Source organism: Alcaligenes nematophilus, assembly GCF_026344155.1.
Taxonomy (GTDB): Bacteria; Pseudomonadota; Gammaproteobacteria; order Burkholderiales; family Burkholderiaceae_B; genus Alcaligenes; species Alcaligenes phenolicus.
The window spans coordinates 740,090-786,149 of record NZ_JAPKMZ010000002.1 but is presented as its reverse complement, the minus strand read 5'-3'; the positions used below and the strand labels follow the sequence as shown (position 1 = coordinate 786,149).

The window sequence follows — 46,060 nt, the reverse complement described above, 5'->3', positions numbered from 1 at the left end:
TAATATTGAAGTGCAGCGCAACCCGCGCTTGACACCTTCGTAACCGCTGCTAGTTGATCCGTACTGATCGCTAGCGGTGTGCTTCTTCCAATTGGCTGGGGCGTCCCTTAAAAAGACGACTCGGCAACCAGTTACGCTTGACGACCATAGCAAGGTGGTCCCACACCTTCCCATCCCGAACAGGACTGTGAAACGCCTTTGCGCCGATGATAGTGGACGGACGTCTGTGAAAGTAGGTCATCGTCAAGCTCTTATTCCTCAAAACCCCCGCAAGCATCCCTTGCGGGGGTTTTGTTTTAGGCGGCGACAAAAGCGCAGGCTACCGGCCTGTCTCGGATTGCTCGAAGGCCTGACCCTGGACCGCCCGGTTCAGGCGCACCGCCACCCCTCCTGGCCTGTTCTGGGCTACGTGTATTCCGTGTTCTTACCGACGCCGTTTGGCCTAAGCCTAGTAGATCGGTCATGGCATTCTGTCCCTGCACCATAGGATTGACGGACAATGCGTCGCTGCCTATCTGCAGGGTGGTCGTTCTACTCTACCCGCTTGTAGCATTAGTTGCTGAGCTTTCTGCACCAATCAGCTTTGATGACCAAGATAGGGCGCGTATAGCTTTCGGCATGAGGTTCTGTATGGCTATATGACGTACTTAGTCACTGCCTGTATTCGTCCTCCCTGATCCTTCTGAAATTCCTACTCAGTTTTCTCTTTAACGTCGACGTAGCTGGCTCTGCTAAGGCCTATTGCATCCATTCAGAATTCAAGTCGATTTGGAAATGAGGCTGTCCCCAATCAGTTTCCCCTCTCAATATTCCCTACCTCTAACATGGTCAAATTTGACCGCTTCTTGCTTGGATCTGTTCCTAAGTCATGCTGAACTAGCAGTTCTGACTATCTTTTTACGTCCTCTTTAAAGCCTCGATTTATCTGTTTGACGTGTATCAATCAGGCACCGAGCTAATCTGAACAAGAGGGAACGGAGTATGTCAGTCTAGCTATGGTTCTATTTGGCATACGGAAAAGATATGGCGGCTCAAGACATGGCCTCGCAGGCAAGCAATGAAGAATTGTCAGACACCAGGCTAGTGCAGGGTGAAGGGCCGGGACGCTGGAAGCGGATACAGGCCCAGCTGGCTCATCTGCCTATATTCAAGGAGCTGCCACCGGAACAGCTGGAGCCCATCGCTAAAGGTACTCAGGAAATACATGCTTTGCGTGGGACGACTTTATTTCACAGTGGTGACCCTTGTTTGGGCTTTCACATGTTGGTCTATGGTCGGGTGAAGCTGGTATTTGTCTCGTCCACGGGCTCAGAGCGCGTCGTTCGCCTGGTGGGGCCAGGAGAGGGGTTTGGTGAGGCGCTGATGTTCATGGGCCGTAATTACATTGTGACGGCCCAGACTTTGGTGGATTCTCTGCTTTTGCATATCAACAGAGACACCTTGATGGAGCAGCTGGAGAAGGGCAGTGATGTTGCCCGCCTGATGCTGGCTGGTTTAAGTGAGCGGCTTTATCGCTTGATGGGCGAGTTGGAGGCCTATACGCTGCAAAATGGTGTGCAACGTCTGGTGAATTACCTTTTGCAGGAGTGGCCGGGCGAAGAGGGTGTCCCTTTCAGGATCGATGTTGGTAAGTCCGTCATTGCTTCCCGCCTGAATCTGACCCCGGAGCACTTATCACGTACCTTGCGTGATTTGATGGACCGGGATCTGATTCGGGTTCAGCGACGTAATTTTACTATTCTGGACAGCGCGGCTTTGCGGCAATATGGTGCTCTGCCTGATATGCGTGGATAGCGCGCAGGCTATGGCGATAACGCTGCCAGGCTGCCCATAGATTCCATGACAGGATCGCAAAGGACAGCAGCAAGGCAGGTGCTGCCAACCACGCGAAAGATTCGACGCCCAAGCTTGCCCCTGTCCAGAGTATCAGGCCCAGGTTATGCAAAGCCCAATGCGCGCGGGCGGTGGACGCGGGGATGTAGTTGGCAGTCTTGGGAATAAGGCGCAAGAGGGCACGCGTGTGCTCGGTATTGTCCGTATCCATGCTGACATGCTCCTGGGCCTCCCGCCAAAGTAGAAAGGGCACGATGGTATAGAGCATCCCACAGACGACGGAACCCAAGGCTCCCATAATGAGCAAGACACCAATCGCCAGCTCTGCGTTGGAGGCGGCGGGATTGTGGGTCCAGAAGTTCAACAGAACAGCAATCAACAGGCTGCTTAAGGAGCTATACCAGAATAAAGTGCTGGCTCCTGCTGTCGGACGCTTGCGTTTCCAGAGGCGCGCCCACGTAATCACCGCCCATAAGCCGTAGCTTAAAAAGATCAGGTAGGTGACCAGATCACGCACAGGTAACCAGGAGCCAGGTAAGGAGGCCAGGGCCCACTGTGCAATCAACAGGGCTCCTACGACCCAAGGTAGCCAACGTACTAGAGGCGCTGGGTAGAGTTCGGTGATTTGAAAAATAGGCAGCAGTTGGAACGACATGGCAATCAGCAGCAAGCCTGCCCAAGCTGCCAGGCCCATCGTCATGTGCAGATTCAGCAAATTGGCGACGGCTTGTTCGCTTGCCAGGGCGACCAGCATGGCAAGCCCCGTTGAGACAGTCAGCAACAGTCCCAGCAAAGCCAGTCGGATAGGAGCAACGATTTCTTTGGCGCCGCGAAAGACGTCGCGCCGAGAGCGCCACAAGGCCAGCATGGCAGTCAGTAGATAAGCCCCCAAAGCAAAGGCAAGACAAGCGCCTGCCAGCGTGTAAGCCCAGCTTTGCCAGCTAAGAAAGCCCGTCATCAGAAATAGTGTGCCAGCGCTGAGCAAGCCCCAAAAAGCTAGCGCCTGACCGCGTGATACCTGAATACGCACATTGCAGGCCACGGCCAGGATATGTGCCAAAGAGGCAAACATGGCGCTGCCCACGATCCCCAAGGTCCAGGCATGGGTTATGGCCAAGGTAGCGGGGTGCCAGCGGGAGTTGAATAATTCCGGTCCGCTATAGAGCGCCAGCATGGCAGCCAGCAGTCCAAAAAAAGGGACATTCGCAAACAAGGGCAAGGTCAGTGACAAAGAGGGTGACTGATCCAGCGATAAAGCGCGTTGCATAGACTTAGTTCCTGCGGATGATGAGCTTGAAGCCGTTTTCTTGGTGGGTGCCGTGATACTTGAAGCCGCTGCGTCGCAGGATTTCATACAAGGGGAAGGGCTCTCGATCCAGCCACATGAGCAAGGCCTGGGTAGGAGCCAGTTCAGCCAGTGCTTCCAGGCAATGCTCCAAAGGCTCGGGTGCGGGCAGGCCGCGAGTATCCAGCGTGATCTCAGTTTGTGTCATCAAGACTCCAGCACGAAAGGCTTGGAAGGCATTGTGGACCATTCTGCCCGCCTATGGCGCAGGCAAAGTGGGACTTGTTTGCCACGGGTCAGGAGGTGGGAAGAATTTGATATGCGTTAAGGCCCCTTAATTTCAGAGCAGGCATAGTGGTGGTCTTGTCGAGCCAGGATCCACCCTGGCCAGATTGCTGATCGGGGAGTGTCATGAATACAGCGTCCACGGCTTTAGCCGCGTCCGATAACCCGCAGATGGAACTGGTTTGCCCAGCGGGCAGCTTGCCTGCTTTGAAAGCAGCCATTGATAACGGAGCCGATAGTGTCTATCTGGGGTTCCGGGATGCCACCAATGCCCGGAACTTTGCCGGGCTTAATTTTGATGCACAGGCGATTGCACAAGGGATTGATTACGCACACCAGCGCGGCCGCAAAGTTTTGCTGGCTCTCAATACCTACCCGCAACCCAATACCTGGCAACAGTGGCGCGACGCGGTGGACCGAGCTGCCCAGGCTCAGGTCGATGCGGTCATCATGGCAGACCCAGGATTGATGGCCTATGCCAGTCAGGCACATCCCAATCTGCGCTTGCACTTGTCGGTGCAGGGTTCAGCCACCAATCCGGAAGCCATCAAGTATTACCACCAGAACTTCGGTATTCAGCGCGTGGTTTTGCCGCGTGTCCTGTCCATGACCCAAGTGGAGCAGGTCTGTGAGCAGGTCCCTGTTCAGGTTGAGGTTTTTGGCTTTGGCAGCTTGTGCGTGATGGTGGAGGGCCGCTGTGCCTTGTCCTCCTATGCCACTGGTGAGTCCCCCAATACACATGGAGTCTGTTCCCCCGCCGGGCATGTGCGCTGGGAGCAGACAGATCAGGGTCTGGAGTCGCGTCTGAATGGTGTGTTGATCGACCGCTATCAGGATGGTGAAAACGCGGCTTACCCCACTTTGTGCAAAGGGCGTTTTGATGTGGCGGGCGAAAACTATTACGCACTGGAAGAGCCCACCAGCCTGAACACCTTGTCCTTGTTGCCACAACTGTTGGCGGCGGGTGTCAGCGCAATCAAGATTGAAGGCCGACAGCGCAGCCCGGCTTATGTGGCTCAAGTTACTCAGGTATGGCGGCAAGCCATTGATTCGGCCAAATCCACGCCAGCCCGTTATTCAGTCCATCCGGCCTGGATGGGGGCTTTGAACAAACTGGCCGAAGGGCAGCAACATACGCTGGGTGCCTATTCTCGGCCCTGGAAGTAGAGCATGGGAGGCTCAATCATGAAATTATCTTTAGGCCCCTTGCAGTATTACTGGTCCCGCGTTGCCACGATGCAGTTTTATGAGTCGGCCTGCGACTGGCCGATCGATGTGGTGTATCTGGGCGAGACCGTATGTTCGCGTCGTCATGAGCTACGACTGGATGATTGGCTGGATATTGCCCAGATGCTGGCCCAGGCTGGCAAGGTGCCGGTTCTGTCTAGTCAGATCTTGCTGGAGTCCGGGCGGGACGTGAATACGCTACGCAAGGTCACCGAACAGGCTGATTATCTGGTCGAAGCCAATGATATGGGAGCAGTACGTTTGATGCAGGGTCGGGACTTTGTCGCCGGCCCTTTTTTAAATGTTTATAACGGGCCAGTGCTGGATTTGATTGCTTCTCAAGGCGCGGTGCGTTGGGTGATGCCTCTGGAAATGGGCCGTGCAGGATTGGCGCAGTTGCAGCAAGACAGACCTGCCGGTTTGGAAACCGAGGTCTTTGCCTTCGGGCGTTTGCCCCTGGCTTTCTCGGCCCGTTGCTTTGCGGCGCGTAACCGCAATCTGCCTAAGGACAATTGCCAGTACGTATGCATGGACTATCCCGATGGCTTGCTGCTGGAAACCCGTGAAGGGCAGGGTTTTCTGACGATTAACGGTATCCAGACTCAATCCGCCTGGGTGTACACCTTACTGGAGCAGGTACAGGATTTGCGCGATTTGGGTGTGAATATGCTGCGTTTGAGTCCGCAATCTCAGCATATGGATGCGGTCGTGCATTTGTTTAATGACGTGATTCAGGGGCGTATTCAGGCAAGGGATGCCCACGAGGATATGCTGCCTTTACTGCCCGCTAAGGCCTGCAACGGTTTCTGGCATGGTCGCCCCGGTTTGGAATGGGTGTCGCCGGTGTCAGAGCGTTTTTAAGGGAGGGATGGAAGAATGAATGAAATAACGACTCCCCGTTTACCCGCTGTTGTGGCGGGTGTTTTAAGCCGATTACCTCCGTGGCCCGGCTCCCGCTTGTTTTGTACGGGCTTGAACGTGCTGATGCGTCCGCACTTGCCGGCTGACATTGCGGAACGGTTGGAAGGGCGAGCTTTACGCATACAGGTGGCGGATGCCGGCTTAGCGTTTGACTATACGTGGCGCCAAGGGGCTTTTTACCCTCTGTCGGCACGCGCACAACATCCGGATTTGACCCTGAAAGCGGATCTTTGGGCTTTTTATCAGCTTTTGCAGAGGCAGGAAGATCCGGATACCTTGTTCTTTAATCGACGTCTGTCGATTGAGGGTGATACCGAATTGGGACTGATGGTGAAAAACACCCTGGACGCCTTGGACCCCGATATTCTGCATCCGCGTGCAGTGCTTAAACAGGGTAAAGCGGCTTTACAGGATGTGCTGCGCCGCCCGATACGCACCCCCGCTTCTTCCTGAGACAATTAAGAGCGTCGCACTTCAAAGTGCGGAAACAGCTTCTGGAGGTTTTCCAAAACTTCCGCTCCTGGGTAGGCCTGCAAAGCCTGCCCAGTTTCATTCAGGAAATCGTCATCACAGCCTTGTGTGCGGAAAATCTGCACGGCATAGCGCTGGACGCCCAGCTCATGCAGGTGTTGTCCCAAAGCTTGTACCGAGGCGGGACTGTGCAACTGGGGATGAATAGTGCTGCGGCACTCAAACAGAACGTCTTCGTTCAGCAGCAACTGCAAACTGCGTAAGGGCGCAGCGGCACTATTGCTGCGTTGAGTAATGGCGTCGTAGTGACTGAACTCTGCCTTGATATCCAGGCCTATCCAGTCCACCCAAGGCAGGATTTCCAGCAGTCTGGCCGGATGTGTGCCGGCCGTGTGTAAACCGATTTTGAAACCCAGCCTGCGCACCGCGCGGATGGCGGGGCCCAGGGCTGGGTCCAGTGTGGGCTCGCCGCCGCTAAACACGACGGCATCCAGCAGGCCGACGCGGCGATTCAGAAAGTCCAGCAAGGCGTTCCAATCAATAGCACTGTCTGGTGTGCGCTCTTGCAGGTGGGGGTTGTGGCAGTAGCCACAGCGCCAGGGGCAGCCTTGCACAAAGATGACAGCGGCTAATTGGCCGGGGTAATCCGTAGCCGAGAAAGGGGCGCAGCCACCCACTTTCAATGTCACTTTGTGGGCAGGCGTGGCCGGGTAAAGATGGCGCGTGGCGTAAGTCATGGAATTTGACCGGGCTGTTTATAGGGTGGGGACGGCATTGCTTGCGCAGGCGCTGGCTTCGGTGAAGTAGCGTCGCTCATGAAACTCACCTTGCTTGCCAATATTGAAAGACGACATGGGACGGTGATAGCCCATGACGCGTGTCCAGATTTCGCAAGGCTGGCGTTCGGAATCTTGAAGAGTGATGGTGTCGGTATTCATGAATAACTCCTTGGAAAAAAGGGCCGTCACGCTATGCGGATGTGACTAGCCTGGGTGTGTGCCAAGAGGCTGGTTGTAGATAAAGGCTGAGGACAACTAAAAGCCTGGTTTTAGTTGAGCCAAGTGGATTGGGTTTAGCCTGTCTTGGTAAAAAGTTGACTTGAAGAGATCGGCTTTAATGGACTGATGTCGGTGTCGGTGTCGGTGTCGGTGTCGGTGTCGGTGTCGGTGTCGGTGTCGGTGTCGACGACGGCGTTGACGTGTCCGCAATAACTTCGTTTTGAACGTCAGCCTCGGCCCGAGCTTGAGCTATCTTGTTGGCCAGCAATTCGCTGTCGCAATGCGGGCAAAACTCATGTTTTCCAGACAGATAGCCGTGCTTGGGGCAGATAGAAAATGTGGGCGTAACGGTGATGTAAGGCAAGGAAAAATGGTTCAAGGCTCGTTGCACCAGATTGCGGCAGGCATCAGTGCTGGACAGTGCTTCGGTCATATAGAGGTGCAGCACGGTGCCGCCGGTGTATTTGCCTTGCAGCTCGTCTTGTCGCTCCAATGCCTCGAAGGGGTCTTCAGTAAAGCCCACCGGCAGCTGTGAGGAATTGGTGTAGTAGGGCATTTGCTCGGTCCCTGCTTGCAGAATGTCGGGCCAGCGGGCGCGATCTTCTTTGGCAAAGCGGTAAGTGGTGCCCTCGGCAGGGGTGGCTTCCAAGTTGTACAGGTGGCCGGTACTTTCCTGAAACTCCACCATACGCTCCCGAATATGATCCAGCAAACGCAGGGCAAAGCGGTGCCCCCACGGCGTGCAAAGATTTTGCTTGTCCTGGGTAAAGTTGCGGATCATCTCGTTAATGCCGTTAACTCCCAGCGTGGAGAAGTGATTGCGCAAGGTGCCCAGATAGCGGCGTGTGTAGGGAAACAGCCCTTGGTCCATATGTTGCTGGATCACCGTGCGCTTGATTTCCAGGCTGTCACGACCCATTTCCAGCAGTTCATCCAAACGGGCAAACAGACCGGCTTCATCGCCTTGATACAGATAACCCAGGCGGGCGCAGTTCAGGGTGACCACTCCCAGGGAGCCAGTTTGTTCGGCAGAGCCAAACAAGCCATTACCGCGTTTGAGCAGCTCGCGCAGATCCAGCTGCAGGCGGCAGCACATGGAGCGGATCATATTAGGCTCCAGCTCGGAGTTAATGAAGTTCTGGAAGTAGGGCAGGCCATATTTGGCCGTCATGGCAAACAGGCGCTCGGCATTCGGGCTGTGCCAGTCAAAATCTCGGGTGATGTTGTAGGTGGGGATCGGAAAGGTGAAGGCACGGCCACGGGCATCGCCCTCGCTCATGACTTCGATATAGGCCTGGTTGATCATGTCCATTTCGGTCTGCAGATCCCCGTAGCAAAACGGCATTTCTTCGCCACCGATTTGCGGAACTTGCTCGCGCAGGTCGTCGGGGCACACCCAGTCAAAGGTCAGATTGGTAAAGGGCGTCTGTGTCCCCCAGCGCGAGGGTACGTTCAGGTTGTAGATCAGTTCCTGCATGCATTGGCGCACCTGCTTGTAGCTCAGGCCGTCCTTGCGGATGAAGGGTGCCATATAGGTATCAAAGGAGCTGAAGGCCTGGGCACCGGCCCATTCGTTCTGCAGGGTGCCCAGGAAATTGACGACCTGACCGACCGCACTGCTTAGATGACGGGGTGGGCCGGATTCGATTTTTCCGGGTACGCCATTGAGCCCTTCGTTCAGGAAAGTGCGCAAGGACCAGCCGGCGCAGTAGCCAGAGAGCATGTCCAGATCGTGGATGTGCAGGTCGGCCTGACGGTGTGCCTGGCCGATCGCTTCGGGGTAAACGTGGCTGAGCCAGTAGTTGGCAATCATCTTGCCCGAGCTGTTCAGAATCAGACCGCCCAGCGAATAGCCCTGGTTGGCATTGGCTTGCACGCGCCAGTCCTGGCGGTCCAGATATTCGGTAATGGAGCGGATGATGTCCAGCTGAGCAGCTGGACGCGTTGCTGTTTCCTGGGTAGCCATATTTTTCACCAAAACCTATATGTAGTGATTTTTAGGATTCACGACACTATATATGGTGGTTTTTGAAGGAGCTAGGCGATTGTTGTCCAGGCTTGATCTAGGTTAATTTTGTGCTCGAAGTGACTGGATCAAGGATTTTGTCGGAAAGAAGTCTTTGGGCACTCCTTACCCTTATCGCTCTTAGATGGAGATTTGCGAAGGCGAGATGGTCGTGCTGCCAGGTGTAAAGTGTTGGCTATGGCCATGCTATGCAAGCAAGCAAGCAAGCAAGCAAGCAAGCAAGCAAGCAAACAAGCAAGCTGTGCGTGCAAGTAGCGCAAGAGTAGCCGGTGGAATAACGCTGTAGCGGGCTTCACGGATACGCGGTGTACTTGCCCGTTATTGTGCGCCGTATCTTTTTTGGGGCGGCAAAAAATACCCGCTGACTTTTTACAGGCCAGCGGGTATTTCTTGAATAGCAGGACTTGAATAGGGGGTTTAGTGCTTGAATCGTGCTTTTAGCGCAATACAAAGTGCCTGCTGATACTGGCTGACTTGCTCAAGCAGGCGTTCTTCGTGGGAAGCCCAGCTTTGCTTTTGTTCTTCTGTGCGTGTGGGGGCGGGCGACCAGGCTGAATCCGGAAAGAACGGGTCGTCCTTCCAGCGAGGGATGATGTGCCAATGCAGATGAGGCACTTGATTTCCGAATTGAGCCAGATTGATCTTGGCGACTCCCAGTTGTTCACGCTGAGTCTGCTCAACCACATATACGGCTGCCATGATGTGCTGCCGTTGTTCTTCAGACAGGTCTGTCATTTCAGCCACATGATCTTGCCAGATTACTCGTGTATAGCCGGGAAACGGGCTGTCCGTGACGGCCATTACCTGCAGCCCTGCACCCGACCATAGCAATTGATCGGGTTTCAAGGCACACAGGGGGCAAGCGTGGGTGCTCATGCAGGCTGACCGAAGAACAGGTTCTGCAAGGCAACGCCTGGATCAGGTTCACGCATGAAGGCCTCACCGACCAGGAAGGCTTGCACCTGGTTCTCGCGCATCAGGGCCACATCTTCAATGGTGTGAATACCGCTTTCGGTGACAACGCGTTTTTCGCTGGGGATAAAGGGCAGCAGGTCCAGCGTGTTCTGGGTGCTGGTTTCAAAGGTGCGCAGATTGCGGTTATTGATGCCCAGCAGGCTGGTCTTCATTTGCAAGGCAATATCCAGCTCGGCGCGGTCATGTACTTCAACCAGTACGTCCATGCCCAGTTCGTGGGCCATTTCTTCGTACTCCATCAGCTGATCCTTCTCCAGCGCGGCGACGATCAGCAAGATGCAGTCGGCACCCATGGCTCGGGCATGGATGATCTGATAGGGGTCAATAATGAAGTCTTTGCGCAGTACGGGCAGTGCGCATACTGCACGGGCCTGGCGCAGGTGGTCGTAGGAACCCTGGAAATACTGGATATCGGTCAGGACCGACAGGCAGGCCGCCCCGTGGGCGGCGTAGCTGGAGGCAATCTCAGTCGGGTTGAAGTCGGCACGGATCACACCCTTGGACGGGGAGGCCTTTTTGACTTCCGCAATAATGGCAGGCTTGCCTTGAGCAATCTTGTCTTCAATGGCGCTGGCAAAGCCGCGCAGGTCGTTCCGGTTCTTCGCTTCGCGCAGCAGATCGGACTCGCTGCGCAGTTGGCGGGCGGTGACGACTTCAGCTCTTTTGGTGTCGAGGATCTTGGCCAGAATGTCGTTCATGGATTTAACTTCCTTGTATAAGCGCGGAATTGTTCGAGTTTTTCGCGTGCGGCACCGTTGGCAATGGCCTCAAAAGCCATGCGCAGGCCTTGTTCAATGGAGTCGGCGTGGTTGGCAGCATAGATGGCCAAACCAGCATTGAGGCCCACGATATCACGAGCCGTACCCTCTTGGTTATTGAGGGCTTCCATAATCATCACGGCAGATTCTTCCTTGCTGGAGACGCGAATGCTGCGGTTGGAGGTCATGGCCATGCCAAAGTCTTCGGGGTGAATTTCGTATTCCCGCACCTGACCGTCTTTCAGTTCGCCCACCAGGGTGGCCGCACCCAGAGAGGCTTCATCCATACCGTCCTTGCCGTGCACGATCAGCACGTGTTTGGCCCCCAGGCGTTGCATTACGCGCACCTGAATCCCCACCAGGTCCGGGTGGAAGACGCCCATCAATTGGTTGGTTGCTCCGGCCGGGTTGGTCAGTGGGCCCAGAATATTGAAAATAGTGCGAACGCCCAGCTCTTTGCGGACAGCAGCCACATTTTTCATGGCGCCGTGGTGAGCGGGGGCGAACATGAAACCAATATTGGTTTCGGCAATGCTTTGCGCCACTTGCTCGGGCGAGAAGGTCAGGTTCACGCCCAGGGCTTCCAGCACGTCCGCACTACCGGACGAGGAAGAGGCACTGCGGTTGCCGTGCTTGGCTACTTTCACTCCTACGGAGGCGGCCACAAACATGGAGGCGGTGGAGATATTGAAGGTATTGGAGCCGTCGCCACCTGTACCGCACATATCCAGCAGTTCGTCCGGATTAGGCGTAATGACGGGGGTGGCAAATTCGCGCATCACCTGGGCGGCGGCAGAAATTTCACCCACGCTTTCTTTTTTCACGCGCAAGCCCATCAGCAAGGCAGCCGCGATCTGAGGCGACATTTCGCCGCGCATGAGCATGCGCATCAGATGCAGCATTTCGTCGTGGAAGATTTCCCGGTGTTCGATACAGCGCACCAGTGCTTCGGTAGGAGTGATGGTGTTCATGATTTAAAGGTCCAGAAAGTTCTTCAGTAAGGCGTGGCCATGCTCGCTTAGCACCGACTCGGGGTGAAACTGCACGCCATAAATAGGCAATTCGCGGTGACGGACACCCATGATCTCGCCGTCTTCGGTTTGCGCGGTTACCTCCAGACAGTCGGGCAGGCTGTCGCGCTCGATGGCCAGGGAGTGATAACGGGTGACGTTAAAGGGCGAGGGCAAGTTGCTGAATACGTCCGTGCCCTGGTGAGTAATAGGGGAGACTTTCCCATGCATGATTTGCTGCGCACGGATAATGCGCGCACCAAAAGCATGCCCGATCGCCTGATGACCCAGGCAGACGCCCAGAATCGGTAGCTTGCCGGCAAAGTGCTGGATCAGTGCAACCGACAGGCCCGCATCCGCAGGGGACTTGGGGCCGGGCGAGACGCACAGATGGCTGGGATTCAAGGCTTCAATTTCTTCAAGTGTGACTTGATCGTTGCGTCGTACCACTACTTCCTGACCCAGTTCTCCAAAGTACTGGACCAGGTTGTAGGTAAACGAGTCATAGTTATCGAGCATGAACAGCATGGGAATACTCCGGCAAAAAAGGATGGCAGTGGGGCGATTAAATAGGCTCGTCCAGACCGAATTGCACTTGTTCGGCAGCGCGGATTACGGCGCGTGCCTTGGCTTCGGTCTCTTGCCATTCTTTTTCGGGATCGGAGTCGGCCACGACACCGGCGGCGGCCTGCACATAGAGCATGCCGTCCTTGATGACGCCGGTGCGTATGGCAATAGCCAGATCCATTTCGCCCGAGTAGCTCAGGTAGCCAGCGGCACCGCCGTAAACGCCACGGCGCACGGGCTCCAGTTCATCAATGACTTCCATGGCGCGTACCTTGGGGGCGCCGGTCAGGGTGCCCGCGGGGAAGGAGGCGCGCAGCACGTCCATCTGGCTCATGCCGTCTTGCAGTTCACCGCAGACGTTGGAGACCAGGTGCTGAACATGCGAGTAACGTTCGATCGCCATGGTGTCCGTGACTTGTACCGAGCCGGTTTTGGCGATACGGCCAATATCGTTGCGGGCCAGGTCGATCAGCATCAGGTGTTCGGCGCGTTCTTTAGGGTCGGACTTCAGCTCGGCGGCCAGTGCGGCATCGGCTTCAGGTGTGGCACCGCGTTTGCGAGTGCCGGCCAGTGGGCGAATAGTGACGCGCTCCATGTTGCGGCCATCCTGACGGTGTTCTTCCTGACGCACCAGAATTTCTGGCGAGGCACCCACGACCTGGAAGTCGTCGAAGTTCCAGAAGTACATGTAAGGCGATGGGTTCAGCGAACGCAGGGCGCGGTACAGGGACAGGGGCGAGTCGCGGAACGGTTTGGTGATGACCTGGCCGATCTGCACTTGCATCAGGTCACCGGCTGCAATGTATTCCTTGGCGCGGGCCACGGCCTTCAGGTAATCCTCTTTGTCGAAGTCGCGCTCGCATTCGGTTTGCATGCTGGCGTAGGCGTAAGGGATCACGACGGGTGAACGCAGCTTTTCGCGCAGATCCTTCAGACGACGCTTGGCCAGTACGTAGACTTCGGGCTGGGCGGGATCGGCGTAGACCAGCAGGTAAGTGCGGCCAGCCAGATTATCCACAATCACCAGTTCGTCCACTTGTAGCAGCATGATGTCCGGCACGCCTTCTTCCTGGTCGGAAGGGAAGGGTTTGCGGTTCATGCCCAGGGACGGTTCGATGTGACGCACCGTGTCGTAGCCGAAGTAACCGGCCAGACCACCCGCAAAGCGGGGCATGCCAGGACGCAGGGCTACTTTGAAACGGGCCTGGAATTGCTCGATGAATTCCAGCGGATCGCCTTCGGCTGTTTCGACAATCTTGCCATCGTGCAGCACTTGGGTATGACGGCCGTAGCTGCGGATCACGGTACGGGCAGGCAGGCCAATAAAGGAGTAGCGACCGAACTGCTCGCCGCCCACAACCGATTCCATCAGGCAGCTGTAACGTCCGCCTTCGGGGCCGTTGTGCGCCAGTTTCAGATAAATCGACAGGGGCGTATCCAGGTCGGCATAGGTTTCCGCAATCAGGGGAATGCGGTTAAAGCCTTCTGCTGCTAGGGCATTGAATTCTATTTCTGTCATTGGGATCTCGAGGGTCAGTGGGTACGACGAGCCGGACAGAAACAAAAAAAGCCCGGTCGTTGTGATTACCGGGCTTATTTTCCTGGAGGCGGTCCGCTGTGTACTACTTTGCAGGGACGCCAGACTTCAAGGTTATATCTACCCGATACACGAACGCCACCAGCGCCAATAAGCGCCGTAGATTGTGGATGCGTGAGTGCGAGTAGACATGAATTTTATGACGTAAATATGGTGTTGCGTTTATTGCGCAGCCAGGTGGCCGCGTCGGCAATAGAGGCAACTATACCATCGGAATCCAGGCTTTGCACATCCTTGCCTTCGTTATAGCCGTAAGGAACCAACAATACGGGGATATTCGCCGCACGTGCTGCCTGGGCGTCATTCATGGAATCCCCAATGACCAAAGCCTGTTCAGGAGCCAGTTTCATTTGCTCGCAGGCGTAGACAAAAGGCATGGGATCGGGCTTTTTGCGCGGGCAGGTATCACCGCCCACCACCAGTTCGAAGTACGGGCCCAAACCTGTTTGTTCCAGCAAGGGGCGGGCAAATTGTTCGGGCTTGTTGGTGACCACAGCCAGACGCAATCCCTGGCTTTTAAAGTCATCCAATCCTTCTAGTACACCCGGATACAGGCGGCTGTGTTGGCCATTACATAATTGGTAATGGTAATAAAATGATTCCAATGCCGGGGTGTAGTCGGCAGGAGGTTCAGGTAGATCGGTCAGAGCGCGTCGCACCAGGTTTTCCGAGCCTTTACCCACGAAAGTGGCGATGCGCTCCTCTGGGAGCGGGGGTAAACCCAGGTCGATACGCATGGCATTACATGCCGAGGCCAGATCGGGAATGGTATCGAGCAGGGTTCCATCCAAATCAAACAGCACAGAGAAAATATTCATCTTTTTGTAGCGGACTTGTGACAAAATATTGTCAAATTCCTGTTAAGGTCGAGCAGAAAAAAGTTTTCGGAACGTCGGGTTTTCATTTCGTTTGATTCATCATGTTAAAGCTCCTTACTGCACGCGGGCTTATCAATTTAGTGAGCAAACCGTATTTTGGTACAAGATTGGCTTTCGATAGTCCGTTCAGAAAGGCCCTAGGAGCGGAAGTATGATGCTCGATACATTTCATCAGATTCTCGTAGAAAAACAAGTTACGCCGGTTTTTCAGCCCATTGTGGATTTGCAGTCCGGCTTGATTCTGGGTTACGAGGGTTTGATTCGAGGGCCAAAGGACAGCAGTTTTTATTCGCCCTTGGCCTTGTTTGACGCCGCCCGGCAATGTGGCCGCTTATGGGATCTGGAAGAGCTGTGTTGCCATACCTTGGTCAGCAGTTTCAAGCAGCAGGGTTTGGCGGGCAAACTGTTTTTGAACTCCAGCCCGGATGTGGTGATGCGCATGTTGCCTTCGGCCCGCATCGAACCGCGTACCGGTATGCCACAGCTGGATGGCATTGACTGGAGCCGGGTGGTGGTCGAATTGACCGAATCCGAGCGTACTGACAGCTACGACTATCTGAATCAGGCTATTGAGCTTTATCGAAAAGAAGGCCTGCAGTTTGCCATTGATGATCTGGGTGAAGGCTATGCCTCGCTGCGTTTGTGGTCCGAATTGCGACCCGAGTACGTCAAGATCGACAAATACTTTGTGCGCGATATTGATACCGATGTGCTCAAGCAGCAATTGGTACGCTCCATTTGCGATATTGCCAGCCATGCGCAATCCGTTGTGATTGCTGAAGGGATTGAAACCGGCGCGGAACTACGCACCTTGCGGTACTTGGGCGTGGCCTGTGGGCAGGGCTATTTGCTGTGTCGCCCTCAACCTAACCCCCCGCCTCAGCTGGAGCCCGCTCAAGCCGCGCTGTTTGGACCCTCCACTGTGCGCACTCAGCGTCAAGTGCAAGGCCGTGATTCCATGAGCGTGCGGCGTTTACTGCGTGCCGCGCCTGCGGTGCCTGATAATACACCCACGAATCGTGTGTATGAGCTGTTTCAAAGCCATCCAGATCTTAGTGCCGTGGCTCTGGTGCGAGGGGATCGACCGACGGGTATTTTGCGTCGTAGCCAGCTTTATGATCAGCTTGCCCGGCCTTATCACCGCGAACTGTACGGCAACAAGCCATGCTCCCTGTTTATTGAAACCCCACCGCTGATTGTTGACTGCGATACCAGCTTGCTGGAGCTGGGCACCTTGATGACGCAGGGAGCGGGGGATGCCTTGAGTGATGGTTTCATCATTACCGGGGCGGGTGAGTATCTGGGCCTGGGCTCCAGTGTGGAGCTGATGCGTGAAATTACGCAGATTCAGATCATGACGGCGCGTTATGCCAATCCACTGACGCAATTGCCGGGTAATGTGCCGATTGATGAGCATATCGATGGTTTGCTGCGTAATCGGCAGAACTTCGCTGTGTGCTATGCGGATCTGGACCACTTCAAACCCTACAACGATTTGTACGGCTATCGCAAAGGCGATGAGCTGTTACGCTCCATGGCCGAGCTCTTCACCCGTTACGCGGTAGCTCGCATGGACTTTGTGGGCCATGTGGGGGGTGACGATTTTATTTTGGTGTTTACCAGCCCGGACTGGGCCGAGCGCTGCCAAAGCATTCTGGACGAGCTGGAAAAAGAGCTGGAGTCCTTGTATAGACTGGAACATCGGCAAGCAGGCGGCTATTTGGCTGAAAACCGTCAAGGCGTGCTGGTGTTTCACCCGTTGGTGAGCCTGTCTTTAGGTGTGGTCACAGTCGATGAGCCCGAATTGTATTCGGGCTCTTTAATTGCGGAGCTGGCCAGTTCTGCCAAGGCACAGGCCAAGCGGGTGCAGGGCAACGCCTTGTTTGTGGAGCGCCGCCGCCCCGACAGTGCGGTTCGGCAGGGCAGTTATAGCCGCAATACGATGCTGCAGTAGCGGGAACAGCGGCCGGACGCAGGATTTAGGCCTGCTCTGCCAGAGCGATTTGCGCGCGCATGTCGCGGATGACCTGAGCGTAGTCGGGCTGACCAAAAATAGCCGAACCGGCCACAAAGGTGTCAGCACCGGCTGCACGGATGGCGCCGATATTGTCCACCTTCACGCCACCGTCGATTTGCAGCAGGATGGGCTGACCACCTTCTGCAGTCCACGCCTCAATGCGGGCGCGGGCTTGGCGCAGCTTGTCCATGGCGCTGGGGATAAAGGCCTGGCCACCAAAGCCGGGGTTAACGGACATCAGCAGGACCAGATCCAGCTTGTCCATCAGGTGATCCATCCAGTTCAGCGGGGTGGCCGGGTTGAATACCAGGCCGGCCTTACAGCCGTGGTCACGGATCAGCGACAGGGTGCGATCCACGTGGCGCGAGGCTTCGGGGTGAAAACTGATGTAATCGGCACCGGCTTTGGCAAATTCGGGTATCAGCGCGTCCACGGGCTCCACCATCAGGTGTACGTCGATGGGGGCAGTGGTGTGGGGGCGCAGCGCAGCACAGACCATGGGGCCGAAAGTCAGGTTCGGTACAAAGTGGTTGTCCATGATGTCGCAGTGAACCCAGTCGGCACCGGCGGCGATAACATTGCGGACTTCTTCACCCAGGCGGGCGAAGTCGGCCGATAAAATACTGGGAGCGATACGTGTGGAGCTGGCTTGGGACATAATAGGTGCCGTAAAGATTAGACATCACGAAAATCGTGGCCATATGTCATCATTATAGTTTCAAGCGGGGGGCTGTGCAGCGCCCCGTATTTGTACAGCCGTAACCTGGAATCCATCATGAAGCCTGACGATATTGAGGTGCAGATCACGCCCCAGTACCTGCCTGAGCAATCCGAGCCCGATAGCAATCAATATGTTTTTGCCTATACCGTACGGATTACCAACAATGGACAGCAGACGGCCCAGATTATCAGTCGTCACTGGATCATTACGGACGACAATCAGCAGGTTCAGGAAGTGCGTGGCCTGGGCGTTGTAGGACAACAGCCGGTGCTGGCTCCAGGTGAGACCTTTGAATACACCAGTGGTTGCCCCCTGAACACGCCGTTTGGCACCATGCGCGGCAGCTATCAATGTGTTGGTGAAAATGGTGTGCCCTTTGAGGTCGCCATTCAGGAGTTCATCCTTTCCTCTCCCCGTACCTTGCACTAAGGGCCAAACCCAGCCATGAAGATAATTTATTGCGTGCCAGCCGTACTGCTGGCATTAAGTGCCTGTTCCACCATTCCTGGGGATCAGGGTTCTTCGTCAACGGCTCCGGGTACAGCAGAAGGCGGTCCTGATATCGCTCTGCAACCGTTGCGCGTGCCGTCCTTGTCGGCACTGCCGGAAACCCCGGCGCGTGCGTTGGCAGGGCGTTATCAAGCCGTGAACTGGTCCGCCTTGCCGGGCTGGCAGGATGATTCGCTGGACCATGTCTGGAAAGGTTTCATCAATAACTGCAAGGGCCTGATGCGTCCTGTCAGCGGTTCGCTGGCCATGCCCGCACGTGCCAATCCCCGTGCCTGGCAGCCCGTTTGTCAGGCTGCGGCTTCTGCCGGTCTGAACGCTGACACCAAAGATACGGCCGCCGTACGTGATTTTCTGCAGCAACAGTTGCAGCCCTGGCGTTTGCTGACCGGCGACGGCAAGGTGGCTCAAAATACGGTCACGGGCTATTACGAGCCTTTGCTCAAGGCCTCGCGTACCCGTAGTTCCAGCTATCAATGGCCGCTTTTCGCTGCGCCGGATGATTTGCTGACGATTGACCTGGGTAGCTTGTACCCCGAGCTGGCTGGCAAGCGTATTCGCGGCAAGCAAGTGGGCAAACGCATTGTGCCCTACGACACACGCGAGCAGATCGTGTCCAAGCAGGATCGCCAGCCACCCGTGATCGTGTATGCGGAAGATCCGGTAGAAGGCTTTTTCCTGCAGATCCAAGGCTCGGGTCGTGCGGTCCTGCCCGATGGCAGCGCCGTGCGTCTGGCCTATGCCGACCATAACGGTCGCCCTTATGCCTCGGTAGGCCAATGGCTGGCCAAGCAGGGCGAGATGCCTTTGGCGCAGACTTCCATGCAAAACATCAAGGCCTGGGCCAAGCGCAATCCGCATCGCGTTCAGGAAATGATGAATGTAAATACCGCCATGGTGTTCTTCCGCGAAGAGGCCATTGTGGATCCGGAGCTGGGCCCTAAAGGTGCCTATGGCATTCCCTTGATTGGTCTGCGTTCCGTGGCTATTGACCCCACTTACGTGCCTTTGGGTACGCCTGTGTACTTGGCTACCTCGCAGCCTGCTTCTAACCAGCCTTTGCAGCGACTGGTTTTTGCTCAGGACACGGGCGCGGCGATTAAAGGTGCCGCACGTACCGACTTGTACTGGGGCACGGGCGATCAGGCTGGGGCGCAGGCAGGGCGCATGAAGCAGCAAGGTCAAATGTGGCTGTTGTGGCCACGTCAGGCAGGAGCACCGAGCGCACGATGAGCAAAGAACGAATTGTGGTGTGTGGCGGGGCCTTGGCCGGTATGGCCAGCGCTCTGGGTTTACGCAAGGCCGGGTTTGATGTCAGCATCTTGTCCCCCGCTTACAAGCCTATGGAACTGGCGGCGGGGCAGTATCACCCCCGTGTCTACGCCGTCTCGGTCGCCAGCCAGCGTTTTCTGACGCAGTTGGGTGCTTGGAATTTGATGTCGGCCCAGCGCATTTCGCCAGTGCAGGCCATGGAAGTACATGGTGATGGCGGCGGTTGCCTGAATCTGCATGCTTGGCAGGATGCGCAGGATTATCTGGCCTGGATCGTTGAGTCCGGACAGATGGAGCAGGCGCTGTATCAGGCCTTGCAAGTGTTCGGTGTGCCCTGGATTGAAGACCGTTTCGAGCGTCTGGAAGGCAATACCATCATCACCGCCGGACAGAAGCGCGTCAGCGCCGATTTGTTTGTGGGGGCAGATGGTGCCCGTTCCGGCCTGCGGTCTGCTGCTGGCATTGAGCATCATGGCCGTGAGTATGGGGACGCCGGTTTGGTGGCCCACTTCAACGTGGAGCGCCCGCACCAGCAAGTCGCCTTGCAGTGGTTTACTGGCGATTCGATTCTGGCCCTGTTGCCTATGCCGGATGTGGATGGCAAACCGCAAGTCTCCATGGTCTGGTCCGTGCCGCAAGCGCAGGCCGACAAGGTGTTGGCCATGCCCTCAGAGGAGCAGGCGCAGTATCTGCAAAACAGCTTGTTCTCTTTATCCAATGGCCGTTTGGGGCAGTTAAGCTTGCGTAGCCCGGTACACGGTTTCCCGTTGACCTTTGAGCGTAGCGGCCTGGTGTCGCCCGGTGTGGCCTTGGTGGGTGATGCGGCGCATCGCGTCCATCCTTTGGCTGGCCAGGGTTTGAATCTGGGTCTGGGCGATATCGAAGCCCTGATCAAGGTCTTGTCCGAGCGTGGCCCGCATTATTCGGTCGGTGATATGCGTGTACTCAATCGCTACAAGCGCGCTCGCGCTGAACCGATTGCGGCCATGCGGGCAGCCACCGATGGCTTGTATCGTCTGTTTGCGGCACCGGGAGCACCGGCTTCCATGCTGCGCAATGCCGGTATGCAAGTGGTGGACCGCCTGCCCTGGGTGAAACGCCGCCTGATCGCGCATGCTGCCGGCGTCAGCCCCGGCGCGCTCTTGTTCTAAGGCCGCTAGGGTCTTGTCGATTAGCAAAGGAAGTACGTCATGATGTTGCACCTTCGTTCTGTATTGGCTCTGGCGCTTTTGTCGCTGTGCAGCCTGGCTCAGGCCACCAGCCCCGCCAAAGTAGACACACGTTTCGAGACTACCCGCCAGGCCTTTGAAGCCGCTTTCCCAGGCGTGACGGTCGATGGTATTCGCGCCACACCATTTCCCAATTTGCTGGAAGTGGAAGTGGGCGGCACCTTGCTCTACACCGACCCGCAGGCCAGCTTTGTGATGCAGGGTTCTTTGCTGGATAGCAAAACTCGTGTTGATCTGACCGAGCAGCGCATGCAGGAACTCAATCGTGTGTCGCTGAATGATTTGCCGCTGGATAAGGCCATCAAGCTGGTAAAAGGCGACGGTAGCCGTCAAATGGTGGTTTTTGAAGATCCCAATTGCGGCTATTGCAAACGTCTGCATACAACTTTGCAGGAGATCGACAATGTTACGGTTTATAGCCTGATGTTTCCCATCCTGGGACCGGACAGCCGCCGCAAAGCCGAGGACATCTGGTGCGCCCAAAACCCCGCTAAAACCTTGAGTGATTGGATGGGGGGCGGAGCGCGACCCGAGAAAGCCTCGTGTGAGCATCCATTGGATCAGTTATTGGCAGTAGGACAAAAACTGCGCGTTCAAGGCACCCCGGCCATTTACTTTGCTGATGGCAGCCGCGCTGATGGCTGGCTGCCTGCTGCCCAGTTGCAGTCTCGCCTGGACGCTGCCGCCCAGTAAGTATTCTGGCTGGTCTTGAGCTAGAACAACCCGCTTTCGAGCGGGTTTTTTATGTCCCATCGTTATGGAAACTATAATTATTTGTGGGGCATGATTTTAAAAGAGCAGCGATTAGAAAATAATCCCGAGATGGTTCAGGCGGTAAGGCGGACGTTATTTTGAAGACAAAAAATTTCAAACGCCACATTTGACCATTCTTTACTTTGTGCTCCGTATTCTAGAAGTGATAATTCTAACTATTGATAAAAATAGTATTGTCGGCCCTCGCCGGGACCGTCGTGGGACTGACAATAATTAAATAGTAGGCGCTTATGGAACATGCACGCTGCGTGTTGATTGTTTTGGAAGAAGGCGAAGGCTTGCACTACTGGCTGGAGCAACTGCGGGTTTTCGGTACCAAGACAAGCGTTGTCAGATCCCTGGAGAAGGTAGCCGAGGCGCGTCTGAGCCAGGCCGATCTGTTGCTGTTTCCTGTTGAGACGGGCTACGTGCCTTTGATGGTGGCCAAATTGCGCAATGACTTTGGCTCGCTGGGTATTGTGGCCGTTCAGTCCGGCCTGTCTGCCAGTGCTCGTGTGCAGTTGCTGCTGACGGGTGCTGATGCGTGTCTGGCTATGGATGTGCAAGTTCCCGAGCTGATGGCCTGGTGCCATGCCGTGCGCCGCCGTAATGTTTATGCCGCCGTGGGTGCCACCCAGGCGATGGAAGAGGTTCAGGATCAGAGTGGCCAGCAGGAATGGATCTTGCGCGATAAAGGCTGGACTCTGATGGCTCCCAATGGGGTGGGGCTGGAACTGACGCATAGCGAACGTCAATTGATGGACGCATTCATCCGCCATGCGGATGCCCGTTTCAGCCGTGAAGACCTGATGCGCGACAAAGGCCTGGCTGCCAGTGACAGCCGTGCAGTGGATTCCCTGATCAGCCGTTTGCGCCGCAAGGCCAGTCAGGCAGGGGTGGCCTTGCCGATCAAGTCGGTGCACGGCTGGGGCTACACCTTTACGGGTAAGTTGATCGCCCAGCAAGAGCCGCAAGATACTGAAATCATGGAGTTTTACGCCCAGCGCGACGAGCAGGAAGCGTCCCAGCCCACGCCGCTGGAACTCTTGCGTGCGCTGGAAACTCTGGATGTGCTTGATCCGCAGGCCAGCGAAGCGCTGTCTTTCTCTTATCAGTTGCGCGTGGCGACCAGTACGGGCCAATACAGTGGTGTGGACGCCCAGGTGTTCTGGACCTCGCCCACAGGCTTGCGTCTGTCATCGGATCTGGTGCTGCGCCATATGCCTGACGCCATTCACCGTCAGGCTTTGTGCGAATGGATGCTGCGCACCCTGATGGCTGACGTGCGTCGCTGGTGGCAGGAGTACTCGCTGCGTGCCAGCCATATTGGCCTGAAGTTGCCCATCGATATGCTGCTGCCTATCTATAAGCGCATGCCCAGCATGTTGCGTCAGTTCGAGCTGCAGCCTTGCTGTGTGGAACTGGACTTGTTCAGCGACGAGGAATTGGAAGAAACACCAGAACTGATCCAGGCTTTGCAGTTTCTGAAAGAACAGGACATTCAGGTCTGGCTGACCAGCCCCGATATTGAGAACAACAAGCTCAACCGTTTGCGTGGCTGGCCAATCAGCGGCGTCAAACTGGAAGCCGAGGTTATTCAGCGCGCCTGCCGTGAACCGACGTTCAAGGCATTGCTGGAAACCGCGTGCCATTTACTGAGCGAGCAGGGCTTTGAGCTGGTTATCAAAGGCGTCGATAACCTGGAACAGCGCGATCTTGCCTTGAATCTGGAGCTGGGTCATTACCAGGGGCGTCTGACCTCGGAATTGATGTCTGAAGATGGTTTCTTGCTGACTCTGGCCAGCAGCGAACCCTCTTTTGGCCAAGGCCATGAAGCTTCCCGACGCTTGAGCGGTAGTGTTTTATAAGCCGCCTTAGCATCCAATTATCTCGATATGTAACTTTAATTAAGTATTTCAAGCCCGAGGCCGTTACCCAGCTTGTTCGATGGGGCCTCCATGCAGGCCGACCGTGGTGACACGGTCGGTTTTTGCGTACCTGGGACCTGTCTTTTCAGCGTTGCTCGGGGAATATGATGCGTTTGGGCTTGAAACAGAAGTTGTGGTTGCCATTGATCTTGTGCTTGATGGCGTTGGTGGCGGTTTTTGCGTTTGTGAACTATCAGCTCTATCAGGCACAGATGGAGGAGCGAAAAAGTAGTTTGCAGCACATCGTCAATATTGCAGCAAACATTACGCAGGACTATCAGCAACTGGTCAGCAAAGGCGTTCTGAGCAAGGAAGAGGCACAAAAGCAGGCGCTGCAACGCATCGCTAGTATCCGTTTTGGGCAGGAAGGTTATGTGTCGGTGTTATCGACCGATGTGGTGTCCATCATGAATCCCAGCCGACCGGAGCTGGACGGCCAGGACGTCAGTGCCGTGGTCGACAGCAACGGCGTGCACCCTTTTGCCGAGATGAGCCGCATCGGCCGCAATGGTGGCGAAGGTTTTCTGGAGTATCACTGGCCCAAACTTAGCGACAAGAGCAATGCCCCCAAACTGGCCTTTGGCAAAGGGGTGACGCAGTGGGATTGGGTGCTGACCTCGGGCGTATATATCGACAATATTCAGGCGCGCTTCCTGAGCAATCTGCTCAGCTCGTCAATCGTGTTTGTTTTGATCGTGCTGCTGGTATCAGCGGTTACTGTGTTTCTGGCGCGCCAGATCTTTGCCGAGCTGGGGGCTGAGCCCAAAATTTTGCATGAAGCGGCCCAAGCCATTGCCAATGGCGATTTGCGTGTGACTCATTCCCTACGCTCGATTCCGGACAATAGCGTGATGGCCTCCATCGAGCAGATGCGCCTGAAGCTGAACGAGGTCATGCGCACGCTGCAACACAGCAGTGGTGTGATTGCGGACGATACCTCGCAACTGTCTGTGGGCAATCTGGAGCTGTCCAGTCGCACGACTCAGCAGGCCGCGGCCTTGCAGGAAACAGCATCGGCCATGGAAGAGATGACGGGCACCGTTCGCATGAGCGAAGAAAACGCCATGCGTGCCGAGGAAGTCTCCAGCCAGGTGCAGAAAACTGCCCAGCATGGTGGTCAGATGGTTAGTGAGCTGGTGGACCGCATGGGCGCGATTCGCGATACCAGTGGCAAGGTGGCGGACATCACCACGGTGATTAACTCGATTGCCTTCCAGACCAATATTCTGGCCTTGAACGCGGCTGTGGAAGCGGCGCGAGCCGGTGAGCAAGGTCGAGGCTTTGCGGTGGTGGCGGGTGAGGTACGTGCTCTGGCGCAGCGCACGACGGCGTCAGCCCAGGAGATTGCTCAATTGGTGGAAGCGTCCTCCAATAGCACCCGCGAAGGCGTGCAATTGATGGGGCAGGTCGGTGAGGTTATTGATGAGATGGTCACCGGCAGCTCGCAAGTGATGACGATTGTGCACGAGATTGCGGCTTCTACTCGCGAGCAAACCATTGGTATCGAGCAAATCAACGTGGCGGTGGGGCAGTTGGATTCGGCCACTCAGCAAAACGCGGAGATGGTGAACCAGGTGGCGCACACCTCCAGCGAGTTGCAGGAGCAGGTGCAAGAGCTGGATCGTTTGATTCAGGCTTTCCGTCTGGGGTGATAAATGGCGCCGCCTCGCGCCAGCCAAGGGGTGCGCTGATTATTTTTGATCGTATACTGCTTCTTGGTACTGGGCTTGTCCTGCGGCAAACCGGCATTTAGGAGGATGTATGTTGCGCGCACCTGTTGTTGCTGTATTGATGGTGGGAATGGTTGGGTCGGCTTGGGCGGCTACGCTGCCTTCGGCTCAAGGTGAGGTTCAGGCGCACGAACATCATGAACGAATACTGAGCTTGCAGCAAAATGAGCTGGTGCAAGGCAGTTGGCAGCACAGTGGTGATGTAGCGCTGGAATTGTTCGGCCCGGATGGCAAGGCGATTCGTCATTGGGCAGATGCACCGGAACGGGGTGGCCCTTTTGGCTTTATTGCCAGCACGGCGGGCGAGTATCGTTTGCGTGTGCAGGGGCAGGGCGAGTATCAGTGGCAGGTTAAATCGGTTACGGCTCCCCAGGCGCCGGCTCAGGCCGAGCCTTTGCAAGGCGATGTGATCCGTCAGTGGAGCATGCGCTTGCGCGCGGGTGAGCCGTCTCGCGGTTTCTGGGACTATGTGCAGCGTGTAGGTTCGCCTTTGGTGGAGCGCTACAGCACTACGCATGATCGCGTCACGTTTGTCTGGCGCGGTGCTCAGAACGAGGTGCGTCTGCATGGCGGGCCTTTCTCGTATACCGATCGCATGCATCGTTTGGGTGAGTCGGATATCTGGTACATCACCTACGATTTGCCGCGTGATGCCCGCTTTGCCTATCGCATGGCGCCGGATGTGCCTTATGTGGGCCAGAACCTGGCGCGCGAAGTGCTGCGGGCGGCGTTGCAGCGCGATCCTCATAATGCCAAGGCTTTGCCGGAAAACAGCAAGGATCTGTTTGATGGTGAGTCTGTCTTGCGTTTGACGCAGGCACCTGCCGAGGTGGTGAGCCTGGAGCCGCAGCAGTTGGGGCAGGGGCAATGGCGTACGGAGCGCTTGCCCAGCGAGGCTTTGGGTGTGGAACGGCAGGTGCAGATTTATCAGCCTGCGGGCACTCGGGCTCAGGAAATTGATCACACCTTGATTTTGTTCGATGGTCGGGACTATCGGGATTTGGCGCGCGCGCCGGCCATGCTGGATACCTTGATTGCGCAGGGGCGCGTGGAGCCTATGTGGCTGGTCCTGGTGGACAATCCGGGCATGGCGGAACGGGCTCGTGAGTTGCCGCCTAATGAGGCTTATATCAAGTTTCTGGATAAGGAATTGATGCCTTGGCTCAAGGCCCAAGGGGTGCAGTCGACAGCGGGCAAGACGGCGATTGGCGGCTCCAGCTACGGTGGTTTGGCTGCCATGAATGCCGCCTGGCGTTTGCCGCAGTTGTTTGGCAATGTCTTGAGCATGTCGGGGTCGTTCTGGTGGGCTCCGACGGGTGATGCTCGTGGGCAGTGGCTGACGCGGCAGATGGCGGACTCAGAAGCTGTGCCAGTGAAGATTTATATGAGCGCCGGGGTGTTTGAGTCTTCAGGCTCCAGCCGGGATGTCAGCCTGGTGCAGGCGAATCGTCATCTGGATGATGTGCTGCGGGCGCGGGGGTATGACGTGCGTTACGTGGAAAGTGCGACGGCACATGATTTTGTGGCGTGGCGGGATGCTTTGGCTTTGGGTTTGGAGCATTTGTTCGGGATTGAGCAGGTTGAGGCTCCGGTCGAGAACAAGAAGTAGCTGGACTTAAGTTGTGAGGGACGGGCTATAGGCGGGCTCAGGAGGCTGGACCGGGGGGCTGTTCGGATCGGGGCAGGCTCCGGCGGGGCTGAGCACCAGTGCCCTTGGCATAAGATTGCTACGGGCGGGGCCTGAACTCGCCAGGTACTTGGTCCCCCGGACCAAGTACAAGCGCCTGGCTCAAACAGCAGGCCCCTTGCATCCCTACGCAATCTCAGGCCCGCGGCAAGCACTCTGATCCGCCCCGCCGGAGCCTGCCCCGACCCGAACAGCATGGTGGCAGTGCTCTTGAGTGGGCCTGCTTTCAACGGTTGTTGGCGGGGGCGGTTGGCACGCTGGAGCTGCTCGATCTAGTTCACAGACTCGACGGAATTAAGAGGTAGCTGATAGGAGGCTACCTGCACTGAGCAGGTCTAATCTGATGCTGACCTGACCTGACCTGACCTGACCTGACCTGACCTGACCTGATTCGATCCGATTTGACCTGACTGAGTCTGTCTTCATTGAGCCGCATTTACGATGTTTCGGTTCGTTCGTATTCTTCCTTGACTTGGCAATAGGTGGTCAGTCCTTATCGGCACTGTCACTAGTAGGGATGTTCGTATGCTTTTGTCCGGCCTCGTTCCGATGGGCAATAAAAAAGGGCGGAGATTCCGCCCTTTTTTGCGTCTGGCTGTTTAGCCTTGGTCCAGTGTGGCACCGCCGTCTACTCGCAGGTCGGACAGGGTGATGTGGCTGGCGCGGTCCGAGAGCAGGAACAGGACGGCTTCGGCGATTTCTTCGGGGGTGGCGATTTTTTGCAGGGGGATGCCCAGACGGTAGTTTTCGCCGGAACCCGCGATGACGGTTTCGCGCGAGCTGCCTTGTGCCCACATGGCTTGTTGCATGGGGGTGTCGGTGGAGCCGGGGGAGATGATGTTCACCCGGATGCCGTGTGGGGCCAGTTCCAGGCCCAGGCAGCGGCTCAGTTGGGTGACGGCGGCTTTGGAGGCGGCGTAGGCTCCCATGGCGATGCGTGGTGTGGCGGCGGAGTTGGAGCTGACGTTGACGATGGCGCCTTGTTTGCGCTCGATCATGCCTTTGGCCACGTTGCGGCAGACGTTGAAGACGCCGGTGGTGTTGATGGCAAAGGTGCGATCCCATTGTTCGTTGCTCAGCTCGGTGATGCGGCCCATTTGCAGGACGCCCGCGACACAGGCCAAACGATGAATAGGACCCAGTTTTTCCTGCCCTTGGGCTAGCGCTGCATCGACGGCATCGGCTTGGCTGATGTCGACCAGGTGGCAAGAAACCCGATCACTGTATTCGGATTGACTCAGTTGGGTCAGTCCTTCTACGTCCAGGTCCAGGGCGATGACGCTGGCGCCTCGTTCCAGCAGTAGTTGGGTGACGGCAGCGCCAATGCCACGGGCCGCGCCCGTGACGGCTATGCATTCACCTGCAAATTCTTGTGTGCTCATGTGTGCTTCCTGTTTAGCTTTGCAGGCTGTCCTGGATTTCGGCGCAGGTCAGGCTGACGCCGCAGCGTTGCGAGACGTGGCGGATCGCCATGTGGTGTTCTTCCAGCGAGAAGTCGGCAACGCCGTCGATGGCCAGGAAGGGCTGCACGTCTTGCATGAAGGCTTCCAGGGCGGTGGTCATGCAGCCGATGTGGGCGTAAACGCCGGTGATGATCAGCTGGTCGCGGCCCAGCTTGCGTAGTTGCTCACGCAGGTCGGAGCGCTGGAAGGCGCTGTAGCGCCACTTGGTCAGCATGATGTCGTTTTCGGCCGGTGTCAGCTCGGGCACGACGGCTTGCTGGCTGTGAAATTCGCTGGCGGTCAGGCCGGGGCCCCAGAAGTCGTTCAGCAAGGCCCGGTCTTTCTCGGGTTGTTCGGTAGGCTGGGCGGTGTAGAACACGGGTATTCCCAGCTTGTGGCAAACCTCGCGCAGGGCGGCAATGCGTTCGATCAACATGGGGATAGGAGCCTGGCTCATATCGTATTTCTGCAGAAAGTAGGTCTGCATATCGTGAATGAGCAGGGCGGCACGATTGGCCTGTGGGCGCCAATTGACGCGGTTGGCTACGGGGGTTTGAGGCAGCTCGTAGCTGGGCAAGGCGTGAATGGTCATGAATCGTGTCTCCCTTAGATGGTTATGTTCTGGGCCAGACCCAATGAGTTGATCAGGGTCATGAGTTTATTGCCGGTTTCCTGACGTTCCAGGGCAGGGACGGAGCCGTCCACAATGCCGGCGCCAGCCGATAAGGTCAGCCCTTGCTGGGTGTAATGGCCGCAACGAATGGCGACTGCCCATTCGCCGTTGCCTTCGTGGTCGTTCCAGCCTATGGCGCCTGCAAAGTAGCCGCGATCAAAGACTTCAGTGGCTTCGATGGCCTGCATGGCGGGCTGGGTGGGCAGGCCGCAAACGGCCGGCGTGGGGTGCATGGCCAGTGCCAGCTCCAAAGAGGTGACGGACGGGTCACGCAAACGGCCGCTGATACGGGTGGACAGGTGCCACAGGTTGGCGGTGCTAGTCAGGCTGGGGCCATCAGGCACGTCCAGGGAGTCGCAGAACTGGGACAGGATGCGAACCACGTCTTCAATGACGTAGGCGTGCTCGCGCAGGTCTTTGCTGGAGGCCATCAAGCTGTCGGCGCTGGCCTGGTCGCGCTGTGGGTCGGCAAAGCGGGGGGCGGTGCCTGCCAGCGGGTTGACGGTAACCAGATCGCCCTGGCGACGCACCAGCAACTCGGGGCTGGCCCCAAAAAACAGATCCGGGTCTTGAGCCTTGCCGCCCGGCAAGGGCAGGGCGTAGGTGTAACCGGCAGGATTGCTGTGGAGCATATTGCTCAACACAGTCTGACGGTCCAGGGCTTCGTTCAGGGTGATGGTGACAGTGCGGGCCATCACGGTTTTGGCAATGTTCTGTTCGCGCATCGTTGCCAGGATGCGGCTGACGCTGTCTTCGTAGCCTTCGCCATCAGGCAGCAGGCTTTGGCTGGCAATGCTGTTGCTGGATTTGGCCAACGGCGGGCGCTGTACCGGGCGCAGCAGGACGGGATCGCGCTGATATTCTTTGGGAACGCGCAGGTAAGCCTGGCGAGTCGGGTTAAAGGGGATCACTCCCATCAACAGGGGGGCGTCCAGACCTTGCTGAGCGGCTTGCGCCAGCAAGGCTTGGGCATCAGAGAGCAGTTGCCCTTGGGCATTGTTGGTATGCCGCTCCAGTGCCGTGCCGTGTGCCATCAAACTGACGGTGGGAGAGGCAAATACGCTGCTGTCGGCCTGGTAATGACCTAACCATTCTTCAATGGTGGCATGGCGGACTTGGTCGGCTATACGGCTATTCATAGGAGTCCTTTTTGGGGCAAGGGTTTTGCCTTGGCGCCCCTTTTCATGGAAGGGGCGCATCGGGCGGTTTACTTCAGGTGCAGGCGTGTGATGCGGTCAGCCGTCTGGTCATCCTTACCTTTGGATTTGTTGACCAGATAGGCATTGCCTTCGCCATCCAGGGAGACGTGGTTGGGGAAGCTGCCACCGTCCAGGTTGGCAACGATTTCACCCTTACCGTTCACGGCCGTCACGGTGCCCGCACCGCGGGAGGCCACGTAAGCCAGGGATGTCTTGGGATCGAAGACCACGTTCAGGGCACCGGCACCGATCTTGATGTCGTGCTGAACGGCACCGTCTTTGGCATTGATGATCAGCAGGTTGTCGCTGCCTTGGGCAGCGACGTAGACCTGGTCATTCTTGCTGTCTACCGACACACCAGCCAGACCACGTGCACCGGGCACGGGGAAGACGGTTTGAGCATTGCCGTTTTTCAGGTCAATAATGATCAGCTCGTTGGTGCTGGCGCTGACGGTGTACAGACGGTCTTTTTCAGCGTCCAGAATCAGGCTCATGCTGCCGGGCTTGTTGCGGGTCTTCGATTGCAGCTCGATCGGGTCCAGCTGAGTCAGCTTCTTGGTGTCGAATACAGCTATGGTGTTGGCGCCGGGCGAGGACACGTAGGCACGGTCTGTTTTCTCGTCTACAACCACGTCGCGTGGGTGGCTGACGACGCCGTCTTCAAACTGTTTGACCAGTTTCAGGTCTTTCTGGCTGTAGACAGCAATGGAGCTGCTGCGGGTGTTGGTGACCCAGACATTGCCTTGCTTGTCGTCCACGTCCACACCGTAAACGGCTTGAACCTGACCATCGTCACGGCCTTTTTGGGCGGCAGGTGTCACGCTGGCTTCAACCGCCAGGGTCTTGGGGTTCACTTTCACCAATTGCGACTGCTTGACGGGTGGGCGGCCCACGGCGGAAGTCACGAACAGCACTTTGTTCTTGGGGCTGTAGGCGCTTTGGTACAAGCCGGGAACCAGGTGCTGGGATTGCAGTTCGAATTTGTCCTGACCGCTCAGCTCAACTTTTGGGGACACCTTCAGATTGAAGATGTCGGCCGTCGAGGGCTTGCTGACTTGCATGACCACAGGGTGCACGCCCACAGCGGCGTCAGCGGGGATGGCGATCTTGGTGCTCAGATTGCCTTCTTTGTCGGCAACCAGGGCTTGAGGGGTCAGGGTGTGACCGTTTTGCAGCAGGATCACTTCCTGGCCGGGGGTGAAACCACGGCCAGCCAGTTGGGCTTCGGAGCCTGCATAGACCACGCCAGCAGCATTCAGGGAACCGCGAAAGTCAGCATCAGGCTGGTCAAAAGCGGGGGCCGCAAAGGCATTGGCCAGGGACAGGGACAGGACGGCTGCGCTCAGGCCGGCCTTGCGCAGCAGTGCGGTAGGGGTACGGCGAATGCAATTGACATTGATTAGCATCTTTTAATCCTAAATAAAGGTTCGGTCGACAAGACGGTCCATGTAGGAGATCTTTCTACAGGCGTGCAGCAGGCGTGGGTAGAACAAAAGCGAGATGTCAGGCATTGGGCGGGCCATCCTGTTTGCTGGCCGAACGCAGGCCTTGGTTAAACACGCCGAAACCGCAAGCGACAGCGGCACAGGCCAAACCACCCACGGCCACGGCGACTGCCGGGCCTAGCAGACGGGACAGATAACCCATTTGCATATTGCCCAGGGCCTGGCCCAGGGAATATTGCGTCATCCACAAGCTGGAGACACGGCCCAACAGGTAATCGGGGGTGTGGTGCTGAACCAGCGCCATACGCATGATTTTGGAGATGGTGTCGGCAGCACCCATGATGGCCAGGCAGATCAGCGCCCACCACAGCGTGGTTTGCAGGGACAGGGCCGCAACCGCCAGGCCCCAGATCAGCACGGCAATCACGATGGCGGCACCTGGGCGGGATACCTGACGGCACCAGCCACTGGACAGGGCGGCCAGCGTGGCACCCACAGCCGGAGCGGCATACAGATAGCCGGTGGCGGTGGCGCCCATTTTCAAAATAGTGTCGCCCCACTCGGGCATCAGGGCCAAAGGCGTGGCCAGAATCAGGGCAGCCAGATCAATCAGCAACAGGGCGCGCAGCAAGGGGTGGCTGGCCACAAAACCAAGGCCATCACGCAGGGATTGGAAGGCGTTTTTCTGAGGCTGCTTGCCTGCTTGCGGAGGCAAGGGCGGCAGAGCACGCAAGAGCAAAGGGGTGATGATGACACCGCAGAGCACGATCACGTAGCAGAAAATCAGGCCGGGACCGGAGATCAGTACGCCTGCCAAGGCGGGGCCGATAATGCCGCCCAACTGCATGGCCAGACCGGACAGGGCTGCCGCAGCGGCCAGCTTGTCTCGACCGACCAGTGCCGGGGTAGCGGACATCATGGCCGGGACGCTGATCCCGCCTGCCGCACCACCAATGGCAGCGGCCACATAGATCAACCAGACCTGCGGGTTGGGCAGCAGCGTATTGAGCAGGAACAGCACCACGCTGATGATGTAGACACTGCGCGACCAGACCATCAGGCTGCGCCTGTCCATGCGGTCCGACAAGACACCGCCGGCAATCAGTGCCAGCACCATGGGGGTGGCCATGGATACGTTCAGAAAGGCAACGGCCACACTGGATTTGGTCAGTTCATAAAGCTGCACGCTGGCAGCCACCATCAACATGCCGGTGACCAGCACCGTGGCGGCCCGAGCGAAGTAGGCAAAGCGGAAGGCTCGACTTTCGATTAGTGGCGAGATATCCAGAAAGAAACGTCTTACAGACATGGCTTATACATCGAGTTCAGGTTGGGCTTGTGCCTGTTCGGCAAAAGCCATGGCCGAGTCCATCAGCGGGGCCATGATGGCCACGGCTTCAGTACCGGTCAAATGCGCGTGCAAGGAGGCAATGTCATGCACGTCTAGTTGCCCTGCATAGGGCTTCCACAAATCGGGATGCAATTGTGTGCCGGCGTGATCCAGCGCCGCGCGGAAATAAAGCATGGGGCCGTCATAGACGTGATGCTCGTACAGGCGCACCAGGCGGTTATTGTTTTCCACTACCTGAAATACGCTGTCCAGACGCGTGTCGGGCAACTCGGCCAGCGGGTGACCGCTGCGCTTGAGGAAGTCCACCACACCCTGACGGGTCAGGGAAACGTCGGGCAAGCTGTCTGGGTCGTGGCCCGCAATATGCAGCAGCGCCTTGTAGATGGCATTGGGCTCGGGGGCCGGTTCGTTACGCCACGCGTCGCTGGGATAGGCGTCCAGCAAGGACAACATGCCTACCAGTTGACCGCGACGACGCAGCTCCACGGCCATGGCCTGAGCAATAATGCCGCCCACGGACCAGCCTGCCAGATGGTAGGGGCCTTGTGCTTGAACTTGCTCGATACGATCCACATACACCTTGGCCATGGCATCCAGGCTGCCATCCAGACCCAGCGAGGCGTCAGACAGCACACTGGCTTGCAAGCCATAAACAGCGCGGCCGGCAGGTAGGTGACGTGCCAGTGCCCCATAGCACCAGGACAAACCACCGGCCGGGTGAACCACAAACAGTGCGGGCTGGTCGTTCAGCCCCGGACGCAAGGCGATGATGGGACCAAAACCATCGGCTGCTGCGCTGCCAGACTGATCCAGATGTTTGGCCAGACGGGCAATAGTGGGGTATTCAAAAATAGTGCCAATTGATACGGCCTGACCGCGTGCTTCGCGCAGTATCAAGGCCAGTTTGGCAGCCAGCAGCGAGTGTCCGCCCAGGGCGAAGAAGTCGTCGTCGGCGTAAAACGCTTCGCTGCTTTCCAGCACGGTGGCGAAAGCGGCGGCGATTTGGTGCTGAGTGGCACCGTCCAGCGGCAAGCCAGCCGAGCGGGCCTGCAAGGCAGGAACGGGCAGCGCCTTGCGGTCCAGCTTGCCATTGGCTGTCACCGGCAGGGCATCCAGGCTGATCCAGGCGCTGGGCACCATGTAGGACGGCAAGTGCTCGCCTACATAAGCGGCCAGCGTGTTGTCCGTGCACTGGCTGCCTGCTTGCGGTACCCAGTAAGCCACAATCGCCATTTGACCGGGTATGTCTTCACGGGCAATCACGGCTACGTGGGCTACATCGGGATGACGCGCCAGCAAGGCTTCAATTTCACCCAGCTCGATACGTTGACCGCGCAGTTTGATCTGGTGATCGGAGCGGCCCAGGAAAATAACCGCGCCATCTTCACGCCAGCGGGCCACATCGCCGGTGGCGTACATGCGGTCGCCATGCAGGGCGTAAGGGTCGGGCACAAAGCGTTCTTCAGTCAGGTCCGGGCGGCCCCAGTAGCCTTGCGCCAACTGTCGGCCAGCCAGGTAAAGATGACCGGCCACGCCGGGCGGTACAGGTTGTAACTGCTCGTCCAGAATGTACAGGGCGGTGTTCCATACGGGGAAACCGATGGGCACAGGCTGGGATTGGTCATCCCGCGACGCAGGCCAGTAGGACACGTCCACGGCAGCTTCGGTTGGGCCGTACAGATTGTGCAGCTCGGCGTTCAGCAAAGAATGGAAGCGGTCGCGGGTAGCGGCCGACAGTTCTTCACCACTGCAAAACACCAGACGCGGAGCCAGTCCACGAGCGGCAGGCTCATCCAGGAAGGCGCTGAGCATGGAGGGCACAAAGTGCAGCACTGTGATGCTTTGTTCGCGCATCAGGCGGGCAATATGAGCCGGATCGCGGTGCGCTTGTGGTGGGGCGACGACCAAGGTTGCCCCTGACAGGAAGGGCAGGAAGAACTCCCACACCGACACGTCAAACGTGGCCGGGGTTTTCTGCAAAATTCGATCACCGGCACCAATGCTGTAGTGCGTCTGCATCCATACCAGACGATTGACGATGGCGTCGTGGTTAACCAGCACGCCTTTGGGTGTGCCGGTAGAGCCGGAGGTGTAGATCAGGTAGGAAGGATCGTGCGGACCGGCGGCGGCCCAGTCTGGCGCAGTGCAGGTTTGTTCAGGCTGCGGGACCAGCAAAGAGGCATTGAGCGTGCAACCGGGCTGGCCGACCAGCAGTCGCGGTTGAGCGGCCTGCAAGATGGTGTTCAGGCGATCGGCAGGCTGGTCCAGATCCAGCGGCAAGTAGGCAGCACCAGCACGGTGAATAGCCAGCAAGGACAGCACCAGCTCCAGCGAACGAGGCAGGGCCACGGCGACAATATCGCCGGTCTGCACACCGGCCAGACGCAGTTGCGCGGCCAGATTGGCGGTTTGTTCGTTGATCTGGGCGTAGCTGAGCTTCTTGCCCTCAAATTCCAGGCCACTTTGTTCCGGGTGAGCCTGCAACTGGGCGTGGATCAGTGCCCACAGCGTTGTTTCAGGAACCGGGTGAGCAGTCTGGTTGACGGTCTCAATCCAGTGGTGGTGTTCGGCATCCGTCAAGGTCGGCACGGCAGACAGGGTTTCAGCCTGCAAAGCGCGCAGCAGGAACTGCTCCAGACGGACCAGATGGGTTTGAATCTGCTCGTCGGTGTACAGACGCGGGTTGGCTTCCACTTCCAGACGCAAGCCACTGGCATCGGGTTGGGCGCGGAAGGTGAAGTTCAAGTCTTCCACGGGGCCAGCGCACAGCACGGTCTGGCTGGCGGTCAGGCCCGCTTGTTCGTAGGGTGCATCGAACGGCAGCACGTTGATGATGGGGCCGTGCAGGCGACGCATGCCACCGAGCAAACCCAGATCACGGCGCAGTTGTTCACTACGGTAGCGGCCATGACGACGTGCCTGACGCAGAGCCTTGGAAACTTGGATCAGGTACTGATTCAAGGGCTGGGATTCGTCGATCTGCAAACGCAGCGGAGCCACGTTCATGACGGTGGAGACGATACGGGCACTGATATGGCCCAGACGGCCCATCCAGGGCACGCCCACCGTGCATTCGTCCTGGCGGGTGTGACGGCGCACATAGGCGGCGGTCAGGCCCGTCAGAATGTCTGGCCAGCTGATGTCGCTGCTTTGTGCCAATGCTTGCAGGCTGGCTGTCAGTTCGGGCTTGACGGCGCTGCGTGCCAGCAGGAAATGATGATCGCTCAAAGCCTGGGATTCGCTCAGGCTTTGGGCGGGTTCTGCATCGCTTAATGTGTCCAGCCAGAACTGTCTGTCCTTGCTGCGGCGCTCGCTATTCCGATAGCTTTGATCGTCATCCTGCAAAAGGGTGAACGATTCCAGCGCATGCCCATGATCTTCACGGCCACTTAGCAGGGCCTTGTAGAGCTTGACCACTCGCGTCTCGATCAGCGCCATGCCATAGCCGTCAGCGGCCAGGTGATGGATACGCTGATACCAAAGATGGTGCTTGGGCCCCAGTACAAACAGGATGTGTCGTGCCAGTGGCGCAACGGTTGGGTCCAGCGGTGTGCGCAGGTCTGCCATCAGCTGGGCTTGGGCTTGTTCGGCCCCGTCTGCGTGGGCAGACAGGTCCACAATTTCCAGTTGAATGGGCTCTTGCGGGCGCAGGTACTGGGCCGGGCCGTCTGGCGTGTCCACCATGCGCAAGGTCAAGGCATCGGCTTCGGTCAGCGTCAGATTGATGGCTTGCGCAAACAGCGCGGTGTCCAGCGCCGAATGGATATGCGTGCAGTGCCCGGTATTGAAAATCGGGTTGAGCGGGTCCAAACGCTGGGCGTACCACAGACCTTCTTGTGCTTCGGTCAGGGGGCGCAATGGCAGTTCGGAAGGGGAGCTAAACATAAGCGTGTTGCAGTAAGAAAATCAACGGCCGTTCTGTTGGGCGCGTTCGATCAGGGACCACCACTGGCCCAAGGTGACCACCGAGGCCATCTCGGAAAACTCGATAGGAGCGCCAGCCTCGCGCCAGCGGGTGGCCAGGGTCATGACGCGCATGGAGTCCAGACCCAGGTCGATCAGATTGTCATCATCCAGAATGTCCTGGGGGTCTTCATGCAGCATGGCGGCAATATCTGCGCGCATGCGTTCCAGGGTAAGTGCAGTACTCATGATTGTTCTTGCGTTGTGTTTTCGAGTTGTTCGCGCAGTTGGGCGCGCAATTCCTTGCGGCTGATCTTCAGGGCCGCAGTTTCCATGAAACGGTCCACAAACACGATTTGATCCGGCACTTTGAAGTCGGCCAGACCGCGGCTGCGTATCCATTTCTTCAGTTCAATCGCGCGGGGCTTGTCATCCTTGGGGATGATGAAAGCGCAGCTGCGCTCACCCAGAAACTCGTCGGGCACCGATACCACGGCAGCATCAAAGACCTGCGGGTGAGCCAGCAGATGATCTTCAATTTCCTCGGCGGAGATTTTTTCGCCGGCGCGGTTGATGTGGTCAGTGGCACGGCCCTGAACCATCAAGTAGCCTTCGGGCGTCATGCGTACCACGTCGCCTGTGCGATAGAAGCCGTCCTCGGTAAAGGAGCGGGCATTGGCCGCGGGGTTGTTGTGGTAGGCACGGATCGTGTAAGGACCCCGTGTCAGCAGATAGCCGGTTTCCCCAGGGGCGACCGGATTGCCGTTGTCGTCCACGATCAGGATTTCATCGTCCGGGCTGATGGGACGGCCCTGTGTGTTGATGATGGTGTCCTCGGGATCGTCCAGGCGGGTGTAGTTCACCAGACCTTCGGCCATGCCGAACACCTGCTGCAAGGTCACACCCAGAGTGGGACGTACACGCTTGGCCGCTTCGGCGTTCAATTTGGCACCACCCACCTGGATTACTTTCAACGAATCCAGCTTGGCATCGGTCTTGGTGGCTGCATCCATCCACAGCATCAGCAGCGGGGGGACCAGACTGGTGTCGGTTACGCCTTCGCGCTCGATCAGCTCAAAGCAAACGTCCGGGCTGGGGGCGGGGCTCAGCACCACTTTGGCTCCGGCGTACAGTGCACCCAGAAAACCGGGTGAACTCATGGGGAAGTTGTGGGCAATGGGCAAAGCGCCCAGAAACACACTGTTCTCGTCCAGTCCGGCAATCTTGGTGCTCTCGCGCAAGGTGTAGATGTAGTCGTCGTGCGTGCGGGGGATCAGCTTGGACAAGCCGGTGCTGCCTCCCGAGATTTGCAGGAACGCCACTTCGGAAGGCTGGGCCGCCGATACGGGTACGTCTACATTGGCAGCGCTGCTTTGCAACTGGGCCAGGGACGTAAATTCTTGTGCGTCGCCCACGATGTAAACCTGCTCGACCTGCGGGCAGCGTTCACGCAGTTCGCGCACCAAAGGCAGGTAGTCAAAACCGGCATGAGCGTCCACACCAATATAGGCGCGCGCTTGAGCAGTATTGGCAAAGTGTTCGACTTCGGTGATGCGGTGCGCAGGCAGGACGTACACGGGCAAAAGACCGGCACGGAACAGGCCAAAGATCACACTGACAAACTCAGGGATGTTGGGCAGGTGCACCAGGACGCGGTCGCCCTTGCGCAGACCGGCTTGCAGCAGGCCCGCCGCGATCTGACTGGCGTACTGGTCCAGCGCGCCATAGGTCCAGCGCTGGGTGCCGCCAACAATGGCTTCGCGTTCCGGGTGGTTTTGCGCGCGCGTGCGCAGCAAAGCGCCAAAAGTTTCCCCTTGCCAGTGTCCAGCATCGCGGTATCGCTGGGCAAAAGCGTCAGGCCAAATTTGTTCAACAGGAATAGATTTCATCATGGTAATGAGAACTATTACATAAATAAGTAGGCTTGTCAGATTTACTCGTGCTCAGTCAGCTTGGTGTCAGGCAGTTGAGCGCTGTCCAAAAAGCTGACCGACCACGGAGCAAAGGGGGTGTTCAGGCAGATGGCGGCGGCATAGTTTTCCACCGGCCGGTGACTGTGCACCACCAAACCTTGCAAGATGGGATAGGGGGATTGTACGGTGCATCCATGATCTGGGTGACCGTCCAAGGATAATTCTTGAGGCTGAATATGAAAACCCGTGCCTGCATGTTTCAGGGCGGCCTCTTTGCCACACCAAAGCGCGTAGAAGTCCAGATCGCTCTTTAGCCAGGAACGCTCGGACGGCACACTGCAATGTTCGACCAGCCCTGGTTTGACGGGTAGGCGCATGGCCTCGATGTCTACGCCTATAGTTCGGTTGGCAATTCCAATCAGCACTCGCTCGCCGCTGTGCGACAGGCTAAAGTGCAGATCGGCATCGTCCAGATCCAGCACGGGCTTGCCATGCTCCAGATGGGCGATAGGAACAGCGCGTGGCGTGCAGCCCAGCAAGGGCGCCAGAAAATGGCGTAGCGCACCGTGGGCCAGCAGGCTTAAATGCTGGTCCGACTGCTGTCTGCGACGGGCAATCACCGCCAATGTGTGGTCGGGAACCTGGTTTCGTAACCAGGATTCCATACCGTCGGGCAAGGGAAGCGACAAACTGTATACAGACAGCATGTCAAAGTCCCAAATGGCGTTGCAAAAGGGCGGCGTCCTGGCGCAGTTGCTCGGCAGGGCCGTCATACACCAGTTGACCATTACCCAATAACAAAGCGCGTTCGGCCAACTGCAGAGCCAGACTTAAATTCTGTTCGGCGATCAGTACGGTAATACCTTGCTCGTTCAGCGTTTGCAGCTGCGGCAGCAAGGTGTCCTGAATCGTCATGGGAGCCAGGCCTTCGCTGGGTTCGTCCAGAACAATAATGGAGGACTGCGTCAGCAGCGCACGGGCCAGTGCCAGCAATTGTCGTTCGCCACCGCTCAAGGCGGAGCAGGAGGACTGGCGGCGTTCGTACAGACGCGGCATGGCTTCGTAGATGCTGTTCAGCGTCCAACGATCATCCGAGCGCGGACGTCGAGCCAGCCCGGCCAAACGCAGGCTTTCCTGCACGGTCAGCGTTGGGAAACGGCCCCGGCCTTGTGGTACCAAAGCCATGCCCAGCAGGGCGATTTTGTGCGTGGGCCAACCTGCAATGTTTTTCCCGTGCACATTGATTTGTCCGCTCCACTGCGGGCCCATATTGAACAGGCAGTGCAGCAGGCTGGTTTTTCCGGCGCCGTTGCGGCCCAGCAGGGCCACACTTTGCCCGGCGGGGATATCCAGCGAAATTTCTTGCAGAATGTCGGCACGGTCGTAGCGTGCATGCAGGCCGGAGATGGTCAGCGCTGTGCTCATGCCGTCTCCAAAGCCAGTTCGCCCAGATAGGCCTGACGCGCGCCTTCGTGCTGGCGCACGGCGTCCGGGGTGTCGCAGGTCAACAAGGTGCCCGATGACAGCACGGCAATCCGGTCACATTCCTGGAAAACAATATCAATGTCATGGCTGATCAGCAGCACGGCACATTGGCCGCGCATGGCGTGGACCAATGCCATGACTTCACGCGATTCGGACTCGGACAGACCAGCGGTAGGCTCGTCCAGCAAGAGCACGCGGGGTTGCTGCGCCAAGGCGATCAGCAAATCCAGAATGCGCTGCTCTCCATAGGACAGGGATCGACCCAGCACATGGCCCCGGCCGGCCAGGGCGCTATGTTCCAGCAATGCTTCGGCTGCTTCTTGGCTGGCGGCGCGGGCGGCCTTGCGGCCCCACCAGTGGTAGGCGCAATCTTTTTTGATGCGCACGGCCAGAGCCAGGTTTTGCAGCAGGGTCAGTTCAGGAAAAATACGGCTGGTCTGAAAGCTGCGCACCATACCTTGTTTGGCGCGTTCAATCGGGCCCAGACTGCGCAGGTCCTTGCCTTCCAGGAACACCTGACCGCTGGAAGGAGTGGCCAGACCACTGATGATGTTAAACAGTGTGGTTTTACCTGCGCCATTGGGGCCAATCAGCCCCAGGGTTTCGCCCGCACGCAGCTCCAGGCTGACGTCCGTCAGGATATCCAGACCGCCTACATGCAAGGCCAGTTCGCGAGTGCTTAATAAAACGCTCATGCAGACCTCTTGCGTCGTTCTGCCAGACCATTGGGCATGAACAGAACTGTCAGCACAAAGATCAAACCTACCAGTAACTGCCAACGATCCGTGTAGGAGCTCAGGTAGGTCTGGGCAAACAGATAGAAGGTGGCCCCAATAAATGCGCCACGCCAGGTGCGTATGCCACCGATCACACCCATGATGATGAGCGTGGCCGAGAAGCTCCAATGCACTTGCTGCGGGCTGACGTACTGATTCGCAAAGGGATACAGGCCGCCAGCAGCACCCGCTACCGCACCTGCAATCATGAAGGTGTAAAGGCGGATACGCCATGCCTGATAACCCAGGGCGGCCATGCGCAAGGGCTGATCGCGCAGACCGGTCAAGGCCAGCCCGATTGGGGCGCGGCTGAAAGAACGCAGCAGCAACCAGCAGATGACCGCCAGCGCCAGGGCCAGAATCATCAGGGTGTAAGGGGCGCTCAAGGGCAGATCGCCCAGGCTCAGACGCGGGAAACCGCGCAGGCCATCGGCACCGCCCGTGACATCACGCCAGCGAAATGCAACTTCCCAGATCAATTGCCCGGCGACCAGCGTAGCCACCATGAAAAACAGCTCGGAACTGCGCAGGCTGATCAGCGCCATCAATATGGATAGCAGGGTGCCCGCCACAATGCCCACCAACAGCATCAGCGGCAGGGACGCGCCCCAATACTGGCTGCTGACGGCGGTGGCGTAGGCGGCAAAGCCGAAAACCGCACCGTGGCCCAGGGATACCAGACCGCCGTAACCTATCAGGAGATTGACGCTAAGGACTGCGCAAGCAATCAGCAGGGCTTCGGTGCCAAAGCGCCACAAGAAGGCGTCGCCCCAGAAATAGCTGCTCAGCAAGACCAGGCAAGCCAGAGCAGGCCAAAGTCCAGTGCGCAGCAGGCAGGTGTTGAGCTTGTTCATTTAAACCTGACGCGTAGCGGATTTGCTCAAGCCATTGGGCCAGCAAAGCAGAAGGCCCAGCATGACGGCCAGGGTGGCGGCATTGGCAAAGGCTGGAACCCAGACGCGGGCAAAGGTGGTGACGAAACCCAGAATCAGCGCGCACAGCAAGGTGCCGCGTACCGAGTTCAAGCCGCCAATAACCACCACCAGCAAGGCCAGCAAGAGGATTTCTTCATCCAGACCGGGGTAAACCGACAGCATGCCTGCGCCCAGGGCGCCGCCCAAACCGGCCAGGCCGGCGGCCAGCGCCATGCCGATGGCAAACAGGCGACGCGAGTTCAAGCCCAGGGTTTCGACAATCTGGGCGTCCTGCACGCAAGCGCGAATGGCGGCACCCCACAGGGTGCGATCCAGCAGGAACCAGAACAGCAAGGCCAGCGTCAGGCCGGTGACGATCAGGAACAGACGATAGGTGGGGAAGGGCAGGCCCATGATCCACACCCCGCCACGCAGCACTTGCGGCAGCATGGGCGAGAGCGTGTCGGCGCTGAAGCCCCAGCGCATCAAATCCGCCAGAATGACGGACAGGCCGTAGGTCAGCAGCACCTGCATCAAGTGGGTGCGCTGGTAGAACTGGCGAAAGGGGAAGCGGTCCAGCAACAGGCCCATCAGCCCGCACAGTGCGAAAGCGGCGGGAAAGGCCAGCCACCAGGGCGCGCCGGATGCCAGCCACTGGACGCTGATATAGCCGCCCAGCAGGAAAAAAGAGCCGTGTGTCAGGTTGATGAAGTTCATCAGGCTGAGCACTAAAGACAGCCCCAGCCCCGCCAACATCAGCAGTGCTGAGAAGGACAGGGCATTGAGGATTTGAAGCAGAAAATAAGACAAGGTGGAGCTCAAGAACGCGGGCCGGGGTCCTGGATACGCTGGTAAGTGTGGACCACCGTGTTAAAGGGGCGACCTTGCGCGTCTTTTTCCACCCGGTTGACGTAAATATCCAGAATGGACTGGTTATTGCGCGGGTCAAAAGCCATGGGGCCAAAGGCGGTGTTGATAGGCTTGTCCAGCAGGGCCTGTTTGAAGGCCGCCTTGTTGGACAGATCACCCTTGACCGCGTCCAGACCGGCCTTGATGACCTGGCCGGTCACGTAACCGGAGGTGCTGGCTTCGCCGGGCAAACGGCCACGGCTGGCCTGGTAAGCAGCCACAAAGTCCTGGGCAGCCGGAGCGCCGGGCGATTGGTGGAAGGTACTGACGCCACCCAAAGCAGCTTCGCCCACAGCGGTAATCACGTCTTCCTGATCGAACAGGGCACCGGGGCCCACGATCTGGATCTTGCCGTGCAGTTGGTAGTCCTGCATTTGCTGGTGGAAACGCACAGCGTCGGCACCGGCCAGAAACGTGTAGACAAACTTGGGATTGCTGGCGGCCAGATTCATCAGGATAGGTGCGAAGTCGGGTGTGCCCAAGGGCGTCCAGATGCGCTCACCCAGCGTGCCGCCTTGTTCCTGATAAGTATTGGCGAAGTCTTCAATGTATTCGCGGCCAGCGGTGTAGTCCGAACCCAGCGTGATGCCGCCGGATTTTTCAATGTGCTCGAAGGCCCACAAGGCGCCGGTGTGGCCCAGCATCCAGCTGGTTTTGGTGGGGCGGAATACGTAGGGGCTGGCTGCTTCACGAGCCAGGCCATTGGCAGCGGCATTGGAAATGAAGGTAGGCAGTTGCGCATCGTGCACGATGTCACGAATGGCCAGTGCGATATTGGCGCTGATGACACCGCCCAGAACGTCGATCTTGTCGCGCTCGATCAGCTTGCGCACTTTACGGATGGCTTCGTCCGGTTTGCCGTGGTCGTCTTCTACCAGCAACTGCACCTTGCGCCCGCCCATCTCGTAATTGCACTGTTGCAGCATCAACTCCAGACCGGCGCGCATGCTTTCGCCCAGGGAGGCGAAGGGGCCGGACAAGGATGTCAGCAGGGCAATTTTCAGGGGACCGTCTTGGGCGCGAAGCAGGCGGGGAACGCCAAACAGCAAAGGGCTGGCTGCGGCAGCCAGCAAAAGCTGGCGACGTCCAGCACGGGTAGGGGAGAGAGTCACGAGATCTTATTTTCCGTAAGAAAGCCAAGCTTGCCTGGCAGGACATCTCAGGCAGGAGGCTGCGCTACTAAATGTTAATCATTATCATTTTATGGTCTTTCCTGACGTAAATAAAGGCTCATACCCTTGAATGTCCATTTCGGGCGTGGGTCTTTAAAGGCAACGCGCCCCGATTGGGGGCGGATTCAGGGTGACAACGGTATGAAAACGGTCACACGGACGCTTTATAAAAAGGCACAGGGGCGGGCTATTTAGCGCGCATCTCCATTGATATTGGCGCGAATGCGGTTCAGGAACTGGCGCAACTGGGTCAGTTCTTCCGCCGAAAAGCCCTGGATGGCGCGGTGATGAATGTCCAGAGCCGCGGGCAGAACACGCAGAAAGTGCTGGCGACCTTGCTCATGCAGATGGATCAGTACACGGCGCTGGTCCAGCGGGTCGGGCTGGCGGGACAGGTGGCCCGCGTTTTCCATTACCACCAGGGCGCGCGACAAGGTGGTTTGATCCACGTCGGTATATTGCGCCAGGGTACTGACGCCCAGGCCATCGGTTTCGTTCAGAAAAGCCAGCACACGCCAGTGCAGCAGAGTCAGTTCATGGCTGCGCAGCAAGGTTTGAAAGTCAGCATTTAAGGCCGAGGTGCTGCGATTGAGCAGATAGGGGATAAACGTATCGTGCCCGGTATAGGCGTCAGTCAGAGTACGGCTGGCCATAGTGAAGCGGCTTCCTTGATGCAAAAAAAAGCAGGCTACTCGTTCAGAGTGATTGAGTGAGCCTGCGAAAGCCCGGCCAGCGCTGCCATTGGCCGGGCAAGTGGTTGGTTCAGTGTCAGTTCGTATGATCCACTTTGCGCTGCAAAGCGGCAATCGTCAGGTTCAGTGCGAAGCCCAGCACACAGATCCAGACCAAGGGTACAAACATATCAATCGTGCGGTAGCTGCGTGCGGCGGCGGTCAGCATATGGCCCAGACCGTCGGTGGAGGCAATCATCTCGGCCAGAAAGACCACCACGCAGGCAATGACGCCTGCCACCCGTACACCGGCCAGCACGGTCGGGCTGATGGCGGGCAAAATGATTTTCCACAGGCAGGCACTGCGAGATGTCCCGGCGGCACGCGCCGACCAGATCAGCTTGCGGTCCACCGTTTGCGCAGCCACCCAACTGGCCATCAGCACAGGGAAAATTGCATCCGAGACCACCAGAGCGATTTTCGATGAGCTTTCAAACCCCATGATCAGGATTAGTGCCGGGTAAAGGGCGATCTTGGGGATAGGGGCCAGCAGACGGATCAGGGCATCCAGCAGAAACGAGCTCCAGCGCGTCAGCTGTGCAATCAGCGCCAGGGCCACACCGGCCACACAGGCAATCAGCAAACCGCTGATCAGGCGGTAGACGGTGATGCCCAGGTTCTGCCAGAAGTCCGCCTGACCGGCCAGCTCCAATACACGCATCAAAATGGAAGAGGGGGCAGGCAGCAACTGCGGGCTGACCCAGCCCGAGCGGGTGCACAGCTCCCAGACAATCAGCATCAGGGCCGGACTGATGCATAAAGACAGTCCCGACAAATCCCGGCGTTTGGCCGGGCGGGTTTGAGTAGAACGCATAGCTTGTCCCGGTGAGGCTAAGGTTTTGGTGGTCATAGCGTCATCCTTTGTCCATCAGGCTCTGGGTCGAGTCATGCCAGTGTGTGCAGCGTTTGCGGACAAACTCGAACAGCGCATCGCAGGCAATGCCCAGCACGGCCAGCAGCATGATGACGGCATACACCGTGGAGTACTGCGCCATATCCATGGAGGTGAACAGCAGATTGCCTATACCTTCCTGACGCGCAATCATCTCGGAGGACACCATCACGATCAGGGCCATGACCACCCCGACCCGGCAGCCAATCATGACTTCCGGCAAGGAGGCGGGCAGAACAATCTTGCCCAGACGGGCAATGGGCCCCATGCCCATGGACTGGGCGACCCAGATCAGCTTGGGCTCGATGCGGGTTGCGCCGTGATAGCTGTGATAGAGCAAAGGCAGGGACACGCCCAGCGCAATAACCAGGATCTTGGAGAAATCCCCCAGACCGAACCACAGCATCAAGATCGGCATCAAGGCCGCTTTGGGCATGGGATAGGCCAGGGCCACCAGAGGATAGAAAGCGGTATAGACCAGGCGGCTGCGGCCCATGGCCAGACCCAGGGGGACGGCCACGACCAGTGCCAGGGCATAACCGGCAAACATGCGGCCAACCGATTGCAGGATTGCCGACCA

General features: G+C 57.7%; 41 protein-coding genes and 1 rRNA gene (1 of these 42 only partly in view). 13 read left to right on the top strand and 29 right to left on the bottom strand.

The window, feature by feature from the left end; translation table 11 throughout:
• Window positions 1–136: 136 nt before the first annotated feature.
• A 5S ribosomal RNA gene (gene rrf, locus OSH04_RS08755) occupies window positions 137–249 on the top strand.
• Window positions 250–1,023: 774 nt separating this feature from the next.
• Window positions 1,024–1,794, top strand: a complete 771-nt coding sequence (locus OSH04_RS08750) for a Crp/Fnr family transcriptional regulator (protein ID WP_052159203.1) — start codon at window positions 1,024–1,026, stop codon at window positions 1,792–1,794.
• On the opposite strand, the gene OSH04_RS08745 is transcribed toward OSH04_RS08750, so the two are convergent.
• Window positions 1,736–3,100, bottom strand: coding sequence for a hypothetical protein (locus OSH04_RS08745; RefSeq protein WP_266108278.1), 1,365 nt, complete (start codon window positions 3,098–3,100; stop codon window positions 1,736–1,738). The two genes, OSH04_RS08750 and OSH04_RS08745, sit on opposite strands and share 59 nt — an antisense overlap.
• Window positions 3,101–3,104: 4 nt before the next feature.
• On the bottom strand, window positions 3,105–3,326 hold the full coding sequence (locus tag OSH04_RS08740; RefSeq protein WP_035268878.1) for a DUF2249 domain-containing protein: 222 nt from the start codon (window positions 3,324–3,326) through the stop codon (window positions 3,105–3,107).
• A gap of 248 nt (window positions 3,327–3,574) precedes the next feature.
• Here OSH04_RS08740 and ubiU point away from each other — a divergent pair, with 248 nt between their 5' ends.
• From ubiU to ubiT, 3 genes are read left to right on the top strand one after another with little or no spacing between them, the layout of a single operon-like run.
• Entirely contained in the window at window positions 3,575–4,570 is a 996-nt protein-coding gene (gene ubiU, locus OSH04_RS08735; RefSeq protein WP_266108284.1) for a ubiquinone anaerobic biosynthesis protein UbiU, read from the top strand.
• 18 nt (window positions 4,571–4,588) lie between these two features.
• A complete protein-coding gene (gene ubiV, locus OSH04_RS08730; protein ID WP_266108277.1) occupies window positions 4,589–5,491 on the top strand; it encodes a ubiquinone anaerobic biosynthesis protein UbiV in 903 nt (300 codons plus the stop codon).
• Between the two features lie 15 nt (window positions 5,492–5,506).
• Window positions 5,507–6,004 carry a ubiquinone anaerobic biosynthesis accessory factor UbiT gene (gene ubiT / locus OSH04_RS08725; RefSeq protein WP_254002568.1) on the top strand — a complete coding sequence of 166 codons (498 nt, stop codon included), beginning with the start codon at window positions 5,507–5,509 and terminating at the stop codon, window positions 6,002–6,004.
• Window positions 6,005–6,009: 5 nt separating this feature from the next.
• Here ubiT and OSH04_RS08720 read toward each other — a convergent pair whose 3' ends face one another.
• From OSH04_RS08720 to OSH04_RS08680, 9 genes are all read right to left on the bottom strand, one after another.
• Window positions 6,010–6,759, bottom strand: a complete 750-nt coding sequence (locus tag OSH04_RS08720; protein WP_266108276.1) for an anaerobic ribonucleoside-triphosphate reductase activating protein — start codon at window positions 6,757–6,759, stop codon at window positions 6,010–6,012.
• 18 nt (window positions 6,760–6,777) lie between these two features.
• Window positions 6,778–6,960: an anaerobic ribonucleoside-triphosphate reductase gene (nrdD, locus tag OSH04_RS08715; RefSeq protein WP_009458520.1), complete on the bottom strand. Its 183-nt coding sequence runs from the start codon at window positions 6,958–6,960 to the stop codon at window positions 6,778–6,780.
• 175 nt (window positions 6,961–7,135) lie between these two features.
• The gene (locus tag OSH04_RS08710) at window positions 7,136–8,986 is read right to left on the bottom strand and encodes a ribonucleoside triphosphate reductase (protein WP_251196405.1); all 1,851 of its coding nucleotides are present in this window, start codon (window positions 8,984–8,986) and stop codon (window positions 7,136–7,138) included.
• A 477-nt stretch (window positions 8,987–9,463) separates the two neighbouring features.
• Complete coding sequence (locus OSH04_RS08705) at window positions 9,464–9,922, bottom strand: HIT family protein (protein WP_266108275.1); 459 nt, start codon at window positions 9,920–9,922, stop codon at window positions 9,464–9,466.
• Complete coding sequence (gene trpC / locus OSH04_RS08700) at window positions 9,919–10,719, bottom strand: indole-3-glycerol phosphate synthase TrpC (protein ID WP_009458523.1); 801 nt, start codon at window positions 10,717–10,719, stop codon at window positions 9,919–9,921. The genes OSH04_RS08705 and trpC overlap by 4 nt, the downstream gene beginning before the upstream one ends.
• Complete coding sequence (gene trpD / locus OSH04_RS08695; RefSeq protein WP_035268496.1) at window positions 10,716–11,750, bottom strand: anthranilate phosphoribosyltransferase; 1,035 nt, start codon at window positions 11,748–11,750, stop codon at window positions 10,716–10,718. The genes trpC and trpD overlap by 4 nt, the downstream gene beginning before the upstream one ends.
• A gap of 3 nt (window positions 11,751–11,753) precedes the next feature.
• Window positions 11,754–12,317, bottom strand: coding sequence for an anthranilate synthase component II (locus tag OSH04_RS08690; RefSeq protein WP_021447083.1), 564 nt, complete (start codon window positions 12,315–12,317; stop codon window positions 11,754–11,756).
• Window positions 12,318–12,354: 37 nt separating this feature from the next.
• Window positions 12,355–13,875, bottom strand: a complete 1,521-nt coding sequence (gene trpE, locus OSH04_RS08685; protein ID WP_266108274.1) for an anthranilate synthase component I — start codon at window positions 13,873–13,875, stop codon at window positions 12,355–12,357.
• Window positions 13,876–14,090: 215 nt separating this feature from the next.
• Complete coding sequence (locus tag OSH04_RS08680) at window positions 14,091–14,771, bottom strand: phosphoglycolate phosphatase (protein ID WP_021447082.1); 681 nt, start codon at window positions 14,769–14,771, stop codon at window positions 14,091–14,093.
• Window positions 14,772–14,982: 211 nt separating this feature from the next.
• Here OSH04_RS08680 and OSH04_RS08675 point away from each other — a divergent pair, with 211 nt between their 5' ends.
• Complete coding sequence (locus OSH04_RS08675) at window positions 14,983–16,785, top strand: GGDEF domain-containing protein (RefSeq protein ID WP_115634847.1); 1,803 nt, start codon at window positions 14,983–14,985, stop codon at window positions 16,783–16,785.
• A gap of 25 nt (window positions 16,786–16,810) precedes the next feature.
• Here the strand turns inward: OSH04_RS08675 and rpe are convergent, their stop codons facing one another.
• Complete coding sequence (gene rpe, locus OSH04_RS08670; RefSeq protein WP_266108273.1) at window positions 16,811–17,506, bottom strand: ribulose-phosphate 3-epimerase; 696 nt, start codon at window positions 17,504–17,506, stop codon at window positions 16,811–16,813.
• 117 nt (window positions 17,507–17,623) lie between these two features.
• Between rpe and apaG the strand changes: the two genes are divergently transcribed.
• From apaG to OSH04_RS08635, 7 genes are all read left to right on the top strand, one after another.
• Entirely contained in the window at window positions 17,624–17,998 is a 375-nt protein-coding gene (gene apaG, locus OSH04_RS08665; RefSeq protein WP_021447080.1) for a Co2+/Mg2+ efflux protein ApaG, read from the top strand.
• A gap of 15 nt (window positions 17,999–18,013) precedes the next feature.
• A complete protein-coding gene (gene mltA / locus OSH04_RS08660; protein ID WP_266108272.1) occupies window positions 18,014–19,309 on the top strand; it encodes a murein transglycosylase A in 1,296 nt (431 codons plus the stop codon).
• Window positions 19,306–20,499, top strand: a complete 1,194-nt coding sequence (locus OSH04_RS08655) for an FAD-dependent monooxygenase (RefSeq protein ID WP_257112863.1) — start codon at window positions 19,306–19,308, stop codon at window positions 20,497–20,499. Before mltA ends, OSH04_RS08655 begins: the two co-directional genes overlap by 4 nt.
• A gap of 39 nt (window positions 20,500–20,538) precedes the next feature.
• On the top strand, window positions 20,539–21,270 hold the full coding sequence (locus tag OSH04_RS08650) for a DsbC family protein (RefSeq protein WP_060186106.1): 732 nt from the start codon (window positions 20,539–20,541) through the stop codon (window positions 21,268–21,270).
• A gap of 311 nt (window positions 21,271–21,581) precedes the next feature.
• Window positions 21,582–23,198: an EAL domain-containing protein gene (locus OSH04_RS08645; protein ID WP_060186107.1), complete on the top strand. Its 1,617-nt coding sequence runs from the start codon at window positions 21,582–21,584 to the stop codon at window positions 23,196–23,198.
• Window positions 23,199–23,377: 179 nt separating this feature from the next.
• The gene (locus OSH04_RS08640; protein WP_226349740.1) at window positions 23,378–24,910 is read left to right on the top strand and encodes a methyl-accepting chemotaxis protein; all 1,533 of its coding nucleotides are present in this window, start codon (window positions 23,378–23,380) and stop codon (window positions 24,908–24,910) included.
• A gap of 109 nt (window positions 24,911–25,019) precedes the next feature.
• Window positions 25,020–26,597 carry an alpha/beta hydrolase-fold protein gene (locus OSH04_RS08635; protein WP_266108271.1) on the top strand — a complete coding sequence of 526 codons (1,578 nt, stop codon included), beginning with the start codon at window positions 25,020–25,022 and terminating at the stop codon, window positions 26,595–26,597.
• A 677-nt stretch (window positions 26,598–27,274) separates the two neighbouring features.
• On the opposite strand, the gene OSH04_RS08630 is transcribed toward OSH04_RS08635, so the two are convergent.
• From OSH04_RS08630 to OSH04_RS08550, 17 genes are all read right to left on the bottom strand, one after another.
• Window positions 27,275–28,057, bottom strand: coding sequence for a 2,3-dihydro-2,3-dihydroxybenzoate dehydrogenase (locus tag OSH04_RS08630; RefSeq protein ID WP_035268474.1), 783 nt, complete (start codon window positions 28,055–28,057; stop codon window positions 27,275–27,277).
• Between the two features lie 13 nt (window positions 28,058–28,070).
• Window positions 28,071–28,709 (bottom strand): isochorismatase family protein, encoded by a 639-nt coding sequence (locus tag OSH04_RS08625; protein WP_035268471.1) that lies wholly within the window; start codon window positions 28,707–28,709, stop codon window positions 28,071–28,073.
• A gap of 14 nt (window positions 28,710–28,723) precedes the next feature.
• Entirely contained in the window at window positions 28,724–29,929 is a 1,206-nt protein-coding gene (locus OSH04_RS08620) for an isochorismate synthase (protein WP_060186110.1), read from the bottom strand.
• 68 nt (window positions 29,930–29,997) lie between these two features.
• Window positions 29,998–31,395, bottom strand: a complete 1,398-nt coding sequence (locus OSH04_RS08615) for a YncE family protein (protein WP_266108270.1) — start codon at window positions 31,393–31,395, stop codon at window positions 29,998–30,000.
• A 97-nt stretch (window positions 31,396–31,492) separates the two neighbouring features.
• Window positions 31,493–32,743: an enterobactin transporter EntS gene (entS, locus tag OSH04_RS08610; RefSeq protein WP_266108269.1), complete on the bottom strand. Its 1,251-nt coding sequence runs from the start codon at window positions 32,741–32,743 to the stop codon at window positions 31,493–31,495.
• A 3-nt stretch (window positions 32,744–32,746) separates the two neighbouring features.
• Window positions 32,747–36,670: an amino acid adenylation domain-containing protein gene (locus tag OSH04_RS08605; RefSeq protein ID WP_266108268.1), complete on the bottom strand. Its 3,924-nt coding sequence runs from the start codon at window positions 36,668–36,670 to the stop codon at window positions 32,747–32,749.
• A 21-nt stretch (window positions 36,671–36,691) separates the two neighbouring features.
• Entirely contained in the window at window positions 36,692–36,937 is a 246-nt protein-coding gene (locus OSH04_RS08600) for a phosphopantetheine-binding protein (RefSeq protein WP_003804459.1), read from the bottom strand.
• Window positions 36,934–38,580 carry a (2,3-dihydroxybenzoyl)adenylate synthase gene (locus OSH04_RS08595; protein ID WP_266108267.1) on the bottom strand — a complete coding sequence of 549 codons (1,647 nt, stop codon included), beginning with the start codon at window positions 38,578–38,580 and terminating at the stop codon, window positions 36,934–36,936. Before OSH04_RS08595 ends, OSH04_RS08600 begins: the two co-directional genes overlap by 4 nt.
• Window positions 38,581–38,621: 41 nt before the next feature.
• Window positions 38,622–39,308 (bottom strand): 4'-phosphopantetheinyl transferase family protein, encoded by a 687-nt coding sequence (locus OSH04_RS08590; protein ID WP_266108266.1) that lies wholly within the window; start codon window positions 39,306–39,308, stop codon window positions 38,622–38,624.
• Between the two features lies 1 nt (window position 39,309).
• A complete protein-coding gene (locus OSH04_RS08585) occupies window positions 39,310–40,026 on the bottom strand; it encodes an ABC transporter ATP-binding protein (protein ID WP_254002578.1) in 717 nt (238 codons plus the stop codon).
• Window positions 40,023–40,781 carry an ABC transporter ATP-binding protein gene (locus OSH04_RS08580; protein WP_266108265.1) on the bottom strand — a complete coding sequence of 253 codons (759 nt, stop codon included), beginning with the start codon at window positions 40,779–40,781 and terminating at the stop codon, window positions 40,023–40,025. The genes OSH04_RS08585 and OSH04_RS08580 overlap by 4 nt, the downstream gene beginning before the upstream one ends.
• Window positions 40,778–41,716: a branched-chain amino acid ABC transporter permease gene (locus OSH04_RS08575; RefSeq protein ID WP_251196416.1), complete on the bottom strand. Its 939-nt coding sequence runs from the start codon at window positions 41,714–41,716 to the stop codon at window positions 40,778–40,780. The genes OSH04_RS08580 and OSH04_RS08575 overlap by 4 nt, the downstream gene beginning before the upstream one ends.
• Window positions 41,717–42,586: a branched-chain amino acid ABC transporter permease gene (locus OSH04_RS08570; RefSeq protein ID WP_035268872.1), complete on the bottom strand. Its 870-nt coding sequence runs from the start codon at window positions 42,584–42,586 to the stop codon at window positions 41,717–41,719.
• Between the two features lie 8 nt (window positions 42,587–42,594).
• The gene (locus tag OSH04_RS08565; RefSeq protein WP_230940611.1) at window positions 42,595–43,797 is read right to left on the bottom strand and encodes an ABC transporter substrate-binding protein; all 1,203 of its coding nucleotides are present in this window, start codon (window positions 43,795–43,797) and stop codon (window positions 42,595–42,597) included.
• A 251-nt stretch (window positions 43,798–44,048) separates the two neighbouring features.
• On the bottom strand, window positions 44,049–44,510 hold the full coding sequence (locus OSH04_RS08560; protein WP_009462841.1) for a MarR family winged helix-turn-helix transcriptional regulator: 462 nt from the start codon (window positions 44,508–44,510) through the stop codon (window positions 44,049–44,051).
• Between the two features lie 115 nt (window positions 44,511–44,625).
• The gene (locus OSH04_RS08555; protein ID WP_226349577.1) at window positions 44,626–45,402 is read right to left on the bottom strand and encodes an ABC transporter permease; all 777 of its coding nucleotides are present in this window, start codon (window positions 45,400–45,402) and stop codon (window positions 44,626–44,628) included.
• 40 nt (window positions 45,403–45,442) lie between these two features.
• On the bottom strand, window positions 45,443–46,060 hold the 3' portion of the coding sequence (locus OSH04_RS08550; protein ID WP_035268452.1) for an ABC transporter permease. The gene runs 168 nt beyond the window's last position; 618 of the gene's 786 nt are visible here — the last part of the coding sequence; its start codon lies beyond the right edge, outside the window; the stop codon is at window positions 45,443–45,445.

Bases quoted from the DNA above. Each gene is read 5' to 3' on its own strand.
- OSH04_RS08750 (WP_052159203.1), top strand. From the start codon at position 1,024: ATGGCGGCTCAAGACATGGCCTCGCAGGCAAGCAATGAAGAATTGTCA.
- OSH04_RS08745 (WP_266108278.1), bottom strand. From the start codon at position 3,100: ATGCAACGCGCTTTATCGCTGGATCAGTCACCCTCTTTGTCACTGACC.
- OSH04_RS08740 (WP_035268878.1), bottom strand. From the start codon at position 3,326: ATGACACAAACTGAGATCACGCTGGATACTCGCGGCCTGCCCGCACCC.
- ubiU (WP_266108284.1), top strand. From the start codon at position 3,575: ATGGAACTGGTTTGCCCAGCGGGCAGCTTGCCTGCTTTGAAAGCAGCC.
- ubiV (WP_266108277.1), top strand. From the start codon at position 4,589: ATGAAATTATCTTTAGGCCCCTTGCAGTATTACTGGTCCCGCGTTGCC.
- ubiT (WP_254002568.1), top strand. From the start codon at position 5,507: ATGAATGAAATAACGACTCCCCGTTTACCCGCTGTTGTGGCGGGTGTT.
- OSH04_RS08720 (WP_266108276.1), bottom strand. From the start codon at position 6,759: ATGACTTACGCCACGCGCCATCTTTACCCGGCCACGCCTGCCCACAAA.
- nrdD (WP_009458520.1), bottom strand. From the start codon at position 6,960: ATGAATACCGACACCATCACTCTTCAAGATTCCGAACGCCAGCCTTGC.
- OSH04_RS08710 (WP_251196405.1), bottom strand. From the start codon at position 8,986: ATGGCTACCCAGGAAACAGCAACGCGTCCAGCTGCTCAGCTGGACATC.
- OSH04_RS08705 (WP_266108275.1), bottom strand. From the start codon at position 9,922: ATGAGCACCCACGCTTGCCCCCTGTGTGCCTTGAAACCCGATCAATTG.
- trpC (WP_009458523.1), bottom strand. From the start codon at position 10,719: ATGAACGACATTCTGGCCAAGATCCTCGACACCAAAAGAGCTGAAGTC.
- trpD (WP_035268496.1), bottom strand. From the start codon at position 11,750: ATGAACACCATCACTCCTACCGAAGCACTGGTGCGCTGTATCGAACAC.
- OSH04_RS08690 (WP_021447083.1), bottom strand. From the start codon at position 12,317: ATGCTGTTCATGCTCGATAACTATGACTCGTTTACCTACAACCTGGTC.
- trpE (WP_266108274.1), bottom strand. From the start codon at position 13,875: ATGACAGAAATAGAATTCAATGCCCTAGCAGCAGAAGGCTTTAACCGC.
- OSH04_RS08680 (WP_021447082.1), bottom strand. From the start codon at position 14,771: ATGAATATTTTCTCTGTGCTGTTTGATTTGGATGGAACCCTGCTCGAT.
- OSH04_RS08675 (WP_115634847.1), top strand. From the start codon at position 14,983: ATGATGCTCGATACATTTCATCAGATTCTCGTAGAAAAACAAGTTACG.
- rpe (WP_266108273.1), bottom strand. From the start codon at position 17,506: ATGTCCCAAGCCAGCTCCACACGTATCGCTCCCAGTATTTTATCGGCC.
- apaG (WP_021447080.1), top strand. From the start codon at position 17,624: ATGAAGCCTGACGATATTGAGGTGCAGATCACGCCCCAGTACCTGCCT.
- mltA (WP_266108272.1), top strand. From the start codon at position 18,014: ATGAAGATAATTTATTGCGTGCCAGCCGTACTGCTGGCATTAAGTGCC.
- OSH04_RS08655 (WP_257112863.1), top strand. From the start codon at position 19,306: ATGAGCAAAGAACGAATTGTGGTGTGTGGCGGGGCCTTGGCCGGTATG.
- OSH04_RS08650 (WP_060186106.1), top strand. From the start codon at position 20,539: ATGATGTTGCACCTTCGTTCTGTATTGGCTCTGGCGCTTTTGTCGCTG.
- OSH04_RS08645 (WP_060186107.1), top strand. From the start codon at position 21,582: ATGGAACATGCACGCTGCGTGTTGATTGTTTTGGAAGAAGGCGAAGGC.
- OSH04_RS08635 (WP_266108271.1), top strand. From the start codon at position 25,020: ATGTTGCGCGCACCTGTTGTTGCTGTATTGATGGTGGGAATGGTTGGG.
- OSH04_RS08630 (WP_035268474.1), bottom strand. From the start codon at position 28,057: ATGAGCACACAAGAATTTGCAGGTGAATGCATAGCCGTCACGGGCGCG.
- OSH04_RS08625 (WP_035268471.1), bottom strand. From the start codon at position 28,709: ATGACCATTCACGCCTTGCCCAGCTACGAGCTGCCTCAAACCCCCGTA.
- OSH04_RS08620 (WP_060186110.1), bottom strand. From the start codon at position 29,929: ATGAATAGCCGTATAGCCGACCAAGTCCGCCATGCCACCATTGAAGAA.
- OSH04_RS08615 (WP_266108270.1), bottom strand. From the start codon at position 31,395: ATGCTAATCAATGTCAATTGCATTCGCCGTACCCCTACCGCACTGCTG.
- entS (WP_266108269.1), bottom strand. From the start codon at position 32,743: ATGTCTGTAAGACGTTTCTTTCTGGATATCTCGCCACTAATCGAAAGT.
- OSH04_RS08605 (WP_266108268.1), bottom strand. From the start codon at position 36,670: ATGTTTAGCTCCCCTTCCGAACTGCCATTGCGCCCCCTGACCGAAGCA.
- OSH04_RS08600 (WP_003804459.1), bottom strand. From the start codon at position 36,937: ATGAGTACTGCACTTACCCTGGAACGCATGCGCGCAGATATTGCCGCC.
- OSH04_RS08595 (WP_266108267.1), bottom strand. From the start codon at position 38,580: ATGATGAAATCTATTCCTGTTGAACAAATTTGGCCTGACGCTTTTGCC.
- OSH04_RS08590 (WP_266108266.1), bottom strand. From the start codon at position 39,308: ATGCTGTCTGTATACAGTTTGTCGCTTCCCTTGCCCGACGGTATGGAA.
- OSH04_RS08585 (WP_254002578.1), bottom strand. From the start codon at position 40,026: ATGAGCACAGCGCTGACCATCTCCGGCCTGCATGCACGCTACGACCGT.
- OSH04_RS08580 (WP_266108265.1), bottom strand. From the start codon at position 40,781: ATGAGCGTTTTATTAAGCACTCGCGAACTGGCCTTGCATGTAGGCGGT.
- OSH04_RS08575 (WP_251196416.1), bottom strand. From the start codon at position 41,716: ATGAACAAGCTCAACACCTGCCTGCTGCGCACTGGACTTTGGCCTGCT.
- OSH04_RS08560 (WP_009462841.1), bottom strand. From the start codon at position 44,510: ATGGCCAGCCGTACTCTGACTGACGCCTATACCGGGCACGATACGTTT.
- OSH04_RS08555 (WP_226349577.1), bottom strand. From the start codon at position 45,402: ATGCGTTCTACTCAAACCCGCCCGGCCAAACGCCGGGATTTGTCGGGA.